Annotated in this window: 41 protein-coding genes (1 of these 41 running past the window's edge); 20 read left to right on the top strand and 21 right to left on the bottom strand. The window is 59.0% G+C overall.

Translation table 11 applies throughout. From position 1 onward, the window contains the following. From BHC62_RS08125 to acnA, 9 genes are all read right to left on the bottom strand, one after another. Positions 1-792 carry the 5' portion of a glycosyltransferase family 4 protein gene (locus BHC62_RS08125; protein WP_083335423.1) on the bottom strand. The gene continues 516 nt to the left of window position 1, outside the view, so only the first 792 of its 1308 coding nucleotides appear in the window; the start codon lies at positions 790-792; the stop codon falls past the left edge of the window. After that, complete coding sequence (locus BHC62_RS08120) at positions 789-2033, bottom strand: glycosyltransferase family 4 protein (protein ID WP_070994705.1); 1245 nt, start codon at positions 2031-2033, stop codon at positions 789-791. The genes BHC62_RS08125 and BHC62_RS08120 overlap by 4 nt, the downstream gene beginning before the upstream one ends. Next, complete coding sequence (locus BHC62_RS28055; protein WP_143007511.1) at positions 2030-3781, bottom strand: hypothetical protein; 1752 nt, start codon at positions 3779-3781, stop codon at positions 2030-2032. The genes BHC62_RS08120 and BHC62_RS28055 overlap by 4 nt, the downstream gene beginning before the upstream one ends. Positions 3782-3854: 73 nt before the next feature. Continuing rightward, a complete protein-coding gene (locus tag BHC62_RS28050) occupies positions 3855-4274 on the bottom strand; it encodes a hypothetical protein (protein WP_143007510.1) in 420 nt (139 codons plus the stop codon). A gap of 50 nt (positions 4275-4324) precedes the next feature. Then, complete coding sequence (locus BHC62_RS08115; RefSeq protein WP_070994704.1) at positions 4325-9814, bottom strand: methyltransferase domain-containing protein; 5490 nt, start codon at positions 9812-9814, stop codon at positions 4325-4327. Between the two features lie 14 nt (positions 9815-9828). Next, entirely contained in the window at positions 9829-11091 is a 1263-nt protein-coding gene (wecC, locus tag BHC62_RS08110; RefSeq protein ID WP_070994703.1) for a UDP-N-acetyl-D-mannosamine dehydrogenase, read from the bottom strand. Next, positions 11088-12242 (bottom strand): non-hydrolyzing UDP-N-acetylglucosamine 2-epimerase, encoded by a 1155-nt coding sequence (gene wecB / locus BHC62_RS08105; protein ID WP_070994702.1) that lies wholly within the window; start codon positions 12240-12242, stop codon positions 11088-11090. Before wecB ends, wecC begins: the two co-directional genes overlap by 4 nt. Before the next feature lie 723 nt (positions 12243-12965). Then, positions 12966-13757 carry a CPBP family intramembrane glutamic endopeptidase gene (locus BHC62_RS08100; protein ID WP_070994701.1) on the bottom strand — a complete coding sequence of 264 codons (792 nt, stop codon included), beginning with the start codon at positions 13755-13757 and terminating at the stop codon, positions 12966-12968. Between the two features lie 153 nt (positions 13758-13910). Further along, on the bottom strand, positions 13911-16652 hold the full coding sequence (acnA, locus tag BHC62_RS08095; RefSeq protein ID WP_070994700.1) for an aconitate hydratase AcnA: 2742 nt from the start codon (positions 16650-16652) through the stop codon (positions 13911-13913). Between the two features lie 190 nt (positions 16653-16842). Here acnA and rlmM point away from each other — a divergent pair, with 190 nt between their 5' ends. After that, on the top strand, positions 16843-17916 hold the full coding sequence (gene rlmM / locus BHC62_RS08090; protein ID WP_070994699.1) for a 23S rRNA (cytidine(2498)-2'-O)-methyltransferase RlmM: 1074 nt from the start codon (positions 16843-16845) through the stop codon (positions 17914-17916). Between the two features lie 39 nt (positions 17917-17955). After that, positions 17956-18207, top strand: coding sequence for a sulfurtransferase TusA (tusA, locus tag BHC62_RS08085; RefSeq protein ID WP_070994698.1), 252 nt, complete (start codon positions 17956-17958; stop codon positions 18205-18207). Between the two features lie 28 nt (positions 18208-18235). On the opposite strand, the gene BHC62_RS08080 is transcribed toward tusA, so the two are convergent. Beyond that, positions 18236-19618, bottom strand: coding sequence for an MATE family efflux transporter (locus BHC62_RS08080; RefSeq protein ID WP_070994697.1), 1383 nt, complete (start codon positions 19616-19618; stop codon positions 18236-18238). Between the two features lie 142 nt (positions 19619-19760). On the opposite strand from BHC62_RS08080, the gene pdxB reads away from it, so the two are divergent. Next, positions 19761-20894 carry a 4-phosphoerythronate dehydrogenase PdxB gene (gene pdxB / locus BHC62_RS08075; protein ID WP_070994696.1) on the top strand — a complete coding sequence of 378 codons (1134 nt, stop codon included), beginning with the start codon at positions 19761-19763 and terminating at the stop codon, positions 20892-20894. A 55-nt stretch (positions 20895-20949) separates the two neighbouring features. Here the strand turns inward: pdxB and BHC62_RS28555 are convergent, their stop codons facing one another. Further along, positions 20950-21123, bottom strand: coding sequence for a PA1571 family protein (locus tag BHC62_RS28555; protein ID WP_029300072.1), 174 nt, complete (start codon positions 21121-21123; stop codon positions 20950-20952). Positions 21124-21368: 245 nt separating this feature from the next. On the opposite strand from BHC62_RS28555, the gene BHC62_RS08070 reads away from it, so the two are divergent. Beyond that, entirely contained in the window at positions 21369-23144 is a 1776-nt protein-coding gene (locus BHC62_RS08070; protein ID WP_169851664.1) for an ABC transporter transmembrane domain-containing protein, read from the top strand. 64 nt (positions 23145-23208) lie between these two features. Here BHC62_RS08070 and BHC62_RS08065 read toward each other — a convergent pair whose 3' ends face one another. Then, complete coding sequence (locus tag BHC62_RS08065; RefSeq protein WP_029300076.1) at positions 23209-25137, bottom strand: transglycosylase SLT domain-containing protein; 1929 nt, start codon at positions 25135-25137, stop codon at positions 23209-23211. 212 nt (positions 25138-25349) lie between these two features. Here BHC62_RS08065 and BHC62_RS08060 point away from each other — a divergent pair, with 212 nt between their 5' ends. Continuing rightward, a complete protein-coding gene (locus BHC62_RS08060; RefSeq protein WP_029300078.1) occupies positions 25350-27266 on the top strand; it encodes an ATP-binding cassette domain-containing protein in 1917 nt (638 codons plus the stop codon). 115 nt (positions 27267-27381) lie between these two features. Here the strand turns inward: BHC62_RS08060 and BHC62_RS08055 are convergent, their stop codons facing one another. After that, on the bottom strand, positions 27382-27819 hold the full coding sequence (locus tag BHC62_RS08055) for a universal stress protein (RefSeq protein ID WP_029300080.1): 438 nt from the start codon (positions 27817-27819) through the stop codon (positions 27382-27384). A 95-nt stretch (positions 27820-27914) separates the two neighbouring features. On the opposite strand from BHC62_RS08055, the gene BHC62_RS08050 reads away from it, so the two are divergent. From BHC62_RS08050 to BHC62_RS08020, 7 genes are all read left to right on the top strand, one after another. Beyond that, a complete protein-coding gene (locus BHC62_RS08050) occupies positions 27915-28352 on the top strand; it encodes a hypothetical protein (RefSeq protein ID WP_070994694.1) in 438 nt (145 codons plus the stop codon). A 569-nt stretch (positions 28353-28921) separates the two neighbouring features. Continuing rightward, positions 28922-31069, top strand: a complete 2148-nt coding sequence (gene fadB, locus BHC62_RS08045; RefSeq protein ID WP_029300084.1) for a fatty acid oxidation complex subunit alpha FadB — start codon at positions 28922-28924, stop codon at positions 31067-31069. A 29-nt stretch (positions 31070-31098) separates the two neighbouring features. Then, complete coding sequence (fadA, locus tag BHC62_RS08040) at positions 31099-32274, top strand: acetyl-CoA C-acyltransferase FadA (protein WP_070994693.1); 1176 nt, start codon at positions 31099-31101, stop codon at positions 32272-32274. A gap of 95 nt (positions 32275-32369) precedes the next feature. Continuing rightward, complete coding sequence (locus BHC62_RS08035; protein ID WP_029300088.1) at positions 32370-32606, top strand: DUF1653 domain-containing protein; 237 nt, start codon at positions 32370-32372, stop codon at positions 32604-32606. Between the two features lie 114 nt (positions 32607-32720). Continuing rightward, entirely contained in the window at positions 32721-35342 is a 2622-nt protein-coding gene (topA, locus tag BHC62_RS08030) for a type I DNA topoisomerase (RefSeq protein WP_029300089.1), read from the top strand. A gap of 140 nt (positions 35343-35482) precedes the next feature. Then, positions 35483-36004 (top strand): DUF6586 family protein, encoded by a 522-nt coding sequence (locus tag BHC62_RS08025; RefSeq protein ID WP_029300090.1) that lies wholly within the window; start codon positions 35483-35485, stop codon positions 36002-36004. A gap of 198 nt (positions 36005-36202) precedes the next feature. Beyond that, positions 36203-36436 carry a hypothetical protein gene (locus BHC62_RS08020; RefSeq protein ID WP_029300092.1) on the top strand — a complete coding sequence of 78 codons (234 nt, stop codon included), beginning with the start codon at positions 36203-36205 and terminating at the stop codon, positions 36434-36436. A 149-nt stretch (positions 36437-36585) separates the two neighbouring features. On the opposite strand, the gene sulA is transcribed toward BHC62_RS08020, so the two are convergent. Further along, a complete protein-coding gene (gene sulA, locus BHC62_RS08015) occupies positions 36586-37065 on the bottom strand; it encodes an SOS-induced cell division inhibitor SulA (RefSeq protein ID WP_070994692.1) in 480 nt (159 codons plus the stop codon). Positions 37066-37075: 10 nt separating this feature from the next. Then, positions 37076-37684, bottom strand: coding sequence for a transcriptional repressor LexA (gene lexA / locus BHC62_RS08010; protein ID WP_029300096.1), 609 nt, complete (start codon positions 37682-37684; stop codon positions 37076-37078). A 263-nt stretch (positions 37685-37947) separates the two neighbouring features. Here lexA and BHC62_RS08005 point away from each other — a divergent pair, with 263 nt between their 5' ends. Continuing rightward, positions 37948-38655, top strand: a complete 708-nt coding sequence (locus BHC62_RS08005) for a TetR/AcrR family transcriptional regulator (protein ID WP_029300097.1) — start codon at positions 37948-37950, stop codon at positions 38653-38655. 152 nt (positions 38656-38807) lie between these two features. Continuing rightward, a complete protein-coding gene (nagZ, locus tag BHC62_RS08000; RefSeq protein ID WP_169851773.1) occupies positions 38808-39806 on the top strand; it encodes a beta-N-acetylhexosaminidase in 999 nt (332 codons plus the stop codon). 95 nt (positions 39807-39901) lie between these two features. On the opposite strand, the gene BHC62_RS07995 is transcribed toward nagZ, so the two are convergent. From BHC62_RS07995 to mfd, 3 genes are read right to left on the bottom strand one after another with little or no spacing between them, the layout of a single operon-like run. Next, positions 39902-42595, bottom strand: a complete 2694-nt coding sequence (locus tag BHC62_RS07995) for a DEAD/DEAH box helicase (protein ID WP_070994691.1) — start codon at positions 42593-42595, stop codon at positions 39902-39904. 9 nt (positions 42596-42604) lie between these two features. Then, positions 42605-43174, bottom strand: coding sequence for a CsiV family protein (locus BHC62_RS07990; protein ID WP_029300100.1), 570 nt, complete (start codon positions 43172-43174; stop codon positions 42605-42607). A 10-nt stretch (positions 43175-43184) separates the two neighbouring features. Beyond that, positions 43185-46634, bottom strand: a complete 3450-nt coding sequence (gene mfd, locus BHC62_RS07985; protein WP_029300101.1) for a transcription-repair coupling factor — start codon at positions 46632-46634, stop codon at positions 43185-43187. 338 nt (positions 46635-46972) lie between these two features. Here mfd and BHC62_RS07980 point away from each other — a divergent pair, with 338 nt between their 5' ends. Beyond that, positions 46973-48436: a glyceraldehyde-3-phosphate dehydrogenase gene (locus BHC62_RS07980; protein ID WP_029300102.1), complete on the top strand. Its 1464-nt coding sequence runs from the start codon at positions 46973-46975 to the stop codon at positions 48434-48436. Between the two features lie 156 nt (positions 48437-48592). On the opposite strand, the gene BHC62_RS07975 is transcribed toward BHC62_RS07980, so the two are convergent. Continuing rightward, entirely contained in the window at positions 48593-49891 is a 1299-nt protein-coding gene (locus BHC62_RS07975; protein WP_029300103.1) for an MFS transporter, read from the bottom strand. Positions 49892-50153: 262 nt separating this feature from the next. Between BHC62_RS07975 and BHC62_RS07970 the strand changes: the two genes are divergently transcribed. Continuing rightward, entirely contained in the window at positions 50154-51167 is a 1014-nt protein-coding gene (locus tag BHC62_RS07970) for an FAD:protein FMN transferase (protein ID WP_176770973.1), read from the top strand. Between the two features lie 190 nt (positions 51168-51357). Further along, the gene (gene sthA, locus BHC62_RS07965) at positions 51358-52752 is read left to right on the top strand and encodes a Si-specific NAD(P)(+) transhydrogenase (protein WP_029300105.1); all 1395 of its coding nucleotides are present in this window, start codon (positions 51358-51360) and stop codon (positions 52750-52752) included. Between the two features lie 42 nt (positions 52753-52794). On the opposite strand, the gene BHC62_RS07960 is transcribed toward sthA, so the two are convergent. Together BHC62_RS07960 and BHC62_RS07955 are read right to left on the bottom strand one after the other, a co-directional pair. Next, the gene (locus BHC62_RS07960; RefSeq protein ID WP_070994690.1) at positions 52795-53517 is read right to left on the bottom strand and encodes a glycerophosphodiester phosphodiesterase; all 723 of its coding nucleotides are present in this window, start codon (positions 53515-53517) and stop codon (positions 52795-52797) included. Between the two features lie 42 nt (positions 53518-53559). Beyond that, positions 53560-54144: a PilZ domain-containing protein gene (locus BHC62_RS07955; RefSeq protein WP_070994689.1), complete on the bottom strand. Its 585-nt coding sequence runs from the start codon at positions 54142-54144 to the stop codon at positions 53560-53562. Between the two features lie 94 nt (positions 54145-54238). Here BHC62_RS07955 and BHC62_RS07950 point away from each other — a divergent pair, with 94 nt between their 5' ends. From BHC62_RS07950 to BHC62_RS07940, 3 genes are read left to right on the top strand one after another with little or no spacing between them, the layout of a single operon-like run. Further along, positions 54239-55489: a lipoprotein-releasing ABC transporter permease subunit gene (locus BHC62_RS07950; RefSeq protein WP_029300109.1), complete on the top strand. Its 1251-nt coding sequence runs from the start codon at positions 54239-54241 to the stop codon at positions 55487-55489. A gap of 7 nt (positions 55490-55496) precedes the next feature. Continuing rightward, the gene (lolD, locus tag BHC62_RS07945; protein WP_166647875.1) at positions 55497-56180 is read left to right on the top strand and encodes a lipoprotein-releasing ABC transporter ATP-binding protein LolD; all 684 of its coding nucleotides are present in this window, start codon (positions 55497-55499) and stop codon (positions 56178-56180) included. 59 nt (positions 56181-56239) lie between these two features. Beyond that, positions 56240-57484, top strand: coding sequence for a lipoprotein-releasing ABC transporter permease subunit (locus tag BHC62_RS07940; RefSeq protein ID WP_070994688.1), 1245 nt, complete (start codon positions 56240-56242; stop codon positions 57482-57484). Positions 57485-57671 lie beyond the last annotated feature (187 nt).

Below are 57671 nucleotides of genomic sequence, written 5' to 3'. Positions count from 1 at the left end.
CCGAAGCTTATCGGCAGCACCGCCGTCACCAATGATGTAGAAATGCGCGATACCTTTAAGCTGCTCAGCCATTGCCGGAATAATTCTATCCAGCCCCTGGCCAGCACCAATATTGCCCGCATACACGATTTTCAGCTCGGTCGAAGGCGTGCGCAGTTTTTCCAGATTGGCCAACGGTTGCAGGAAAAGGTCATCCACACCATTGGTATGGGTGGAAAAAAACCTGTGGGGATAGCGTTCGTTGAAGTACCCCAGGAAACCCGGCGAAATCAGGTTGACCTGAGTCGCCTGGCGAATAGTCAGGCGCTCCACCCACGAAAAAAAATAGGTCATGGCCCGGCCAACCATGCCGGGATATAGCTCTGGCAGGGTTTCGACGAAGATGTCGCGTATATCAAGGTATAGCGGCGTTTTGTTCTGGAACGAAATCGATGCGCCCAAGGCCGCGGTCATCAATCTTGAGGAGGAGGCCACGACCAAATCGTAGTCTTTACCACGAGCGACTTTACGGGCCCCCAAGGCATAGGCGAGGAATGCCTTGGCCTGGTCCACTACGCCATTTTTATGCGGCGGTAGGTCAATGCGCGTGATCGACAGTCGCGAGAAGCCTTGAGTGCTTTCAGCCGGCGCTTTGTATGAGTGATAGCGGTTCGGTTGCGTGGTGATCAGGTCAATGTGCAACTTGCAGCTATTTTGCTCAAGCAACGCCTTTACCAAGGCTTCGACCCTGAACGAGCCCGCCGCCAGGTCAGGCGGGTAATAGAAGCTCAAGAGAAGTATACGAACGGTCATCGGCGAGCGTCAGCGCAAGAAGTCCGGCCCTTGAGAACGCGGCCATACAGGTTGACCAACAGTTTTTCCTGCTGCTCCCAGTTCAAGCGCGTCGCGGCAATCGCCGCGTTGCCAGCAAAGGTGCGACGCAATTGCGGATCGCTTACCAGGCGATTGAGTGCATCGATCAACTGCTGATCGTCGCTTTCGCGCACCAGCAAGCCGATGTCGAACGCCCTGACGATACGGCGAATCTCCGGCAGGTCGGTCGCGACCACAGGCAGGCCGGCAATCAGGTACTCGAACAGTTTGTTGGAGTCAGTAGTGAAGTGGTTCAAGCAGGTGTTTTCAATCGGCTGCACGCCGATGTCGGCGGAGGCGGTGTAGCTGGGCAGGTCGGCTAACGATACGGTTGGAATGAAGTGCACACGTTCCGTCAGTCCAAGCTCTTGGCTCAGCGCAGTCAGTGGCGCCGTCAGTCTGCCGCCACCAATGAACACAAAATAGGCGTCGTTGACCGAAGCCGCGATCCGCACCAGACGCTCCAGGCCGCGGCCCTGTTGCAGCCCCCCCTGATAAATCACAATCGGCCAAGGTTGCTGCAATTGCAGTTCCTGACGAATCCGCTGACTGGCAGGGCTGACCGTCAAGCGCGGCCGGTTCTGCAACACCACCGGACGCGGGACGCCATAGGCGCGGGCAAAAAACTTGGCCCGGGCATCCGTGGTGGTGATACTGCCCTGTACCCGTGGCATCAACACGCCTTCGACCCGCGCGACCAACCCGCGAAAACTGTTGTAGCCTTCGCGACTGGTGCTGATTTCATGGGCGTCATACACCACGCGAGCGCCGCTGAGTTTTGCCGCCAGCCACGCCGTTGGTAGTGTGTTGACATCATGGGCGTGCACTACTGCGGCCCGATGCCAAGCGATCCGCGCCAACAATCCAGCATGGGTCCACAACCGCGCGATAATCCGCAGCGCTTGTCTGGCCGGGGTCAAGCGACCGATAGGGCCGCTGGCTGAGGACGGTGCAGAAGCTGCGCCGCCAGTTTTGGTTTTGCGCAGCTTCCACAATGGACTGCGTGCAACACGCACCACGTTGATACCGCCCGGCAGTGTCTCTTTCTCTTGGGTGACGCCCGGTGTGTGCAGGGCGAACACGGTTACGGCGTAGCCGGCAGCTTGAAGCGTCTGCGCCTCTTTTAATACACGGGCGTCGTTGCGGAATTCATTCCAGACGATCATTGCTATGCGGGTCACGGCGTATTATCTCTGTTCGACGACATAAGTTGGGCTGATTCAAGTTTTTTAAGCATGTCTGGCATTAAGGCGACAGCTTCAACATATCTGGCTCGTTGACACAAGTTTTCGAACGCATACGCAAGAGCGCAAAGTAACACCGCTGATACAGGAACATCGGCAAGACTTTGTCGTTTTAGTTTTGCTTGTTCGAACGCCTGCTCTAATTTAGGTTGCTCACCAATTGGCCAGCTTGCGCCTAGTGGCTCCATCTTCCAACTCGCCCAATGACTGACACAGGTTGGGTCAGTATCAGATATAAGTAAGGTGTCTGGGGTCGTATCGAGCGAAATGATTTGGCGCGGAAGGGTGGATAATATGTTTTTTATAACATGAAAGTTTTTCGAAAATAGTTCAAATGAAGCTCTATGCTCTTGTGTAGTTACGATGTCGAGGCTGCTCAATAGCTCACTCGAAAGACGTTGCTCAAGAAACAGATGCGAACGGCTGAAACGTTTGGTTAGCGTTTCTGATGGCTCAACTGCGAGCAGGGCGCGATTGATAGAGATGGCTCCAGGCCCAACTTCTCTAGGAGTTGCTTTTCTAGAGTCGCCAATTTCGAAAATATGACATGCTAGATTTTCTACTTTTGTTTTTCCTCGAAAAACTGGTGCAGGGATGCCAGGTGTACTAGTTAATAGCGTAAATTCTTGGTCAGCCAGTGAAAAGCTGTTGTTATCAAAAACCTTGATCAAGTAGGCTCTGTCAAATTGCTCGCTGTCTGATCTGGCTGTTGCTTCGAAAGAGTAGATATTACTGCGTCCTAGTTGATGCCAGGTTGCGCTACATAACTTGAAGTTTGAAGTGCTAACGGCATTTATTGCATCTTGGATCCACGTGGATCTTTGCTTTTCATCCAAGAGGTTTTTGATCTTGATTGTATGTGATGTAGAGTTGGATGTTAACGGTTGGCTGTGAAAAAACAATGCATTTATTTGTCGGTGTTGTGCTCTTAGAGAAATAACCTCTTGGAGTAGTACTGCGACGCGAGACATGCCTTGTCGGATAACAAGTAGGGAAATTAATGCAGCAAGTATTTTAGGGGGGTGCATGTAGAGGAAGTCTGCAATCATGCAGAAAAAGGTCATCAAGAAACCGACAGAAGACATTGCGTTAAGTACGACTTTGTAGTGGGCGTGTAGCGCTGTGCGTATTTTGATGGATCTGTTGTGCAGGAATATAAGTAATATTGAAGTAATGAAAATGTAGCTAATGGAAACTATAAAAAGAAAGGGGTAGATATATGCGAGTATCAAAAATGCGATGATCGCAAAAGTGCCCGCTGATAATCCGCGGGTGAACCTCTCGTAAGCCTGAACTGCTAATTGGTATTGCTTCTCAAATAGAGTTAATTTTGCACTCTGTGTTAAAAGCTTCTGGGCTCCCTTTCTTGAAAAGAAAGAAACAGTCAGTTCTGATATTAAATATAGAACATAACATATGAGTGCTAATGCACTAAGCCCCATTATAAGATGTGCTTTTTTTAAGCTTTTCAAATATAGAGGGTAGTAGTGTGGGATCGTATCGGATCCTAACAATATAAGTATTTTGATTGGTAGGAAAAAAGTAAAAACCAATAAAATTTGCGCAGAAAGGCTTGCCACTTGTACGATTAAAGTTGAGGTTGGAGTCACGCCCATGAATTTTCTGCCCAGCGAGAAGCACCAGCCAGCTGTTGATTTTATAGCGCTCTGAAGACTAGTCATCATTAAGCTTTCGTGTGCTTCGGAATGGGCAATGCTCTAACCTCAGGTGCGGAGATGTTAAAAAATAAGTGGCGAATTATATTACTTTCCAGTAGATAGCAAGCACGGACGACAGACCGGCTTCAGTGGTTTTTTCCTTGTAGACGCTGCCGATTGTTGGGTGACCTTTTTTATAGTAGTGGATCTTGAATTTTTCACCGGTGTTTTCGACTACTTCACGTGTGTATCCTTGCTTTGATAGCATTCCGTATATTGAGTTTTCCGCAATTTTTGATCCGGTATCAAATTTTACTGTGTGTGTAACAACCTCAACTTTTCCATCTTTTTTAGTTGATGTTTTAACTATCGAGCCGTTTAGATTTATTGTGGTTCCATCTTGGAGAGTAAGGCTGTTCATCTCATTAGAGGCGTTGAGTACTTGAGAGTCGGCTTTGTTGGAGTCTTCGCATGCAGCTAAAGTGAATAAAATGCTAATTATGGCTAGTGTTTTTTTCATTTGTAAAATCTCTACTCGGCAAGGCTTTTTGGCTGTGTGTTTTGAATCGGCTATTTCGCGTCAATAGTTTTGTTAAAAATCATTAGCTCAAGGCTGGAAATATGAATTTTGTCACTTTGGGATACGACTCTTTTTCTCGCTTTTTGGGATTTTTCAGTAAAAAGCTGTGTGTTGAAAAACAAGGCTTCAATTCCACTGCTTAATCCATCAAATGTTTCCGGGTTGGATAAAAATCCACAGTCCTGATCGACAAATTCTGGGATGGCGGCGATGCTGTTAGTCAGTGGGACCAAGCCTGATGCCATTGCTTCATCGCGCGACACACCCTGTGTGTCCATCCGACTTGGGCAAAGGAAAACGCCGTATTCTTTATGAAGCTCTGCTATTTCAGCCTGCTTCAAATAACCTCTTTGTATCTGAACATTCGAATACTGCCGTAACGGCGCCAGCGTCTCTTCAAATAATGGGCCATCGCCAATCATCCGGAACTCCAGCTCATTGAACCAAGGCTTCTGTGCCAGCAACTGAATGGCCTTGACGCTCAAGTCATTGGCGTAGGTGCGTGACGCATACGGCCGAATCGACAAGATCTTCTTACGCTGTTCAACCGGCTTTTCCACATAAGAAAAAAGCTCGGTATTGATCGGGTTATGAATGATCTCGTATTGGCTTTCCGGCAGGCGGAACCCAAGGTCTTCCATTACTTCTTCGGCGAAGTAACGGGATACAAACACCAGTTTCAGGTTGGCCGGCATGGGTTGCAGCAGGTTGCGCCAGAAGCTCATGCGCTTGTCGCTGTCGAGTTTGCCCAGGGCCAGTTGTTCGTCGGTGGTGAAGTTGTATTCGCGGCGCCACCACGGTTGGATCTCGGCGCCGTGGACCCACACAATGACTTTGGTGGTGTTCAGGTGCCGGCGCAGGACTTCCCACATGTCGGGGTCGAGGAAGTGCACGAGGATGGTTTTGTAGGCCCCCGATTCCAGCATTTTTGCCAGGGTTGCCTGGGAGCCGGTCATGACGTCGACGTTTTCAAACTCGTGATAGCTGACCGCTTCGTTCTTGCGCAGGCGGAATACGTCCACGTTGACGCCGCGTTCCTGATAGGCGGTGACGCGGGTGTGAACGAAACCGTTGCGGTACAGGTCGTCATAGGCCGGGTAATGGTTGGTCAACAGCAGGTGTTCGGATTTGGCGAGCATTTCCGATGGCTGCAGATCGCGGTGCCCCAGGACCAGTGCCTTGATACCGGCGCTGCCATTGGCATAGGCACGGATCCCCAGGCGAATGAAGGCGGCCTCTGGCGGGATATCGCTGGCCTGGTTGCGATTGGCGTGTTGCATGACGTGACTGATGCGTTGTTTCTGGGCATCGAGGAACAGCACGACCAACTGGATGTTCAGGCCAGGGGTGGCGTCAAGGAACAGTTTGAGTTGTTCACCTGTCGTCAATTCGGCGACAGGCAAATCCTTCTTGGCGTACTGGTACTCGTGCTTGCCGTCGGCGAGCGAAGAGCTGATCTGCCAGGTGTCTACGTCAATGTGTGCTTCCAGATGCTTGCTGCGAATCGGTCCGAACATCGTGGCCAGGTCACGCCCGCAGATCTCTGCGCTGGTGTGGCTGACCTTAAGCGGTTCGACAGCTTCGGCACGGCGTTGCAGCTCGTCAATGCTGATGCCGGTGTACAGATTGAGGTCGTCTACTGCCTGCGTCACGTCTTGCTGGCGGGCACCCGCGGCGTTTCTGCAGTAGTTAAACGCATCGATCGCCAGTGATTGCTCGAACGTGTAGTTCAACTTCGGCAGGGTTTTGAGCCATTCGCTGGCTTGTTGCTCGCCAATCAGTGCGGTTTTGATCAGGGCGGCGCGTGCAGCAATGCTGGCCGGGCGACGATAAGCCTGACCTGGGTTCTGTAAATGGATGCCGTCATCCTTGCGCACATAGTGGGCAACTTTACCGATGACTTCAGCCTGGTTGTAGCGCGTTGCCAGGACCATATCGAGCAGGTAGTTCGGGCCGTAGTAGTCCTCGCTGACCATGGCCGCGAACCACGGTGCATCACCTGCCAGTTCACCAAGGCTGGTTTTTTTCAGCTGTTTGCGCGAGATCAGTTTTACCCGTGGGTCTTTGACTGCAGTTTTGCCGACGGTGTCGTTGACGACTACATGCATGCTCACGTTGGTGTAGCGCTGACGAAGCAGGTGCTGGGTCAGAGCTTCGACTTCGGCGCTGTTGGCGGCATCGGCGATAATGCAAATGCGCGGCTGGCTTTCTTCCTGGGCCTTGCCGGTCACTTTGCTCATCACATAGTTGAGGCGGTGCCCATAGGTGTGCTCTTGCATCACTTTACGCAGGGCGGCCAGGCGCAGCTTGTCACTGTCGCGTTCGTTGCCTGCCAGTGTGTTCAGGCGGCGCAGCATTTCCGGACCGCTGTCGGTGGTGATCACCAGATCGCCAAACAGCAGGCGCACACCGCGGGAGAAGTTACTGACCGTCACGGTGTTGGAGCCAAGCAACTCAAACACCCGGCGGGCGAACATCGATTGCGATTGTTTGATCGAGTTGAGGTTGATCGCGTAGCGGTAGCCTTTATAGGCACGGTCGATTTGTTCGAAGCTCAACGTGCCGACAATGTACGGTTGGTATTCTTCGGGGAACTGGTAGTTGGCGTCGTTCTTGCCAAAGTTGCGATCGAAAATTTCCAGCGGGCGGAAGCTCGGCAGTTCGCTGACAAAATTACCCAAGTCGCGGGTACGCTCGGGGTACCGGGTGTAGTAGGCGCCAGCGAAGCAAAACGCATCTTTACGCTCGTACAGCTCAACCGGGTTGTGCACCGCCGGTTGGCAGGCGAACGGCAGCAGATACACCCGATCATGTCCGAGCGCACCCTTGTAGCGATGAATACAGTCAATGTCGGTAGTGAACACGAAGTCGAACTGTTTGGCGGTAGACAGGAAGGTCTCGAAGTGGACCGGGTCTTCTTTGTTCCAGAAAACCGAGGGGACCTTATGGTCTTTGCACCATTTAAGGATGCTTTGCAGTTCGTGGCTGTTATGGCCGACTTTACTGCCCCACAAGTCATCTTTGCCGCGCCAGGCGGATTCGATAAACACCAGTTCGGGCTGGAATTGCTGCAGTTGTTCCTGCCAGTCCGCAGGGGTCAGTTGCAGCAGGTTGCATTCATGGCGGTATGAGCCGTAGGTGAATTCGTCCATCACACAGGCGACTTTCAGGGATGCGGCATTGCCCTGCTCGTGGTTGAGCAAGCAGTTGCGTACATACTCGGTGTCTGCGAGTGCTGCGGGCAAGGCGACGTCTGTTTTGGCGATGTGTTGTGGCGCAGGCAGCAACGCTGCCGGGCCGTCAAAACCAATGGCTTTCTGGGACGTGTCTTTGCGGGTTTTGCTGGCCTGGCGGTATAGGTTGAACAAGGTGCCTGGCAAGCGAATGATGCCGCCCAGCGAGCTGCCGCTGGTCTTCAGTTGATAACCCAGCTGGTAGGTAAGGCTTGAACGGGTTTTGATCAGGCGCTGCTCTGCCAGATGACGCTTGGCATTGGCGCGATGCAGGTTGTCGTTGAGCTCTTCGATCTTTTGCTGCTGGGCCGCGGTTTGTCCAAGCAGTTTTTCAAGGTTGGTTTTCAGATGAGGAATCTGCGTACCCGTGGCTTCGCGATATTTTTGATTGGCGGCCTCAAGCCAACCTTTTGAAGACTTCAGCTCGCTTTCCATTCGCAGACGAGCGTCATCCCATTGCTCCTGCGTGGTGGCAAGCAATTGCTCGGCAGCCTCACGGCTGGACAACTCCAGTTGCACCTGTTCTTGCAGGTCGGCATTTTGCTGGCGCAGCTCCTCCAGGACGGAGGTCTGTTGCTGCAGGGCCGTAGTGAGCCTGTCTCGTTGCAGCAGAGCCTCTTGGGATTGATGCTCAAGTTGGTTGAGGCTCAACTCCAGGTTCTGTCGGGTTGCACGTTCGGTTTCAAGCTGGTTGGTGATAACTAGATGCTGGTCGGTCTTGATCTGCAGCTCTCTGTCCAACTGCGCCACATGGGCTTCACAGGTGGCCAGTTCGTTCTCCAGCAATGGGCGGATGGCGCGCTCTTGTTCAAGGTGGCCGGACAGCTCGGTAATGCGGGCGCGGCAATCCTTGAGCTGGCTGTTCAGCTCCTGCATTTCTTGATCGTGGAGATTTGTCAGGTCATCGACTTGCAGTAGCAGCGTGTCGATATCCTCTTCCAGCCGTGCCTGGATGGCTTCGTGGGCGTGCAGCTGTTGTTCGGCATCATGGTTGATGCTGATTCGTGCGGTCTCTGCCTGATGGCGTTTCGATTGTTCTTCGGTCACCAACTCTTGCAACCGAGCATTCTGGGATGCAAGGGTCTGCAATTGCTGGGTGAGCGCATGCAGCTCTATCAGTTGCTGGTCTTTTTGTTCGACCTCTGACTGGTTTTCTGTTTGCAAGGCTTCTATTTGTGCCCCGAGCAACTCGTGCTGGGTTTGGGTGTGCTGCAATTGTTCCTGGGTATTTTCAAGTCGGGCGCGCAGTTCTGTGAGCTCTTTATCATTCTGCTCAAGACGGGCCTTTTTGGTGTTTTCCAGTTCAGTTAGTTGTGATTTGAGCTGTTGCACCTGCTCGGTGGCTACGCGGTATTTTTTGTTCGCCTCGTCCAGGCGCAGCTTGATATCAGCCTGCTCGGCAAGCATGGCCTCTTGTGCGAGGGTTTTTTTCGTGAGTTCTTCTGCCTTTTGCGCCTGTGGCTTGAGCTGGGCAATCTGCTCTGTGGCCGCGCGGTATTTCTTGTTGGCTTCGGTCAGGTTCTTGCTGGTGTTGGACAGGCTGTTTTGCAGGTTGCGTTCGATCGCTTCGAAGGCTTTTTCCAGGTTTTGTACCTGGGCCATATCCAACTGCACGGGGGAAGGAGCGGTTGCGTCGGTTTTTTTGACGGCCACCATGCCCAGCCACTTGCCCAGTACTTTGATCTGGGTGATGTGCAGGTATTCATTCAGCAGGCGGAAGGGCTCAAGCAGGTAGAACGTGTGCTTGTGGTCGATGAAATCATTTACCCCGAATGGCACGGTGATGATCAGTCGCCCGTCGGGCTTGAGCAGCGACGCAGCTTTCTCGACAAACATTTCCGGACGCACGAGGTGTTCGAGCACTTCGCTGATGACGATGGTGTCGGGTTCAGCATCCTCGACGTTCAGGGACAGGAAATCCGCGTTCACGTAGGAGACTTTCGCCTGTACATGGGACGGCTCGGTCGCCATGTACGATTTGGCTTCTTCAATAGCCTGGGGGCTGGTGTCGACACCGATCACGTCGCAGCCCTCGCGGGCCAGCAATAGCGGCACGATGCCCTGTGAGCAACCTACATCGAGTACCTTCTTGCCCGAAACCTGTGCACAGATCCAATGGATGCGTGCCTGGGTTTCGCGCATGAAATGCTCGCCCAACTTCCCGTAGTAGGCCTCCATTACACGGTCGTGAATGTCTGCCAGCGCCGTAGGGGCTTCCGGCTGCGTAGGGGGTTGGGCGCTATTCATCTTTAATTCTCTTCTCAGGCCGCAAACACGCCGGCAGCATCGATCACAACCGCGTCATCGCGCATTTTTGCCATCTCTTTGAATTCACGGTGTTTGACCAACAACACATGAATGTGCGCGCTGTCCAGGGCATAGTCAGTGTCTACCAACTGATGCGCGGCCAACTCTGCAGGCAGCTCCTGGATATTGGGTTCGATGAGCTGTAGCGTCACGCCCAGTTCATCGCTCAACTGTCGGGCGATGTTGAGGGATGGGCTTTCACGCAAGTCATCGATGTCTGGCTTGAAAGCCAGGCCGTAGCACGCGATCCGCACGGTGCTGGCGGACTGTTCCGGATGGCTCAGTAAATAGTCGGCCACTGCCAGTTTCACCTGTTCAATGACCCACTGTGGCTTCTGGTCGTTGACTTCGCGGGCACTCCGGATCAAACGGGCTAGCTCCGGGGTTTTGCTGACGATGAACCAAGGGTCTACGGCGATACAGTGACCACCGACGCCAGGGCCGGGCTGCAGGATATTGACCCGAGGGTGGTGATTGGCCAGGCGGATCAACTCCCACGGGTTGATTTTCAGTTCGGCGCAAATCATCGACAGTTCGTTGGCGAACGCGATGTTGACGTCACGAAAGCTGTTCTCGGTGAGCTTGCACATCTCGGCCGTGCGGGTGTCGGTGATAATGCACTCGCCTTCGACAAATGCGCGGTAAAGACGCACGGCGGCGTTGGAGCACTTGGGAGTCATACCGCCAATGATGCGATCGTTTGCAACCAGTTCCCGCAAGACATGGCCTGGCAACACGCGCTCAGGACAGTGGGCGATGCGGATGTCGGAGTCTTCGCCATGGGTGGCTGGGAAGGTCAGGTCCGGGCGAGCTTGGGCAAGCCACTCGGCCATGCGCTCCGTTGCTCCGACTGGGGAGGTCGACTCCAGGATAACCAAGTCATTCTTTTTCAAGACGCTGGCAATCGACTTGCTTGCCGCCTCGATGTAGCCCAGGTCTGGCTCGTGGTTTTCCTTGAAGGGCGTCGGAACCGCAATCAGGAAGGCATCGGCGGGCTCAGGTACCGTCGTTGCTCGCAGGTAACCTTCGGTGACGGCGGCATGAACCAACATATCAAGATCGGGCTCGACGATATGAATCTCGCCACGATTGATGATGTCTACAGCGTTCTGATTGACATCAACGCCAATGACTTGCTTTTTGCGTGAGGCGAAAATAGCTGCTGTTGGCAGGCCGATGTAGCCAAGACCAATAACCGAAATACGGGGGAAACTCATGCTGCTGCCTCGTTTCGTTGAGCGACCAAAACCATCAGCGCCTCACGGATGTGTGCACAAGCCTTACCGTCGCCGTAAGGGTTATGGGCAAAACTCATTTTTTGATAAGCCACTTCGTCGCTCAGCAATTCGCTGAGGTGGTGGGTGATGGAGTCCACTTCTGTGCCAACCAGCTTCACTGTGCCGGCTTCGACGGCTTCGGGGCGTTCAGTCGTGTCACGCATTACCAGGACAGGTTTGCCCAAGGCAGGTGCTTCTTCCTGAATACCGCCGGAGTCGGTAAGGATCACGTAAGAGCGTGTCATCAGGTAAACGAACGGCAGATAATCCAGGGGTTCGATCAGGTGCACGTTGTTGATACCTGCCAGCAGGCGTTTTACGGGCTCACGAACGTTCGGGTTCAGGTGCACTGGGTATACGAATTCAACATCGGGGAATTGCTGGGCAGTGTTGACCAGCGCCTGGCAAATACGCTCGAAACCGCCACCGAAGTTTTCGCGTCGATGGCCGGTGATCAACACCATGCGCTTGTCACGAGGCAGGAATGCAAACTGCTCTTCGAATTGCGCCTGGAGTGGCGAGGCTGGACTACTTAAACGATCGACCACACTGAGTAGGGCATCAATCACGGTGTTGCCGGTAACGTGAATGGCCGAGGAGGCGATTCCTTCGTTCAGCAGGTTCTGCCGCGATGTTTCAGTGGGTGCAAAATGGAGGGCAGCAAGAGTACCTGTTAACCGCCGATTGCCCTCTTCGGGCCATGGTGAATAAAGGTCGTTGGTACGCAGGCCTGCCTCGACATGGGCAATCGGGACCTGTTGGTAATAGGCGGCCAGGCTAGCGGCGAAGGTGGTGGCGGTATCGCCATGAACAAGGATCACATCGGGCTTGAAGTCTTCAAGGATGGGTTTGAGCCCTTGAATAATCGCCGTCGTCACGTCTGTCAGTGTTTGCCCGGCTTTCATGATGTTCAAGTCGAAGTCGGGCGTCAGCTCGAAAAGTTCAAGCACTTGGTCGAGCATTTCACGGTGCTGCGCGGTGACGCACACCCTCGACTCAAAACGATGGTCGTTTGCCAGTTCCAGCACCAAAGGGGCCATTTTTATGGCTTCGGGCCGGGTCCCGAAAATGGACAGCGTCTTGAGGGGCATATATGAACACTTCTTCCCAAATATAGCGGTGAGCCAATGTCAGGATGCGACGCGCTTGCAGGCACGCCCTAGAATCCATTCCAATGGTAAAAAAAAGTCTGCAGCAGACCGCAGATGCGGTATTGCGCAACTGAAAATGCATAGGGGGGAGGGCAAGAGGCGTAGCTTTTGGGCACTCCGTGCTCGTGACAACTCCATAACTGGCGCATGAAGATTTTTTTATATTTTTTCACTGGCAATTTTTCTGAAACCGCCTACGCGTGAAGAAAGATATCATTTTGGGTTTGTTGTGCCACTAGCAAATTCACGAAATTTTCACTTTACAATCAGCGTTTGAGCGGTTAGGTGGCGGGGTTTTTCTCTGGTGTTTCGAACGTGCGAGATCACGTATCTTAGTGGGTGTATATACGATTTTCTTACTTTATTGCGGATTTTAAGCGACGGGAACTTGCAGTTTTTTTTGTAAAAAATTGAAAAGAAAGGTTACAAGAAAAATTGAATTATTTGGTGAGGAGGGGAGGGATACAGAGGCAGCAGGAGAGTGTGGCGTTTTAATGCTGAAAGGCTATGGTGATGACGGAGGACGTTTTTCCAGATATTCGGCTTAGCATTTTCCTTGTATTTAGGTGGCAGTACGATTTTGGCGCGGCCTATCCTTGTGCGCAAACAACTGCTCACACATCAACACCGTGGATGCTGCTTTGTTGTGTGAGCAGAGGCGGCTCAGCCCGCCAGCATTGGGTAGGTAAACAACCCGAAATGCAGCAGATTCAAACCAAAGTGCGTAGCAATCGCCGCGCCCAGGCCGCCGAAGCGGTAGGCCAGGCCATAACCCGCGCCGGCAATACTGGCCAGCAGCACCCATTGCCAACCTGCGCCCACATGCACCAGGCCAAACAGCAGCGAAGCCAATAGCAAGGCGAGGTTTTCGCCGTAGGGCATTTGCTTGAAGCGCCGGCTCAGGCCGCCCTGGATATAGCCGCGAAACAACGCTTCCTCAACCAGGGTCACCAGCAACAGGTTATTCAACACCCAGAGCCAGGCCTGGTCTGGCCATTTGGGGGCCCAACTGATGATGCCCAGCAGTACCGCGCCACCCAGGGCGGCGATGGTGGTCAGGGTCAAGGCCAGCGCGGTGGCGTAGATCGACAGGCGCAACGGGCGGCGGGCGACGATCCACGGGCAGGCGAGTAGCAGCCAGAAGCCAATCAGTGGTTTGTCCTGGTTCAGGTACAACGAAAAGGGCACGGCGTCGGTGGTGAAACGCTGGGGGTCGATGGCGCGACCGTTTTGGAAGCCGGGTAGCCAGTGCATCGCCAGGCCCAGGGCCATAACGATGAACAGGCCATGGCCAAGGTAGCGCGCCCATGGGACGTGCTGTTGGCGTACGGCGTAACCTGCGACCAGCAGTAGCCCGATGGAGGCCCCTGCCAGCAAACCCAGTTGCCCGTAGGTCAGGGCCAATCCATAGCCAATGGAAAGAAGGGCCAGGTACAGCCAGGGCAAAGCGGGCATAAAAAATCCTTGTGACGGTCAACGTGACGCAATTGCTTGATGTAGCAGCCGGTAAGCCGGCGCCTACAAATGAGGGCGCGGATTATAGCGACAGTTGCAGGCGGTAAAAATGAAAACACCGCCCGAAGGCGGTGTTGGGTCTGGCTTGCTGCGTTATGAAGCAATCAACTGGCGCAGTACGTAATGCAGAATCCCCCCCGCCTTGAAGTATTCAACTTCATTGAGGGTATCGATCCGGCACAGGACCTCGACTTTTTCGCTGCGGCCGTCTTCGCGGGTAATCACCAGCGTCAGGTTCATGCGTGGTTCGATATCGGCATCAGTCAGGCCGAGAATATCGATCTTCTCCTTGCCGGTCAGTTGCAGCGCCTTGCGGTTCTGGTCCAGTTTGAACTGCAATGGCAGCACGCCCATGCCCACCAGGTTGGAACGGTGGATACGCTCGAAGCTCTCGGCAATCACCGCCTTGACGCCCAGCAGGTTGGTGCCCTTGGCGGCCCAGTCGCGGCTGGAACCGGTGCCGTACTCCTGGCCGGCGATCACCACCAGCGGCGTGCCGGACGCCTGGTATTTCATGGCAGCGTCGTAGATCGGCATCTTCTCGCCGGTGGGGATATAGAGGGTGTTGCCGCCTTCTTCGCCGCCGAGCATTTCGTTGCGGATCCGGATGTTGGCGAAGGTGCCGCGCATCATCACTTCATGGTTGCCGCGGCGCGAGCCATAGGAGTTGAAGTCCCGTGGTTCCACGCCCTGTTCGCGCAGGTAGCGGCCGGCCGGGCTGTCAGCCTTGATGTTGCCGGCCGGGGAGATGTGGTCGGTGGTCACCGAATCACCAAGTAGGGCCAGGATGTTGGCGCCTTGCACATCCTTGATCACCGGCAAGGGGCCGGCGATGTCTTCGAAGAAGGGCGGATGCTGGATATAGGTGGAGTCTTTTTGCCACACATAAGTCGCCGCCTGCGGCACTTCAATGGCTTGCCACTGTTCGTCACCGGCAAACACCTCGGCGTATTCCTTATGGAACATGCTGGTGCTGACCTGGGCCACCGCGTCGGCGATCTCCTGGCTGCTGGGCCAGATATCGCGCAGGTATACCGGCGCACCATCCTTGCCGGTGCCCAAGGGCTCGCTGCTGATATCAATTCGCACGGTCCCGGCGAGGGCGTAGGCCACCACCAGGGGCGGCGAGGCCAGCCAGTTGGTTTTCACCAGGGGGTGCACGCGGCCTTCGAAGTTACGGTTGCCGGACAGCACCGACGCCACGGTCAGGTCGGCTTTCTGGATGGCTTTCTCGATGGGCTCCGGCAATGGCCCGGAGTTGCCGATACAGGTGGTGCAGCCATAACCCACCAGGTCGAAGCCCAGTTGGTCGAGGTACGGCGTCAGGCCGGCGGCGTTGTAGTAGTCGGTAACCACCTTGGAGCCAGGCGCCAGGGAGCTTTTTACCCACGGCTTGCGGGTCAGGCCCTTTTCCACGGCTTTTTTCGCGACCAGGCCGGCGGCCATCATCACGCTGGGGTTGGAGGTGTTGGTGCAGGAGGTAATCGCGGCGATCACCACCGCGCCGTTTTTCAGGCGATAGGTCTGGCCTTCGAAGTCGTAGTCGGCTTCGCCCACCAGGTCGGCATTGCCCACGGCGACACCGCCGCCGCCTTCGCTTTCCAGGCGGCCTTCTTCCTTGCTTGCGGGTTTGAACTGCAAGTCCAGGAAGTCACTGAACGCTTGACCCACATCTGGCAGCGAGACTCGGTCCTGCGGGCGTTTTGGCCCGGCCAGGCTGGCTTCGACGCTGGCCATGTCCAGCGCCAGGCTGTCAGTGAATACCGGTTCTTCACCGGCATTGCGCCACAGGCCCTGGGCCTTGGTATAGGCCTCCACCAGCTTGACCGTGGCGTCAGGCCGGCCGGAGAGGCGCAAGTAGTCCAGGGTCACTTCGTCCACGGGGAAAAAGCCGCAGGTTGCGCCGTACTCCGGTGCCATGTTGGCAATGGTGGCGCGGTCGGCCAGGGGCAGGTCAGCCAGGCCGTCGCCATAGAACTCGACGAATTTGCCCACCACGCCTTTTTTACGCAGCATTTGCGTGACTGTCAGCACCAGGTCGGTGGCGGTAATGCCTTCTTTGAGTTTGCCGGTGAGCTTGAAGCCGATCACTTCGGGGATCAGCATCGAGACCGGCTGGCCAAGCATCGCCGCTTCCGCCTCGATACCGCCCACGCCCCAGCCCAAAACGCCGAGGCCGTTGATCATGGTGGTGTGGGAGTCGGTGCCCACCAGGGTATCGGGGAAGGCATAGGTACGGCCGTCTTCGTCCTTGGTCCACACCGTGCGACCCAGGTATTCCAGGTTGACCTGGTGGCAGATGCCGGTACCTGGTGGTACCACGCTGAAATTATCAAAGGCGCTCTGGCCCCAGCGCAGGAACGCATAACGTTCGCCGTTGCGCTGCATTTCGATATCGACGTTTTGCTCGAAGGCGTCGGCGTTGCCGAACTTGTCGACCATCACCGAGTGGTCAATTACCAGATCCACCGGCGACAGCGGGTTGATGCGCTGCGGATCGCCACCGGCCTTGGCCACGGCGGCGCGCATGGCGGCCAGGTCGACCACGGCGGGCACGCCGGTAAAGTCCTGCATCAGCACCCGGGCCGGGCGGTACTGGATCTCGCGGTCGGAGCGCCGCTCCTTGAGCCAGGCGGCAAGCGCCTTGAGGTCGGCGCCGGTCACGGTTTTTTCGTCCTCCCAGCGCAGCAGGTTTTCCAGCAGCACCTTGAGGGACATCGGCAACTTGTCCAGGTCACCCAGGCTCTTGGCGGCTTCGGGCAAGCTGAAGTAGTGGTAAGTCTTGCTGTCGACTTGCAGGGTCTTAAGGGTTCTCAGGCTATCAACGGATGACATTACATGACTCCTTATGGTCCGCACGGCTACGGACCTGACGGGACGAACAGAGCTTACAAGCTAGCCCTGTTTTCAGTAGCAGGCTAATAACTGGACTCTATGGACAAGTCCAAGGTTCCGAACTCAGCTATCATGCGCGCGTTTTCATGACAGGCCTTGCGCTACAGCAAGCGTGTTACCAGGAGAGTTGATGAACACCCTTTTTATGCATTGCCGCCCGGGTTTTGAAGGCGAAGTCTGTTCCGAGATCGCGGAACACGCCGCGCGCCTGAACGTTTCCGGCTATGCCAAGGCCAAGACCGGCAGCGCCTGCGCCGAATTTGTCTGCACTGAAGAAGACGGCGCCCAGCGCCTGATGCGCGGCCAACGCTTTGCCGAACTGATCTTCCCGAGGCAGTGGGCGCGTGGGGTTTTCATCGATCTGCCGGAAACCGACCGCATCAGCGTGATCCTCGCGCACCTGCGGGATTTCCCGGTATGCGGCAGCCTGTGGCTGGAAATGGTCGATACCAACGATGGCAAGGAGCTGTCGAACTTCTGCAAGAAATTCGAAGTGCACCTGCGCAAGGCCCTGCTGGCCGCCGGCAAGCTGGTCGAAGACCCGAGCAAGCCGCGCCTGCTGCTGACCTTCAAGAGCGGGCGCGAAGTGTTTATGGGCCTGGCCGAGTCAAATAACTCGGCCATGTGGCCGATGGGGATCCCGCGCCTGAAATTCCCCCGCGACGCGCCAAGCCGCTCGACCTTGAAGCTGGAAGAGGCCTGGCACCACTTTATCCCCGGGGACCAGTGGGACGAGCGCCTGCACGGCGACATGACCGGCGTCGACCTCGGCGCAGCGCCGGGCGGCTGGACCTGGCAACTGGTCAACCGGGGCATGCTGGTGACGGCGATTGATAACGGGCCGATGGCCGAAAGCCTGATGGACACCGGCCTGGTGCAACACTTGATGGCGGATGGTTTTACCTTCACCCCCAAGCAGCCGGTGGACTGGATGGTCTGCGATATCGTCGAGAAACCGGCGCGCAACGCGGCCCTGCTGGAAACCTGGATCGGCGAAGGGCATTGCCGCGAAGCGGTGGTCAACCTCAAGTTGCCGATGAAACAGCGCTACGCCGAGGTGAAGCGCCTGCTGGAACGCATCGAAGAAGGCTTCAAGGCGCGGGGCATTCGCGTGGAAATCGGCTGCAAGCAGCTGTACCACGACCGCGAGGAAGTCACCTGCCACCTGCGCCGCCTGGACGTAAAGAAACCCAAGGCCCGGTAAATGCAAGCCCCGTAGGAACCGGCCTTTCAGGAGTGAGTTATGAGTGACATTTTTGACCCTGCCGTTGACGGCACCCTCGACGCCACCGGCCTCAACTGCCCGGAACCGGTGATGATGCTGCACCAGCACATCCGCGACCTGGCGCCGGGTGGCCTGCTCAAGGTCATCGCGACCGATCCCTCGACCCGCCGCGACATCCCCAAGTTCTGCGTGTTCCTGGACCATGAACTGGTGGAGCAGCGCGAAGAGGCCGGTACTTACCTGTACTGGATCCGCAAGAAGGCCACCTGAGACTGATACCTACAGTGGGCAGTCGCGCTTAAACCTGGCGAATGCGCTTGCGCGCACTGCGTGCCAGGCGCACCACCAGCATTGCCGCTGCGCAACTGAGGCCGACGATCAGCCCCTGCCACAAGCCGCTCGGGCCGTTGGCCTGGCCCAGCCAGTCGGTCAGCCCCAGCAAGTAACCTACCGGCAAGCCCACGCCCCAGTAGGCGAACAGGGTCAGGATCATGGTCACCCGGGTGTCCTGATAACCGCGCAGGGCGCCAGCCGCCGTGACCTGGATCGCATCGGAAAACTGGAACAGCGCCGCGAACACAATCAGCATCGCCGCCACTTGGACCACCAGCGGGTCGGCGGTGTAGATCGTGGCGATCTGCTCGCGGAACAACAGCATCAGGCTGCATGACAGGCAGGCATAGGCCAGGGCAGTGCCCATCCCCACGCCTGCGGCGAAGCGTGCTTCACGGGGTTCGCCACGGCCCAGGGCCTGGCCCACCCGCACGGTCACGGCCATGCTCAGGGAGTAGGGGATCATGAACACCAGGGAGCTGAAGTTCAGGGCGATCTGGTGCCCGGCCACCACGGTTGCGCCCAGGCTGCCGATCAGCAGGGCGATCACTGCAAAGATGCTCGACTCGGCAAACACCGCGATGCCAATCGGCAGGCCGATGCCCAGGATGCGCTTGATCACCGACCATTTTGGCCAGTCGAAGCGCTTGAACAACTCGCTGGCCTGATAGGCCGGTGCCCAGCGGGTCCAGGCGGCGAAGCCCAGCATCATCGCCCACATCACAATCCCGGTGGCCCAGCCGCAGCCTACGCCGCCCATGGCCGGAACGCCGAAATGGCCGTAGATGAACACGTAGTTCAGCGGGATGTTCAATGCCAGCCCGCCCAGCCCGAGGATCATGCTCGGGCGCGTGCGGCCCAGCCCGTCACTGAAACAGCGCAGCACGTAATACAGCGCCACCGCCGGCATGCCCGCAGCGATGCCGTGCAGGTAGCCCATGCAGGGGGCGATCAGCTCGGGGTCGACGTTCATTGCATGCAAGATCGGCTCGGCACTGATCAACAGCAATGAGGCGGTGCACCCCACCACCAACGCCAGCCACAACGCCTGGCGTACCAGCGGGCCGATTTCGGTGTGGCTGCCGGCGCCGAAGCGCTGGGCGACTTTGGGGGTGGTGGCCAGCAAGGTTCCGGTCATCAATAGATACACCGGGATCCAGATGGAGTTGCCCAGGGCCACCGCCGCCAGGTCCCGCGAACTGACACGCCCGGCCATCACCGCATCGACAAAGCCCATGGCGGTGGTTGCCAGTTGCCCGATCATGATCGGCAAGGCCAGCGCCAGCAGGCTATAGACTTCCCGGCGAACGCGGGCAGGGCGGGAGAGGGGCAAAGTGGCAGTGTTCACGTGCAGATGTCCGATAAGGGGGAGCGCAGGACGGCGCATTCTACGCCTTGACGGGTAGGTCAGGAAATTACCTGTGTAGCGGATTTGTAAACGTTCCAGGGGCCGGTGCCTGTACACTGCTGGTCCGCCAAAGGAGCCTGCCATGCTGATTGTTGCCGACGAAAATATCCCGCTGCTCGATGCGTTCTTTGAAGGTTTCGGCGAGATCCGCCGGGTGCCGGGCCGCGCCATCGACCGCGCCGCCATTGAACAGGCCGATGTGCTGCTGGTGCGTTCGGTGACCAACGTCAACCGTGCGTTGCTGGAAGGCACGGCGGTACGGTTTGTCGGCACCTGCACCATCGGCACCGATCACCTGGACCTCGATTACTTTCAAAGGGCCGGGATCCAATGGTCCAGCGCGCCGGGCTGCAACGCTCGTGGTGTGGTGGACTATGTGCTGGGCAGCCTGCTGACCCTGGCTGAAATCGAAGGTGCTGACCTGACCCAGCGTACCTATGGCATCGTTGGTGCCGGTGAGGTAGGCGGGCGCCTGGTCAAGGTGCTCAAGGGCCTGGGCTGGAAAGTGCTGGTCTGCGATCCGCCCCGCCAGGTCGCCGAAGAGGGCGATTACGTGAGCCTGGAACAGATCATCGAGCAGTGCGATGTGATCAGCCTGCACACCCCGCTGAAAAAGTCCGGCAATGGCTCGACCTGGCACCTGCTGGATCGCCAGCGTCTGGAGCAGCTCAAGCCGGGCACCTGGCTGATCAACGCCAGCCGTGGCCCGGTGGTGGATAACACGGCGCTGCGCGAGGTGTTGCTGGAGCGCGAGGATTTGCAGGCAGTGCTGGATGTGTGGGAAGGCGAGCCCGAAGTGGATGTGGAGCTGGCCGAGTTGTGCGTGCTGGCGACTCCGCACATCGCCGGCTACAGCCTCGACGGCAAGCAGCGCGGCACGGCGCAGATCTACCAGGCGTTGTGCGCGCACCTTGGGCAACCGGCGAGCATTCAGTTGAGTGACCTGCTGCCCGAGCCATGGCTGGCCGAGGTCACTCTCAATGCCAACACCGACCCGGCCTGGGCCCTGGCGACGTTGTGCCGCAGCGTCTACGACCCGCGCCGTGATGATGCGGACTTTCGCCGTAGCCTGGTAGGAACAGTCGAAGAACAGCGCAAGGCATTCGACCTGCTGCGCAAGCACTACCCGGATCGCCGCGAGATTGACGGCTTGAAGGTGCGGATCAATGGTGAGTCGCCAGCTTTGTCGAGCATCGTCGCCGCACTGGGAGCATAAAAAAACGCATAAAAAAACCGGCCACTGGGGCCGGTTCTGAAAGAGCTGGGGCGTATCAGCCTTGCTGGGCAGGCTTGACCAGTTTCTGCTCCAGTTCGGCGCAGGCGCCCTGGATCATCTCTTCGGTAATCTGCACTTCGCGGCCCTGGGCATCGATGTACGAGCAAGGCAACTGCTGTGGCTGGCGGATTACTTCAACTTTGTCAGTGCTGCTGTTTTGCAAGGACATGGCCTGTCTCCTCATCAGGTTGTGTACCTACTCTAATTCCCCCGCGTGACCGAGCTGTTACAACTCCTTAGCCCGTCGGCGGATCGAATGCCCAGTCCAGCAGAAATCGCGCCGGATTTCCAGCCGGACTTTAGACCGATAGCCTCTAGGGCCTAGTCTTGCCGGGCATAATTAACCTGACTCATTGTGATTTACCCAAGTTCAATCCGATTGCGGTGTAGGCTTGGCATTGTCTTCCTCAGGTGATGCTCTCCATGCTTTCAGCCCGTCAACGCCGCGCCATCCGCCTGGCCCTGCGCTTTATCGCTCCGTATCGCTGGCAGGCCGTCGGTGCGTTGCTCGCACTGATCGTCACGGCAGGCATCACCTTGTCCATGGGCCAGGGCATCCGCCTGTTGGTGGACCAGGGCTTCATGACCCAATCGCCACACTTGCTCAACCAGTCCATCGGCCTGTTCATGATCCTCGTGCTGGGCCTGGCGGTGGGCACGTTTGCGCGGTTTTATTTGGTGTCGTGGATCGGTGAGCGGGTGGTCGCGGACATTCGCCGGCTGGTGTTCAACCATCTGATCTACCTGCATCCGGGTTTTTATGAAAACAATCGCAGCTCGGAAATCCAGTCACGCTTGACCGCCGATACCACTTTGCTGCAATCGGTGATCGGTTCATCCCTGTCGCTGTTCCTGCGCAACGCTTTGATGGTGATCGGCGGGATTGTGTTGCTGTTTATCACCAACCCAAAACTCACCAGCATCGTGGTGGTGGCATTGCCGTTGGTGTTGGCCCCGATCCTGATCTTCGGCCGGCGCGTGCGCAGCCTCTCGCGCCAGAGCCAGGACCGGATTGCCGACGTCGGCAGCTACGTCTCCGAGACCCTGGGCCAGATCAAGACCGTGCAGGCCTATAACCATCAGGTGCAGGATGAGCAGCGCTTCGCCGTGACGGTCGAGGACGCATTCACCACGGCGCGCAAGCGTATCGTGCAGCGCGCCTGGCTGATCACTTTGGTGATTGTGCTGGTGCTGGGCGCCGTGGGCGTGATGCTGTGGGTGGGCGGCATGGATGTGATCGCCGGGCGCATCTCCGGTGGCGAACTGGCGGCCTTTGTGTTCTACAGCCTGATCGTGGGCAGCGCCTTTGGCACTTTGAGCGAAGTGATTGGCGAGTTGCAGCGCGCTGCCGGGGCGGCGGAGCGAATTGCCGAGTTGTTGCAGTCGCCTAATGAAATCCAAGCCCCGTCCTGTGGTGTGGTCAAACTGCCAGAACGGGTCAGTGGTCGCCTGGAGCTACAAGACTTGCATTTTTCCTACCCATCGCGTCCCGATCGCTACGCCATCGATGGGCTGAGCCTGAGCATCAATGCCGGTGAAACCCTGGCCTTGGTGGGGCCGTCCGGTGCGGGTAAATCAACGATTTTTGATCTGTTGCTGCGCTTCTACGACCCGCAACAGGGGCAAGTGCTGCTGGAAGGCCAGCCTCTGAGCGCATTGGACCCGTTGGACCTGCGCCGCTGTTTTGCCCTGGTATCCCAGAACCCGGCGCTGTTTTTTGGCAGCGTTGAAGAAAACATCCGCTACGGCAACCCCAAGGCCACACTAGCCCAGGTCGAAGAAGCGGCGCGCATTGCCCATGCCCATGATTTCATCCTGCAAATGCCCGACGGCTACCAGACCCACCTGGGGGATGGCGGCATGGGCCTTTCTGGTGGGCAGCGCCAGCGCCTGGCTATCGCCCGGGCCTTGTTGGTGGATGCACCGATCCTGCTGCTGGACGAAGCCACCAGCGCCCTCGACGCCCAGAGCGAGCATCTGATCCAACAGGCATTGCCGCAACTGATGCAGGGGCGTACCACTCTGGTGATCGCCCACCGCCTTGCCACGGTGAAAAACGCCGATCGGATTGCGGTGATGGATCAAGGCAAATTGGTCGCGGTGGGCACCCATCAGCAACTGATCGCCACCAACCCGCTGTATGCGCGGCTGGCGGCCCTGCAATTTAGCGATGGTCACGACGAACCCTAAAAAAAATGCCCGCGTCTCACAACGCGGGCACTTGCAGCTTCAAACGGGCAGCTTTTACCTGCTTTTACTGGTCATCAAAATAACGCTCATGCCAATCCACCAACGGCTGTGGAGAGTTGAGCTTCTGCCCGTAGATCACCGAATAAGACAGCACGTTCTGCACATACTGACGGGTTTCGTCGAATGGAATGCTTTCCACCCATACATCGAAACTCAGGTGATCGGCGCCGCGCAGCCATTGGCGTACGCGCCCTGGGCCGGCGTTGTAGGCGGCGGAGGCGAGTACGCGATTGCCGTTGAACTGGCTGTGCACCTGGCTCAGGTAAGCGGCGCCGAGCTGGATGTTCTTGTCCGGGTCCAGCACCTGCTGCGGTGACGCCAGTGGGATGCTGAATTTGCGGGCGGTTTCCTTGGCGGTGGCGGGCATCAGTTGCATCAGGCCGCTGGCGCCGACGCCGGAACGGGCGTCATCCATAAAGGCGCTCTCCTGGCGGGTGATAGCAAACACCCAGCTCGAATGCAGGCCACGGACCTTGGCTTCACGCACCAGGGTGTCGCGGTGGGCCATCGGGAAGCGGATATCCAGGTCGTCCCAGTACTTGGCCTGGCTGATGGTGCGGATCGCCGGGAAGTACCATTTCATGTCGTAGGCGAGCTTGGCCTGGGCGACCATTTCGTCACGGTTGAAGTGGCGGCTGACGTGATACCACTCGCGGCGACCGTCGACGATCTGGCCACGGGCATAAAATTCCAGGGCGCGGCGCACACCCGGGGTGTTGCGCACCTTGTTGATCAGCGCCTGGCTCATGACCAGCGGCTGGTTGTTCAGTTGATACGGGGCCTGGGAGCGATCTGCGGCAAGGAAGCCATAAAAATCCCGCTCCTTGGCCAAGCCTTTGTACAGCACCAGCGCTTGCGGGTTCTTCGGCTCGGCCAGTTCCAGTGCGCGGGCCTGCCAGTAGCGCCAGCGGTTGGTGGTGGCCAGGTCCTGGGGCAGTTTGCGGGTCAACTGGTAGGCATCTTCCCAACGGGCCAGGCGTAGCAGCAGGCGCAGGCGCCATTCGGAGACAGTGTTGTCACGCAGCTCCGGGTCGTATTTGGTCATCACGTCCAGGGCGCGCGGGTCGTAGCGTCGCGCCAGGGTCAGGCCGATTTCCCGGGCGATGGACACTTTTTCATCGCGGGAGAAGTGCATGCTGCTGGCATATCCATCCAACAGGGCCATGGCTTGTTCCGGGTCCTGGCGCGCCAGGCGGCGCAGGCCCAGGCCGACGGCGTCGGACATGGCTTCAGTGGCAGGCAGGAAGCGCGAGGGGTCACTGAGCATGGCGGGCTTTTGCGCCACGTCCACCATCAGGCGGCCCTGGGCACCCAGGGTGGGCAGGGTTTTCACCAGGCTGTTGGCCAGCGGGTAGTTGCGGGCTTCGGCGGCGAGCTTGGTGCGGTCCCAGATCTTCTGCTCGGTCAATTGCCCGGCGGCAGCCCACTGGCCAAAGGTCGCGTCACAGGCGGCCGGTTGGGATTTGCCGGTCATCCACAGGGCTTCGGCGGTCTTGTAGCCTTCGGCCTTGAGGTTGTTGCTCAACTGGTATTGGCCGTGCAGGCAGTCCAGTTCGGTGAAGTTGAGCTTGGCGTCGTAGTACTTTTCAAAGGTCTTCCAGTCGCCACGCTCGGCGAGCCAGCGCAACCAGCGCAGCTTCATCCAGTTGGCCTGGGGCAGGTCGCCATGCTTGGCCAGGAACTGTTCGATTTCCTGGTTGCTGGCGGACTTGAGGCGTGCGGTCAGTTCGTCGTAGGCCAGGTACGGCGTGAGCGGGTAATCGGCCAGGGCCTGGCTGTATTGCATGTAGGGGCCGGTATCGCCTTTGGCCAGGGCACGCTTGGCTTGGTCGTAATATTGGCGTTGGGTGGTCAGGTCCACTGCCTGGGCGGTTTGGACGGCTGTGGAGGAAAGAAGCAGGCAAGATAAAAAGCTGAAAAGGCGACTGCGCATGAGACGTCCGTGCAAAGAAATCAGGACTAGTGCCGACGCTGTCGACACTGATTGCCCCTAGCTTAGCCTTTTGCCCGCAGCCGGTGAAAGCTTTGCAGGCCGCTTCGCTGAAGTTCTCAAGAAATGTCCTACAGAACGTGTCGGGCATGAAAATGCCGGCCGCTTCACCCCCCAACTCAGGTAGAATGCGCGCCCAGTTTTTGGAGAAGCGTATGACCCTGCTCAAATTCAGCGATGTGTCCCTTGCTTTCGGCGCTATGCCGTTGTTGGACAAGGTGTCCTGGCAGATCGCCCGTGGTGAGCGGGTGTGCATCATCGGCCGCAACGGCACCGGCAAGTCCAGCATGATGAAGTTGGTCAAGGGCGACCAGAAGCCCGATGACGGCTCCGTATGGCGCGCGCCGGGCCTGAAGATTGGCGAATTGCCGCAAGAATTGCCGGTGGCCGACGAACGGACCGTGTTCGACGTGGTTGCCGAAGGCCTCGATGGCGTAGGCGAATTGCTTGCCCAGTACCATCACCTGGCGCAGAACTGCGTCACCGACGCTGACCTGGACAAGCTGATGCACGTCCAGCAAGACCTCGAAGCCCGTGATGGCTGGCGCTTGCAGCAACTGGTCGACAGCACCTTGAGCCGCCTGCAATTGCCGGCCGACAAGACCCTTGCCGAACTGTCCGGCGGCTGGCGTCGCCGCGTGCTGCTGGCCCAGGCCCTGGTTTCCGAGCCGGACCTGCTGCTGCTCGACGAACCGACCAACCACCTGGATATCGGCGCGATTGCCTGGCTGGAAGAAGCCCTCAAGGACTTCCAGGGCGCCGTGCTGTTTATCACGCACGACCGTTCTTTCCTGCAGAACCTCGCCACGCGCATCCTCGAACTGGATCGCGGCGGCCTGATCGACTGGAACGGCGACTACGCCAGCTTCCTGGTGCACAAGGAAGCCACCCTGGCCGCTGAAGAGACCGCCAACGCGCTGTTCGACAAAAAGCTGGCCCAGGAAGAAGTCTGGATCCGCCAGGGCATCAAGGCACGCCGCACCCGTAACGAAGGTCGTGTACGCGCCCTGAAAGCCTTGCGTGTCGAGCGTAGCGAACGTCGCGAGCGCACCGGCAAGGCCAATATCCAGCTGGATACCGCCGACAAGTCGGGCAAGCAGGTCATGGTCCTGGAGAACGTCAGCTTCCATCACCCGGATGGCCCGTTCCTGATCAAGGACTTCTCCATGGTCCTGCAGCGCGGCGACCGTATCGGTCTGCTGGGCGCCAACGGTACCGGCAAGACCACTTTGCTCAAGCTGATGCTCAACGGCCTGCAACCGACCAGCGGCACCGTGGAAGAGGGCACGCGCATCGACGTGGCCTACTTCGACCAGTTGCGCCATCAGTTGGACCTGGAAAAGACCGTGATCGACAACGTCGCCGAAGGCCGCGATTTTATCGATATCGATGGTCAGAGCCGCCACGTCCTGAGCTACCTGGGCGACTTCCTGTTCAGCCCACAACGTGCCCGCACCCCGGTCAAGGCCTTGTCTGGCGGTGAGCGTGCGCGCCTGCTGCTGGCCAAGCTGTTCAGCAAACCGGCCAACCTGCTGGTGCTCGACGAACCGACCAACGACCTCGACGTGGAAACCCTCGAGCTGCTGGAAGAGGTCCTGCTGACCTTCAACGGCACTGTACTGATGGTCAGCCACGACCGGGCATTCCTCGACAACGTGGTCACCAGTACCCTGGTCTTCGAAGGTGAAGGCAAGGTGCGCGAATACGTCGGTGGTTACCAGGACTGGCTGCGCCAGGGCGGTTCGCCGCGCCTGCTGGGCGTGACCGAGAGCAAATCCGGCAAGGCCGACTTGAACTCTGCGGTGGTTGCACCTGCCGCTGCTGAACCTGTTCAGGACGCTGCGCCGGCGGCCAAGAAAAAGCTCAGCTACAAGCTGCAACGTGAGCTGGAAGCCTTGCCGGGTGATATCGACGCCAAGGAGCAGCAGATCGCAGCCGTGGAAGCCGAAATGGCTGACGCAGGCTTCTACCTGCGTCCTGCGGCGGAAACTGCCAAGGTCATCGAGTCCCTGGAGAAGCTGAACCAGGAGCTGGAAGTGCTGGTTGAGCGTTGGGCCGAGCTGGATGCCTGATTGATTCAGCGGCAATAAAAAACCGGCGCTCTTACGAGCACCGGTTTTTTTATATGAAATGCAATCCAAAGGTAGGCGCTGGCAAGCCAGCTCCTACATTTGATCTCTGGTGTTCTTACGAACTTTTTACCAGTTTTACCGCCAGTACGTCGCACGGCGCGCCGTGCAGGACGTCGTTGGCCGTGGAGCCCAGCAGCAACGCCAGGCCATGACGACCATGGCTGCCGACCACGATCAGGTCGCAGTTCTGCTCTTTGGCCAGGTGGTGGATTTCCTGGCGTGGCTGACCATAGGTCAGGTGGCTTTGGTCCTTTTTCAGCGCGGGATACTTGGCAATCAGGCGGTCCAGGCGCTCCTTGGCCTGGTCGAACTGCTGCTGTTGCAGTTGCGAAAGGTCCATCGGTACGTCGCCGCCAAAGGCCATGGCCATGGGTTCGACGATATGCACCAGGGACAGCTTCACGGTATCGCCGGCAATGGCCACGGCGCGCTTGATCACCGGATCGCACTCTTCGGTCAGGTCCACGGCGACCAGAATATGTTCGTAAGTCATGAGGCGTTCCTCCAGGGGACTGCAATAAGTTCAGTATGGCTGCTTTCAAGCGGATGGGGTTGGATCCGCTCATCTAGAAATTCGGGAGTACACATATGACGGTCTGGATAGTGGTGTCAATCCTTCTAGTGGTGTTGAGCCCCCTGGCATGGCTGCGACCTTCGCGCCACCAGAGCGGGCGCATGGCCCTGCGCATGGAGGCCCGCCGCATTGGCCTGGCGATGCAGTTGTCGCCCCAGGAGTGGCCGCACTGGCTCAAGCAAGAGCCGCCCAGCCCGTGTGCGCAGTACTGTCGGCCGCGGCGGGGCAGTAAGCCGGCCCTCTGGTGTTACTGGCAGTTGGAGCCGGGGGTATGGGTCAATCAATGGCGGGAAACCTGTGTCGACGAGAAGTTGTTGCCGCATTTTGCAACGCTGCCGGATAACGTCTACAAAATCGAAGCCGATGGGCAGATGATCGCTTTGTATTGGGGTGAGAAGGGCGAATTGAGCGTCTTGCAGAACATCAATGCCTTGCTCAAGGCCCTGGCCTGACACCGTCTGCGCCCGAAATCGTCAACGATAACGTGGCAACCTGGTTTAACGCGGCGCGCTCAGGTTTTTCGCGAGCAAGCTCGCTCCTACAGTGATGAAATCGCAGGCAATAAAAAGCCCGACATCATCATCGGGCTGGAGTTGGCCAGGCAGGCCGGTAATTCGTCGATTCAACACGCCGCGCATTCGCACAGGCGTTCACACCTGCGGCTAGCCTAGCCGGATATCCGTCGCTGTACAGGCCTTTGCTGGCCCTTTTGCATTATTGATCGGGTGAATGCCTGCGCATTGATTCGCCTTGGCGGTTCTGAAATGACTGAAAAGTCGCGTTTTAGCGGCCCTTTCGAGCGATTGACAATTGTCGGAAATTGGCTGAAGGTGGCGTACCCAAATCAAACGGGCGTATGAATTGAGCGTTTGTCTTTCAGACCGTTCGTACAGAATCCCGACTATCGCGTTGGCGGGTGTGCCTGGCAAATGGGCGTTAGCATCGACGGTAACGTTTGTGTTTACGCTTCGGCCAGCGTCCGACGTGTACTGTTCAGCTTCCATATCGTGGAGATCAGTTGATGATTTACGAAGGTAAAGCCATCACGGTTAAGGCTCTTGAAAGTGGCATCGTCGAATTGAAATTCGACCTCAAGGGTGAGTCCGTCAACAAGTTCAACCGTCTAACCCTGAACGAACTGCGTCAGGCCGTAGACACCATCAAGGCTGATGCATCGATCAAAGGTGTGATCGTCTCCAGCGGCAAGGACGTGTTCATCGTCGGCGCTGACATCACCGAATTCGTCGACAACTTCAAGCTGCCCGATGCCGAGCTTGTGGCTGGCAACCTCGAAGCCAACAAGATTTTCAGCGATTTCGAAGACCTCAACGTGCCGACCGTTGCCGCGATCAATGGCATCGCTCTGGGTGGCGGTCTGGAAATGTGCCTGGCCGCGGACTTCCGCGTCATGGCCTCCAGCGCGAAAATCGGCCTGCCGGAAGTCAAGCTGGGCATCTACCCAGGCTTCGGCGGTACCGTGCGCCTGCCGCGCATCATCGGTGCCGACAACGCCATCGAGTGGATTGCCGCCGGCAAGGAAAACCGTGCTGAAGACGCGCTGAAAGTGGGCGCAGTCGATGCCGTGGTTGCGCCGGACAAGCTCGCAGAAGCTGCCCTGAACCTGATCAAGGGCGCCATCAGCGGCGAATTTGACTACAAGGCCAAGCGTCAGCCGAAGCTGGAAAAACTCAAGCTCAACGCCATCGAACAAATGATGTCGTTCGAAACCGCCAAGGGTTTCGTCGCCGGTCAAGCGGGTCCTAACTACCCGGCTCCGGTCGAAGCGATCAAGACCATCCAGAAAGCCGCGAACTTCGGTCGCGACAAGGCCCTTGAAATCGAAGCCGCCGGCTTCGTCAAACTGGCCAAGACGTCTGCTGCCCAGAGCCTGATCGGCCTGTTCCTGAACGATCAGGAGCTGAAGAAAAAGGCCAAGGCCTACGACGAAATCGCCAAAGACGTGAAACAGGCTGCCGTCCTCGGCGCCGGTATCATGGGTGGCGGTATCGCTTATCAGTCGGCGTCCAAAGGCACGCCGATCCTGATGAAAGACATCAACGAGCACGGTATCGAGCAAGGCCTGGCAGAAGCCGCCAAGCTGCTGGTGGGCCGCGTTGATAAAGGTCGCATGACGGCTGCGAAGATGGCTGAAGTGCTCAACGGCATTCGTCCTACGCTGTCCTACGGCGATTTCGGCCACGTCGACCTGGTGGTCGAAGCGGTTGTCGAGAACCCGAAGGTCAAGCAAGCGGTACTGGCTGAAGTTGAAGCCCAGGTCAAAGAAGACACGATCCTGGCGTCCAACACCTCGACCATTTCCATCACCTTGCTGGCCAAGGCCCTCAAGCGTCCGGAAAACTTCGTCGGCATGCACTTCTTCAACCCGGTGCACATGATGCCGCTGGTGGAAGTGATCCGTGGCGAGAAGTCCAGCGAGCTGGCCGTTGCCACCACCGTTGCCTACGCCAAGAAAATGGGCAAGAACCCGATCGTGGTCAACGACTGCCCGGGCTTTTTGGTCAACCGCGTGCTGTTCCCGTACTTTGGCGGTTTCGCCAAGCTGGTCAGCGCTGGCGTGGACTTTGTGCGTATCGACAAGGTCATGGAAAAATTCGGCTGGCCAATGGGCCCGGCGTACCTGATGGACGTGGTCGGTATCGACACCGGCCACCACGGTCGCGACGTTATGGCTGAAGGCTTCCCGGACCGCATGAAAGACGACCGTCGCTCGGCTGTCGATGCGCTTTACGAGGCCAAGCGCCTTGGTCAGAAGAATGGCAAGGGCTTCTACGCTTACGAGACCGACAAGAAAGGCAAGCAGAAGAAAGTTGCCGATCCATCGGTTCACGAAGTGCTGGCGCCTATCGTCTACGAGCAGCGTGAAGTGTCCGACGAGGACATCATCAACTGGATGATGATCGCCCTGTGCCTGGAAACCGTGCGTTGCCTGGAAGACGGCATCGTTGAAACCGCCGCCGAAGCCGATATGGGCCTGGTGTACGGTATTGGTTTCCCTCCATTCCGTGGTGGTGCGCTGCGTTACATCGACTCGATCGGTGTAGCCGAATTCGTTGCCCTGGCTGATCAATACGCTGATCTGGGCCCGCTGTACCACCCGACTGCGAAGCTGCGCGAGATGGCCAAGAACGGCCAGAGCTTCTTCGGTTAAGTGCCCAGACGACTAGAGCGAGAATATTTATGAGCTTGAATCCAAGAGATGTCGTGATTGTCGACTTCGGTCGTACTCCGATGGGCCGCTCCAAGGGCGGCATGCACCGCAACACCCGTGCCGAAGACATGTCGGCGCACCTGATCAGCAAACTGCTGGAGCGCAACGTCAAGGTCGACCCGAACGAAGTCGAGGACGTGATCTGGGGCTGCGTCAACCAGACCCTGGAGCAGGGCTGGAACATCGCCCGCATGGCGTCCCTGATGACGCAGATCCCGCATACTGCTGCCGGCCAGACCGTCAGCCGCCTGTGTGGTTCTTCCATGAGCGCACTGCACACTGCCGCCCAGGCGATCATGACCGGCAACGGTGATGTGTTCGTGGTCGGCGGCGTGGAGCACATGGGCCACGTCAGCATGATGCACGGCGTCGATCCAAACCCGCATATGTCGCTGTACGCGGCAAAAGCCTCGGGCATGATGGGCCTGACCGCAGAAATGCTCGGCAAGATGCACGGCATCACCCGTGAGGCCCAGGACGCTTTTGGCCTGCGCTCGCACCAGCTCGCCCACAGGGCAACCCTGGAAGGCAAGTTCAAGGATGAAATCATCCCGATGAACGGCTACGACGAGAACGGTTTCCTGAAACTGTTCGACTACGACGAAACCATTCGTCCGGATACCACCCTGGAAAGCCTGGCGGCCTTGAAGCCGGCATTCAATCCCAAGGGCGGCACCGTGACTGCCGGTACTTCGTCGCAGATCACCGATGGTGCCTCGTGCATGATCGTGATGTCGGCCCAGCGCGCCCAGGACCTGGGGATCCAGCCTCTGGCAGTGATCCGTTCCATGGCCGTGGCGGGTGTGGACCCGGCGATCATGGGCTATGGTCCAGTACCGGCCACACAAAAAGCCTTGAAGCGCGCAGGTCTGAGCATCTCCGACATCGACTTCTTCGAGCTCAACGAAGCTTTCGCCGCACAGGCTCTGCCCGTGCTGAAAGATCTGAAAGTACTCGACAAGATGAACGAGAAGGTTAACCTGCACGGCGGTGCGATTGCCTTGGGCCACCCATTCGGTTGCTCCGGTGCACGTATTTCCGGCACTTTGCTTAACGTGATGAAGCAAAATGGCGGCAACCTTGGGGTTGCAACCATGTGCATTGGTCTCGGCCAAGGCATTTCTACCGTCTTCGAACGCGTCTAAGCGTTGAGTTGACGGAAGCCGGGGCCCAGTGCCCCGGTTTTTGTTTTTTGGAATTTTTAATTTTTTTTTAATAAATTTTGTAAGAGGGCCAGAGCATGAAAGTCGAACCAGGGCTCTACCAGCATTATAAAGGTCCCAAGTACCGCGTTTTTAATGTGGCGCGGCACTCCGAGACCGAAGAAGAAGTGGTGTTCTACCAAGCACTGTATGGCGATTACGGCTTTTGGGTGCGCCCCTTGAGCATGTTCCTGGAGACTGTCGAAGTTGACGGCAAGCAGGTCCCGCGCTTTGCTTTGGTGCAGGTCGAACCCAGTCTTTTTTCAGGGCAATAACGGCTGGTAGCGCACAATGCTGCGCTTGACCTCACTGTGTTGCCACTATATATAGCGTTGCCGCGTCAGGCGCCAACCGCCTTTCTCTTCTCGAATTCAGGAATTTTCCGATCCATGGGCAAATCGCTGGTCATTGTGGAATCCCCGGCTAAGGCCAAGACCATCAACAAGTACTTGGGTAACGAGTACGTGGTGAAGTCGAGTATCGGCCATATCCGAGACCTGCCCACCAGCGGTTCGGCTAGCGCCAGCAAGGAGCCTGCTGCCAAGCGCGGCAAGGCGGCTGCGGGCGAAGGTCCGGTGCTCTCGCCCAAAGAAAAAGCGCGCAAGCAGCTGGTTTCGCGCATGGGGGTGGACCCTGATCATGGCTGGAAGGCCAAGTACGAAATCCTTCCGGGCAAGGAAAAGGTGATCGAGGAGCTGCGCCGGCTCGCCAAGGATGCTGACACCATCTATCTCGCGACGGACTTGGACCGCGAAGGGGAAGCCATTGCCTGGCACCTGCGCGAAGCCATAGGTGGGGATGACAGCCGCTATAAACGCGTGGTGTTCAACGAAATTACCAAGAAGGCGATCCAGGAAGCCTTCTCCAAGCCGGGCGAGCTGGATATTGACCGCGTCAATGCCCAGCAGGCTCGACGCTTCCTTGACCGCGTCGTCGGCTACATGGTCTCGCCATTGCTGTGGGCCAAGATTGCCCGTGGCCTGTCCGCTGGCCGTGTGCAATCGGTTGCGGTGAAGCTGGTGGTGGAGCGTGAGCGCGAGATCCGCGCGTTCATCCCTGAAGAATACTGGGAAGTCCACGCCGACCTCGGCACCGCCAAGGGCGCGACCGTACGCTTTGACGTGGCCCGTGAGAAAGGCGAGGCTTTCAAGCCGCTCAACGAAGCGCAGGCCATGGCCGCGCTGGAGAAGCTCAAGGCTTCCAGCTACAGCATCGTCAAGCGCGAAGACAAGCCCACCAGCAGCAAGCCGTCGGCGCCGTTCATCACCTCCACCCTGCAACAGGCCGCGAGCAACCGCCTGGGCTTTGGGGTGAAGAAGACGATGATGATGGCCCAGCGTTTGTACGAAGCGGGCTACATCACGTATATGCGTACCGACTCCACCAACCTGTCGCAAGACGCGGTGGCGATGGCGCGCACTTATATTGAAAACGAATTCGGCAAGAAGTACCTGCCGGAGAACCCGAACGTCTACAGCAGCAAGGAAGGCGCACAAGAGGCTCACGAAGCGATTCGTCCGTCTGACGCCAATACCGAGCCAAGCAAGCTCACAGGCATGGAGCGCGACGCTGAGCGCCTCTACGAGCTGATCTGGCGCCAGTTCCTGGCCTGCCAGATGCTGCCGGCGCAATACTTGTCCACCACCGTCACCGTGGGGGCCGGGGACTTCGAGCTGCGTGCCAAGGGCCGTATCCTCAAGTTCGACGGTTACACCCGTGTGATGCCGCAAATCGCCAAGCCCGGCGATGACGACGTGCTGCCAGACATGGCCCAGGGCGATGTGATGAAGCTGGTCAAGCTTGATCCGTCCCAGCACTTCACCAAGCCGCCTGCGCGTTATTCGGAAGCGAGCCTGGTCAAAGAGATGGAAAAGCGTGGCATTGGTCGTCCTTCGACCTACGCGGCGATCATTTCCACCATCCAGGACCGCGGCTACGTGGCGCTGCATAACCGTCGTTTCTATTCGGAAAAGATGGGCGATATCGTCACCGAGCGTCTGTCCGAGAGTTTCTCCAACCTGATGGACTACGGCTTTACCGCCGGCATGGAAGAGAATCTCGATGACGTGGCCCAGGGCGAGCGGGACTGGAAAAACGTACTCGACGAGTTCTATGGCGACTTCAAGAAAAAACTCGAAGTAGCCGAAAGCCCGGAAAACGGTATGCGCGCCAACCAGCCGGTGATGACGGATATTCCGTGCACCACCTGCGGGCGGCCGATGCAGATCCGCACCGCGTCTACCGGTGTGTTCCTGGGTTGCTCGGGCTACAGCCTGCCGCCCAAAGAGCGCTGCAAGGCCACCGTCAACCTGGTACCGGGTGATGAAATTGCGGCCGACGACGAGGGTGAATCCGAGTCGCTGGTGCTGCGTGGCAAGCACCGTTGCCCGATCTGCAGCACGGCGATGGATGCCTATCTGCTCGACGAAAAGCACAAGCTGCACATCTGCGGTAACAACCCGGATTGCAACGGCTACGAAATCGAAGAAGGCACCTACCGCATCAAGGGCTATGAAGGCCCGAGCCTGGAGTGCGACAAGTGCGGCAGTGAGATGCAACTCAAGACCGGTCGCTTCGGCAAGTTCTTCGGTTGCACCAACCCGACCTGCAAGAACACCCGCAAACTGCTGAAAAGCGGTGACGCGGCGCCGCCGAAGATGGACCCGGTGAAGATGCCTGAGCTCAAGTGCGAGAAGGTCAACGACACCTACATCCTGCGTGACGGCGCTTCGGGCCTGTTCCTGGCCGCCAGCCAGTTCCCGAAAAACCGCGAGACCCGTGCGCCACTGGTGATGGAGATCGTGCCGCACAAGGATGAGATCGATCCGAAGTACCACTTCCTGTGTGAAGCGCCGAAGAAGGATCCCGACGGTCGTCCGGCCGTGATTCGCTACAGCCGCAAGACCAAGGAGCAGTACGTGCAGACCGAAGTGGACGGCAAGCCTACGGGCTGGAAGGCGTTCTACGACGGCGGCAAGTGGAAGGTCGAGGACAAGCGCCAGGGCGCTTGATCTGTAGGAGCGAGCTTGCTCGCGAAGGTCGTTAACGATAACGCGATAAACCTGGTGCACTGCGGTGCTCTCGGGTTTTTCGCGAGCAAGCTCGCTCCTACAGGCCGTATCATACTTATGTCGTTGTGGAGACTGCCGTCATGGCTAACGAACTCTATACCCGTACCAACCAGAAAATTTACTTCGCGGGTTTGTCCCTTGAAGCCCTTGGCCGTGCCGAGGAAGGGAAGGAGATGAACGCTATCGCGCTGGTGCAGGCGGGGCGGGAGTCGGCGTTGTTTCATCTGTACGGCGCCTTGCTGGGGCTGTGTCATGAAATTGCCGGCTTCTATCGCTTGCCCCAGGCGCATGCGCCACGGGCCGAGGATATCCTGACCCGCGAGGTGCTGGAGTCCTTGGCCATCCCTGAGTTGGCCGAGTTGGTGGAAATGGCCCGCAGCCCTGACAGCTGGCTGGCACGTTTGCTGGCTGCGCATTCGGCGATGTTCCAGCCGCCGCGTGTGCCGCACAAGCCCAAGGGCGATGTGACCCAGCCGTTGATTGTTGCGGTCAGTCTGGAAGACGAAGGTCCCGAGCCGCTGAGCCGGGCCGAGTTGGAGAGCTGGCGTCAGGAGCTGAAGAAGCTGGCTATCCGCTTTCGGGATGGCTTGAACGAGTGCTGAGTGGCAGGGCAATGTAGGAGCCGGCTTGCCGGCGATAACAATTGATCAAGCAATGCAAAGTTGGCCGGCAGACCGCTATCGCTGGCAAGCCAGCTCCTACAGACCATTCATCAAGCCGCAAAGAAAGCTGTTCAGATCCTGAGCGAGGCCGCGTTGATGACTGATATAATGCCGGCCTTTCGTGGAGAACAGATTTTTATGCCAACGTCCTTTCTGGAAATTGTTGAATTGCCCGACGGCAGAATTGAGCTGCGTAGGGCCGAGGACGAGGGTTCTCTGGTGACTTTGGACTTTTCCGAGGACGCCAAGGCATTCCTGCAAGGCCAGCACGTGGAAGTGGCAAAAGCCATGTTGAGCGTGGGCGTGCAGATGGCGGGGCGCTTGGCTGAAGGCGAACCAGAGAAAGACGACGGTCCGCGAATTCTTCACTGAGTCCGTTTGTCGATTTCAAGATTCAAACTAACAATCGGCTTCTCAGTTCTGTAGAAGCCTTGCGTCCATCGCAGGCACTGACTTGACGTCAGGCTGCAATCGGACGACCTGTAGCATTCCCGATAACGCGTTGCGCGTCAGGCTCGGGCTTATCCCAAACGAATATTCAAGCTTTGTGCATCGCCTGTGCGCGCCGCGCTGATCAACTGCTGCTTGGCCGAAGCGCCCAGCGGATTCAGCCAACTGACGACCGTATGGCTACGCCCCAGGCGCAACGCTTCGCAGGTCAGTTGCTGGGCACTCTGGGTGCCGCGTGGTTGCAGCAGCAGGATACGCTCGCGGTTCAGGCCGGCATCCCGCAGCCAGGCCTGGGTCAGGCTGGAGGGCGGGGCGATCAGGGTCAGCCAGCGGGCGTTCTGTTCCTCGCTCAGTTCACGCAGAATCGGAGCCAGCAAGCTCAGGCAATTCCCGGCAGCGCCGCGCAACGACAATTCACTGAATACCTCTGGTTCGGCGGGGGCGGTCCATGGGGACTCCACCACCTCGTTGAGGATCGGTGCAAGTGGCTGGGCCAAGAAGGCCTCAAACAGCGGCAGTTGTGTATGTTGTTGCGCGTGTGGGAACTGCATGATGCCTCCGTTAGCGGCGAATAACGCCGACACTCAAGCCTTCGATCACCAGGTCCTGATCCTTCAGGTTGACTTCAATCGGTGAAAACTCAGGGTTTTCCGCCAGCAGCCAGACTTTGCTGCCCTCGCGTTTGAAGCGCTTGACCGTCACTTCGTCGCCAATACGCGCCACGACGATCTGACCGTTGCGTGCTTCACGGGTGGTATGGACGGCCAGCAGGTCGCCGTCGAAGATGCCCACGTCCTTCATGCTCATGCCATGGACCCGCAGCAGGTAGTCGGCGCGAGGATGGAAGAAAGTCGGGTTGATATTGCAGGACTCTTCGACGTGCTGCTGTGCAAGAATCGGCGCACCGGCAGCGACCCGGCCGATGATCGGCAGCGTCGATTCGTCAGCCTTGGCTTCGAAGCCAGGGATACGAATGCCACGGGATGCACCTGGAGTCATTTCGATCGCACCCTTGCGGGCAAGGGCCTTCAGGTGTTCTTCAGCAGCGTTGGGGGATTTGAACCCCAGCTCCAGGGCGATTTCCGCCCGGGTCGGCGGATAGCCGTTGTCGTCGAGGCAGCGCTTGATAAAAGCGAGAATCTCAGCTTGGCGTGGCGTCAGTTTTAGCATGTTGATCGCTCTGTCTTTTTATACAGTGACTGGGATTATATACAGTGAACTGCGCTTGGCAATCATCGTTTTTGCCGACTCCGCCGGACGGTCATCCGTCGGTCCTTGCCAAGCCTGGAGATAGCGCTGCCTACAGGCTGTTGAAGATGTGATTAAATAGGTGCGAATCGGGTGACTGCCCGGCCGGAAAACGGACCTGCAGGCTTGACATTGCACAAGGTGAAACGTATGTTTCAAACAAGTGTTTGTCAGGCGGAGTAGCCATGGCCCAGTCGGAAACCGTTGAACGCATTCTCGATGCTGCCGAGCAGTTGTTCGCGGAAAAAGGATTTGCTGAAACTTCATTGCGGCTGATCACCAGCAAGGCTGGGGTCAACCTGGCGGCAGTGAACTATCATTTCGGCTCGAAGAAAGCCCTGATCCAGGCAGTATTCTCACGTTTCCTGGGACCGTTCTGCGTCAGTCTCGACCGTGAGCTGGAGCGGCGCCAGACCAAGCCCGACAACAAGCCGAGCCTGGAAGAGCTGCTGGAAATCCTCGTCGAGCAGGCGCTGGTGGTACAGCCACGCAGTGGCAACGACCTGTCGATCTTCATGCGTCTGCTGGGCCTGGCTTTCAGTCAGAGCCAAGGCCACTTGCGGCGTTATCTCGAAGACATGTATGGCAAGGTATTCCGTCGCTACATGTTGTTGGTGAATGAGGCGGCGCCGCGCATTCCTCCTATCGAATTGTTCTGGCGCGTGCACTTCATGCTCGGCGCCGCGGCGTTCAGCATGTCCGGGATCAAGGCCTTGCGCGCCATCGCCGAGACGGATTTCGGGGTCAACACCTCCATCGAACAGGTCATGCGCTTGATGGTGCCATTCCTGGCCGCCGGCATGCGCGCCGAAAGCGGTGTCACCGACCCGGCCATGGCGGCCGCCCAGTTGCGCCCGCGCAGCAAGTCCGCCCCGGTGGCTGCCAAGGTTTAACCACTGGCGTCTGGGCGCCACCGCTTGCATCCGCTAAGCTAGCCGCCCATGCCGATTTCAAATATTTACCCGCACTCCACCGCCTTGCCAGGCTTGACCTGGCGACGCGGTGGAGTGCGCGCGTCATTCAAGGAAAATTTATGACTGCTGCCCTGCAAGGCTCATTGATGGTGGACGTCGCCGGCACTTGGCTGACGGCTGAGGATCGCCACTTGTTGCGCCAGCCTGAAGTGGGCGGCCTGATCATTTTTGCGCGCAACATCGAACATCCGCGCCAGGTGCGGGAATTGAGCGCTGCCATTCGCGCGGTGCGCCCGGACCTGTTGCTGGCTGTCGACCAGGAAGGCGGCCGTGTCCAGCGCCTGCGCCAGGGGTTTGTCCGCCTGCCGGCCATGCGTGCCCTGGCAGATAATCCCAATGCCGAATACCTGGCCGAGCAGTGTGGCTGGGTCATGGCCACGGAAGTGTTGGCCGTTGGCCTGGACCTGAGCTTCGCCCCGGTGCTGGACCTCGATTACCAGCGCAGCGCCGTCGTAGGTACACGTGCGTTCGAAGGTGATCCCGAGCGTGCCGCGTTGTTGGCCGGGGCCTTTATCCGAGGCATGAACAGCGCCGGTATGGCCGCCACCGGCAAGCACTTTCCGGGTCATGGTTGGGCCGAGGCTGATTCCCACGTCGCCATTCCCGTGGATGAACGCAGCCTGGAGCAGCTTCGCAGCCATGACCTGGTGCCGTTCGCGCGCTTGAGCAAGCAATTGGCCGCCGTCATGCCGGCCCATGTCATTTACCCCCAGGTGGATAACCAGCCGGCCGGCTTTTCGCGCCGTTGGTTGCAAGACATCCTGCGCGGTGAGTTGCAGTTCGATGGGGTGATTTTCAGTGATGACCTGTCCATGGCCGGTGCCCATGTGGTGGGGGATGCGGCGAGCCGTATCGAGGCGGCCTTGAGCGCGGGTTGCGATATGGGGCTGGTGTGCAATGACCGTGCGGCCGCCGAGTTGGCCCTGAGTGCCGCCCAGCGCATGAAGGTCACGCCGTCGGCGCGGATTGCCCGGATGCGTGGGCAGGCGATTGCCTCGACTGACTATAAGCAAGACCCGCGTTGGTTGGCGGCGCTCGGTGCGCTTCGGGATGCTCAGTTGATCGAATGAGATTGAGGTGCGCCTATCGCAGGCAAGCCAGCTCTCACACTTGAATGTATTCACAGATCAAAATGTGTGGCTTGCCTGCGATAGCGACCTGGCAGTCAACGCTTCTCTTGCTTATTGGGCAACGGCGCAAACAGCGCCTCGATATCTTCGTTGCCCAACTTCCAGTCGCCAGTGGTGCGACCATCCAGCACGCCCGCCGCCAGGTCTGACTTCTCTTGCTGCAACGCCTGGATCTTCTCTTCCACAGTGCCGCGGGCAATCATCTTGTACACAAACACCGGCTTCTCCTGGCCGATGCGATACGCACGGTCGGTGGCCTGGTTTTCCGTGGCTGGGTTCCACCACGGGTCGTAGTGGATCACGGTGTCGGCTTCGGTCAGGTTAAGCCCGACGCCACCGGCCTTGAGGCTGATGAGGAAGATCTGCAACTTGCCGCTCTGGAAATCCTTCACCGGCGTGCGCCGATCGCGGGTCTGGCCGGTCAGCAAGGCATAGGCGACACCGCGTTTTTTCAGCTCGATCTCAATCAGGCTGAGCATTGAGGTGAACTGGGAAAACAGCAGGATCCTGCGCCCTTCGGCAAATAGCTCGTCGAGCATCTCCATCAGGCTGTCGAGCTTGCCGGAGCTGCTGCCGCGCGCTGGCAGGGTTGCATCGTTGACCAGGCGCAGGTCGCAACAGACCTGGCGCAGCTTGAGCAGCGCTTCAAGGATGATGATCTGGCTGCGGGCCACGCCCTTGCGGGTGATTTCGTCGCGCACCTTCTTGTCCATGGCCAGGCGCATGGTTTCGTACACGTCGCGCTGCGCTTCATTGAGATCGACCCAATGGATGATCTCGGTCTTGGGCGGCAACTCAGTGGCCACCTGTTCCTTGGTGCGGCGCAGCAAGAACGGTTTGATCCGACCGTTGAGGTGCTGCAATCGCACGTCGCTGCCGCGTTTTTCGATGGGCACGCGGTAATCACGGTTGAAGCTCTTAACATCCCCCAGCCAACCCGGCAGCAGGAAGTGGAACAGCGACCACAGCTCGCCCAGGTGATTTTCCAGCGGTGTGCCGCTCAGGCACAGGCGCTGCCGGGCATTCAGCTCGCGGGCGGCCTGGGCGGCCTTGCTGGTGGGGTTCTTGATGTATTGGGCTTCATCGAGGATCAGCACATGCAGCGGCTGCGCGGCCAGTTGCTCAATGTCCTTGGGCAGCAGGGCATAGGTGGTCAGCAGCAGGTCATAATCCTGCAGTTGTGCGAAGTGCTTCTTGCGTGCGGCTCCATACAGCGCCAGCACCTTGAGTTGCGGGGTGAAGTGCGCCGCTTCGTCGAGCCAGTTGGGGATCAGGCTGGTGGGCATCACGACCATGCACGGCCGGTCCAGGCGCCCGGCGATTTTTTCGCTGAGAATATGCGCCAGAGTCTGCAGGGTTTTGCCCAGGCCCATGTCGTCCGCAAGAATCCCGCCCACTTCCAGTTGGCGCAGGGACTGCATCCAGCTCAGGCCTTCGAGCTGGTAGGGGCGCAAGGTCGCATTCAGGCCCTCGGGTGCTGTGCAGGTGAAGTCCTTGATATCGCGCAGGCGCTGGGCAAAGTTGCGGATCTGTTCGCCGCCTTCCCATTGCAGGGGCAGGTCTTCCAGCGGGTTGAGGCGAATGGCGTCGGCCTTGGCCAGGCGCAAGGCGGTGCTGCCGGGCTCTTGCAGGTAGAACTCGCCGAGGGTGGCCAGCACCGGTTTGAGCCGGCCATAGGGCAGCGCCACTTGCAGCGGGCCGTGGCCGCCATTGGGCAGGCCGGGGATGTTCACCAGGATCAGTTCGTCGTCGCGGCGGCGCGCGAGTTTTTCCGGGTTGAGGATTTCGGTGTGGGAGCGCATCAGGTTCAACAGGATCGGCAGCAGGCTCAACCGCTCACCATTGACGATAATTCCCAGCTCCAGGTCGAACCAGTCGCGCTCCGGTACTTCATCGACGCTGGCGTACCAGTCGTCGACGGGGCTCAGGTCGAAGCCGAAATCTTCATCGATCTGCAGCTCCCAGCCCTCCGCACGCAGGCTCGGCGAGGCGTTGAGGGTGAAGTTCAGCCAGGCACTGTCGTTGACCATCTCAAACAGCTCGCCGGCGCTTTCCGGCAAGGCCTTGCTCTGGCGCGTGGCGATCTTGAAACCCAGCAAGCGCAGGTGTTCGCGAAAACCTTGCTCGACCTCGGGGTGGCGCTTGATCCGCAGGCTCTGGGTTTCCTGGCGCACAATGATATCGGCGTTTTTCTGGCCGCTGACGTAGTTGCCCTGGTAATTGAACGATAGCGCCGCCCGGTGCTGGATATAGCGCTGCATCTTGCCGTTGCGCGGCTCAAAGGCGCTGAACTCGATGCTGGCCAGCCACAGCCGGGGAATCGGCTGCACATCCTCGAGCACCACTTGAGGCAGCACCACGCGGTTGTCGAGCACGGCCTGGAGCTTTTCCAGCAGCTCGGCATCTTTGGCTGCTGCCGGATAGGCCAGGGTTTCCTGGACCTGCAGCAGCACTGCGGCAATGTGTTTGCAGTTGGTATGCACGGGGCAGGTGCAGCGGCTGTCCACCAGGATCAAGGTGCCCTTGGCCGACTCGCGCAGGGCGATGGTCTGGCGGTAGACATTACCGCCTGAGCCTTCGCAACTGGCGATGATGGTGCTGTCGCCCGACTCGACGATGCGCACGCGGTTTTCCAGGGCGTAGCGCCGGCCGCGCTCCAGGCTTTGCTCCTTGAAGCGGTTAGCCCAGGAAGGCGCCAGGGGTTTGGTCAGCGACGACGGCAGGGGCATGGTGCTGGATCAGTCCGCCAGGCCGGGCGGTGGTGCGCTCGGTGGCTTGGCCGTGAGGGAGGTGATCTTGATCAGCAGGGCCAGGTGGCCGCCGTCCAGGTAGTTGAGCTGGTTGTTCTTGGTGCGCACGTCCGGCTGGCTCAGGTGCTCACTGGCAATCACGCTGCCGTGGTTGTCGAACTGGTTGAGCCAGAAGCTCGCATCAATCCGGGTAAAGCGCCCCAACTGCAGGTCCAGGGTGCCCTGGATGGGGAACTGGCCGAACTGTTCCTGGCCGTCGGTGATTTTCACCTTCACGGGCTGTTCGCCCAGGTTCTGCTCCCAGGCCTTGTGCAGCAGCACGGTGTAATCGCCATTGGCCTGGAGTTTTTCGACGATGTTGGTCAGGCGCGGCGGGCTGATTTTCTCGATCCCCTGGCGTGGAGCGCCGGCATCCCAGTTTTCTGGGGCCGGCCGGCTGTTGATGACCGGTTCCGCATTCTGGCGGATCAGGATCATTTCCACCTGGTAGAGGCTGTCGGCAAACGCCGAAGGTGCGACTACCACCAACAACAGGCTCAGGATACGAAGCAGGCGCATGGGGCGTCCTTCAAGCAGATTTGGGGATGAGGCGCTCAAACAGCGCCTCCAATGTATTAAAGCGCTCTTCCGCACGTTCCATCGGTACCATGAACTTGAATAACGTGGCGCCTTCGAATTTGTAGCGGTTGGGCTGGCCCTGGATCAACTTGATCAACACCAACGGGTCCACCGGCGTCTGCGCTTCGAATTCGATACGCCCACCCTGAGGACCCGCATCGACCTTCTTGATCCCCAGTTGCTCGGCCTGCAATTTGAGCAGGGTCAGGCGCACCAGGTTCTTGGTCGGTTCCGGCAGCAGGCCGAAGCGGTCGATCATCTCCACTTGCAGGTCCTTGAGGCCCTCTTCGTCGGTGGCCGAGGCGATGCGCTTGTACAGGATCAGCCGCGCATGCACATCCGGCAGGTAGTCCTCGGGAATCAACGCCGGCAGGCGCAGGTTGATTTCCGGGCCGCCGCCCAGTGGCTGGTCGAGGTTCGGTTGTTCGCCTTTGCGGATGGCCTTCACCGCGCGCTCGAGCATCTCCATATAGAGGGTGAAGCCCACCGCCTGGATCTGCCCGCTCTGGCCGTCGCCCAGCAGTTCGCCGGCACCACGGATTTCCAGGTCGTTGGTGGCCAGCACAAAGCCCGCGCCCAGGTCCTGGGTGTTGGCGATGGCCTCCAGGCGTTTTTCGGCGTCGCCAGTGATTTGCTGGCGCGGTGGCGTCAGCAGGTAGGCATAGGCCTGGTGGTGACTGCGGCCGACCCGACCACGCAACTGGTGCAGTTGTGCCAGGCCGAACTTGTCCGCACGCTCGATAATGATGGTGTTGGCGCTTGGCACGTCGATACCGGTCTCGATAATGGTCGAGGCGATCAGCACGTTGAAGCGCTTGTGGTAGAAGTCGCTCATCACCTGTTCGAGTTCGCGTTCGCGCATCTGCCCGTGGCCGATGCCGATCCGCGCTTCCGGCACCAGTTCGGCGAGGTCGGCGGCGCATTTCTCGATGGTTTTTACGTCGTTGTGCAGGTAGTAGACCTGGCCGCCGCGCAGCAATTCGCGCAGCAGGGCTTCCTTGATCGTGCTGTTGTTCTGCTCCATGACGAACGTGCGCACCGACAAGCGCCGCGCTGGCGGCGTGGCGATGATCGACAGGTCGCGCATGCCCGACACCGCCATGTTCAGCGTGCGCGGGATCGGTGTAGCAGTCAGGGTGAGGATATCGACCTCGCTGCGCAGGGCCTTGAGCTGCTCCTTCTGGCGCACGCCAAAGCGGTGCTCCTCGTCGATGATCACCAGGCCCAGGTTCTTGATCTTCACGTCGTCCGACAGCAGTTTGTGGGTGCCGATGACGATATCGATCTTGCCTTCGGCCAGATCGGCGACAGCGGCATTCACTTCCTTGGCCGACTTGAAGCGGCTCATTACTTCCACAGTCACCGGCCAATCGGCAAAGCGGTCGCGGAAGCTGTTGTAGTGCTGCTGGGCGAGCAGGGTGGTGGGCACCAGGATCGCCACCTGGCGGCCACCATGCACTGCGATAAACGCGGCACGCATCGCCACTTCAGTCTTGCCGAAGCCCACATCGCCGCAGACCAGGCGGTCCATGGGCTTGGGCGCGAGCATGTCGGCGCGCACGGCGTCGATGGTGGTTTGCTGGTCTGGGGTTTCTTCGAAGGCGAAGCCGGCGCTGAAGGTAGCGTAGTCGGCCTTCGGGTCGGCGAACGCATAACCTTCGCGGGCCGCGCGGCGGGCATAGATGTCCAGCAGTTCGGCGGCCACGTCGCGCACCTGTTCGGCGGCCTTGCGCTTGGCTTTCTGCCAGGTCTCGGAGCCCAGGCGGTGCAATGGCGCGAGGGCGTCGTCGCTGCCGGTGTAGCGCGCGATCAGGTGCAGGTTGGCCACCGGGACGTAGAGCTTGGCGCCCTCGGCGTATTCCATGGTGAGGAATTCGGCGGCCTGGTTGTCGATCTCCAGGGTCTGCAGGCCCAGGTAGCGCCCCACACCGTGGTCGATATGCACCACCGGTGCGCCTTCGCGCAGCTCGGTGAGGTTCTTGATGACCGCATCGTTATTGGCGTCGGCGCGTTTTTCCCGGCGTCGGCGCTGCATCACGCGTTGGCCGAACAGCGGGCTCTCGGCAATCAGCGCCAGGGCCGGATCATCCAGTTGCAAGCCTTCGTTGAGCGGGGCAATGGTGATCGCCAGGCGGTCCTTGCCGGCCACAAAGTCCGGCCAGCTGTCGACGGTTTTTGGCCGCAGCTTCAGGCGTTCCAGCAACTCCAGCAGCACTTCGCGGCGCCCGGCGGATTCGGCGGTAAACAGCACGCGGCCCGGGAAATCGCCAAGGAAGTCGGACAATGCTTGCAGCGGCTGGGTGGCCTTGGCTTCGATGGCCAGGTTCGGCAGGGTTTGGGCCGGGAAGCGTTCGCGACCGACACCGGCTTCTACATCCTGCTGGCTGGCGACCACGCGCGGCCAGTTCTTCAGGCGGGCAAAGCAGTCTTCCACCGGCAGGAACAGCTCGGCAGGCGGCAATAAAGGCCGGGAGGGATCGACGCGGCGCTCTTCGTAACGGTTGCGTACGTCGTTCCAGAAATTTTCCGCCGCCTGTTCGATGCCGGGCAGCGAGAACACCTGGGTGTCCTGGGGCAGGTAATCGAACAGGGTCGAGGTTTCATCGAAGAACAGCGGCAGGTAGTACTCGATACCGGCGGGGGTAATCCCGCTGCTCAGGTCCTGGAAGATCGGGCAGCGGCGGAAGTCCACGTCGAAGCGTTCGCGAAAGCGCGCCTTGAAGCGTGTGACCGCGTCTTTTTGCAGGGGGAATTCCCGGGCCGGCAGCAGCTTGATCGATTGCACCTTGTCGATGGACCGCTGGTTTTCCGGGTCGAAGGTGCGCAGGGTCTCGATTTCGTCGTCGAACAGGTCGATGCGGTAGGGCAGTTTGCTGCCCATCGGGAACAGGTCGATCAGCGCGCCGCGCACGGCGAACTCACCATGCTCGTACACCGTATCGACGCAGCGATAGCCGCTGGCTTCAAGACGGGTGCGCATCTGCTCTACATCGAGCTTCTGGCCGATATCCAACACCAGGCTGCTGCCCAGCAGAAACTTGGTCGGCGCCAGGCGGTGCAGGGCCGTGGTGATCGGCACCACCAGCACACCGTGGGCCAGTTCCGGCAAGCGGTACAGGCTGGCGATGCGTTGGGAAATGATGTCCTGGTGCGGGGAGAACAAGTCGTAGGGCAGGGTCTCCCAGTCCGGGAAATGCAGCACCGGCAAATCGGGGGCGAAGAAGCTCAGCTCCTGCTCCAGCCGTTCGGCACTTTGGCTGTCGGCGGTCAGCAGCAGGGTAAAGCGTTTGGCTGCACTGGCAGCCTCGGCAATGGCCAGGCTCAGGGCGGCACCGGGCAAATTGCCCCAATGCTGTTTACCTGCCTCGGCAGGGAGTAGCGGTAGACGCAGGACGGGCACGGAAGGTTGAGCTCCAGCGTTGCGACAAAGTCGGTAATTGTAACGGCCTGGAGTGCCGCCTGTCAGTTGCTGACTGTGCCTATTACGGTTTGTAGGAAATGTAGTGGCTAAGACAAACAATGTGCCGTTTTGACTCAATATGTAGTGCCAAAATGCACGTATGTTTCGGAGGGTTACGGACAAGACGCCCAGGTCTTTCTCCGAGGGGTGCGCTGGAAGCCGCGTATTTACTGGCTTGTAGCGCGGTGAAAATTATTTGCAAGGGCTTTTGTTGCGTGGCGCGCATTGCTCCAGGGGCGGTCGGGCGGCATAATGTAGCCCCTTTTTTCAGCCCCTACATGTGGAAGGTTCCCGTGACTCAGAAGCCCGACCAGTGTCTTGGTGAATGGATCGACCGTGAAGCACTCGCAGAAGCGATGATCCCGCTTATCGGTCAGCTGTACCGCAATAACAATGTGGTGAGCTCGATCTATGGCCGCAGCCTGATCAACCAATCAGTCATCGCGATTCTCAAGGCTCATCGCTTTGCTCGCCATCGTTCTGCCGACGATAGCGAACTCTCCGTCCACGAAACATTCCCTCTGCTTAAAGCCATGAGCGAGCTCAAGCTCGGCGCGGCCTCCGTAGACCTGGGCAAGTTGGCGTTCAAATTCCGCGCCCAAGGCAATGGCCGCAGCGCCGAGCAGTTCGTGCGTGAAGAGCTGGCCGAAGTCGTTGGCCAGCAGAACGCCGCCGCCCGTAAAGGCACTGACGTTGTGCTCTACGGCTTCGGTCGTATCGGCCGCCTGCTGGCACGCATCCTCATCGAAAAAACCGGCGGTGGCGACGGCCTGCGCCTGCGGGCCATTGTCGTGCGCAAAGGCGCCGAGAATGACCTGACCAAGCGCGCCAGCCTCTTGCGCCGCGACTCGGTACACGGTTCGTTCAATGGCACCATCACCATCGACGAAGAAAACAACACCATCACCGCCAACGGTAACCTGATCCAGGTGATCTACGCGAAGAACCCGACCGAGGTGGATTACACCCAGTACGGCATCCAGAACGCATTGCTGGTGGACAACACCGGTGTATGGCGTGATGCCGACGGCCTGGGCCAGCACCTGGCGTGCCCGGGTGTCGATCGCGTTGTGTTGACCGCGCCTGGCAAGGGCAAGCTGAAGAACATCGTTCACGGTATCAACCACAACGAAATCACCGCTGACGACAAGATCGTGTCCGCCGCTTCCTGCACCACCAACGCCATCGTGCCGGTGCTCAAGGCAGTGAATGACAAGTTCGGCATCATCAACGGTCACGTCGAAACCGTTCACTCGTACACCAACGACCAGAACCTGATCGACAACTTCCACAAGGGCGATCGCCGTGGCCGTAGCGCCGCGCTGAACATGGTCATCACCGAGACCGGTGCTGCCACCGCTGCTGCCAAGGCCCTGCCTGAGCTGGCCGGCAAGCTGACCGGTAACGCGATCCGCGTACCCACGCCGAACGTGTCGATGGCCATTCTCAACCTCAACCTTGAGAAAGCCGCCACCCGTGAAGAGATGAACGAGTACCTGCGCTACATGGCGCTGCACTCCGATCTGCATAAGCAAATCGACTTCGTCAATTCCCAGGAAGTGGTGTCCACCGACTTCGTTGGCTCGCGCCACGCCGGTGTGGTGGATGCTGAAGCGACCATCACCCAGGATAACCGCGTTGTACTGTACGTTTGGTACGACAACGAGTTCGGTTACAGCTGCCAGGTGGTTCGTGTGATGGAAGACATGGCCGGGGTCAACCCGCCTGCGTTCCCACGCTAAGCATCAGCGCTAAATGAAAAAGCCCCGACTGGTTCGGGGCTTTTTTATGCCTGGGGGTTTTGTGTTGGGGTTTAAGGCCTCATCGCGGGCAAGCCCGCTCCCACAGTTTGATTTGCGAATACATTCAAATGCGGGCTTGCCCGCGATAGCGATCTATCAGGCCCCACCGACCACCGAAGCCTGCGCCGTACGCAGTTCATGCCGGTTACCCTTGAACAGCACCAAGGTCGCAATCAACCCCAGCACCGCTGCCCCGCTGAGCCAGATCCCCGGCGCGGCCTTGTTATCCAGCACATGGATCAGGTAGGTACAGGCCGCTGGAGTAAAGCCGCCAAAGGTCGCGGTCGCCAGGCTGTAGGCCAGGGAGAAACCGGTGGTGCGGACCTGCACCGGCATGATCTCGGTCAGCGCCACCACCATGGCGCCGTTGTATGAGCCATACAGGAACGACAGCCACAACAGCACGATCAGCAGGTGACTGAAACTCGGGTTGACCACCAGCCACGACAGCGCCGGGTAGGCCGTAAGAATCGCCAGGATCGTCGCACCGAGCAGCAACGGCTTGCGGCCGATCTTGTCGGACACCGCGCCCATGACCGGCAGCCAGATAAAGTTGGAAATACCCACGCACACGGTGACCAGCAACGCATCCAGGTCTGAGAGGTGCAACTCGGCCTTGCCGAAGGTCGGTGTATAGGCGGTGATCAGGTAGAACGACACGGTGGTCATCACCACCAGCGCCATGCCTGCCACAACGATGCCGAAGTTCTGGCCAATCGAGCGGATGATTTCCTGCAGGGTAGGGCGGTGTTTACGTGCCTGGAATTCCGGGGTTTCTTCCAGGGAGCGGCGAATCACGAAGATCACCGGCACGATCAGGCAGCCGATCAGGAACGGTACGCGCCAGCCCCATTCCCCCATTTCCTCTGGGCTCAGCCAGTGATTCAGGCCCACGCCCAACAGGCCGGCGAATACCACCGCAGCTTGTTGGCTGGCGGACTGCCAGCTGACGAAGAAGCCCTTGCGCCCCGGCGTGGCGATTTCCGCCAGGTACACCGAGACCCCGCCCAGTTCTACGCCGGCGGAGAAGCCCTGCAGCAACCGGCCAAACAGCACGATCAGCGGGGCAGCCACCCCGAGGGTGGCGTAGCCGGGCACGCAGGCGATCAGCACGGTACCGGCGGCCATCATGGCCAGGGTGATCACCAGGCCTTTTTTACGGCCGTGGCGGTCGATGTAGGCGCCAAGGAAGATCGCCCCCAGCGGGCGCATCAAGAACCCGGCACCGAAGGTCGCCAGGGATAACATCAGGGACGCAAAGGCGCTGTCGGCAGGGAAGAAGGTTTTGGCGATGGCCGTGGCGTAGAAGCCGTAGACCATGAAATCGAACATTTCAAGGAAGTTACCGCTGACAACGCGAAAGATCGCCTTGCCTTTGCCCGTGGTGCTGGACATGTCATTTACTCAACTGGCTATCTTGTTGGAAATCCCTGGTCGTTGTTCGTCCGTGCTGCTGAATCCGGGCGCGCGGTGGCGCCAAAGAGTTTTGTAACCATATGTGTATCCGTGTTGGCGAGCAACAAAAACCGTTAGCAAGCTGGCTATTTGCCTCGGGCCAGGCCTCATCAGGCGACCACATGCCGCATAATGGCCCGCCCCGGAAATATGCTTGAGTGCGGCTTCATTCAGTTTCAATAGCGATAAGGGTGTGTGGCCTATGGGCGGTTTGCGATACGCGGTGGTGGGGGCTTTGCTGGCGATCTTGGCGGGCTGTGGCAACGGTGAGGTGCTGGAGGCGTTTGGCGGCCCGACCATGGGCAGCACGTATTCGATCAAATACGTGCGCACCTCTGGGACGCCGGCGGCCGGGGTGGTCCAGCCGCAGGTCGAGAGCATCCTTGCCGAGGTCGATCGGCAGATGTCGACCTATCGCAGCGACTCCGACATCGAGCGCTTCAATGACCTGCCGGCCAACACGTGCCAACCGATGCCCGAGCCGATCCTGCACTTGGTGCGCACTGGCGAGCAGTTGTCCCAGGCCAGTGGCGGGGCGTTTGACCTGACGGTCGAGCCACTGCTGAACCTGTGGGGCTTCGGTCCCCAGGCGCGGCAAGTCAAGATCCCGGACCCCATGGCATTGGACCAGGCACGCCAGCATGTCGGCCATCAGCACCTGCGTGTCGACGCTGGCCAGTTGTGCAAGGACGCGGCAGTGCAGGTGGACTTCAACAGCATCGCCGCCGGCTACACGGTGGACCGGATTGCCGAGCGGCTGGGGCAGTTGGGTATTGAGCGCTACCTGGTTGAAGTGACCGGCGAGCTCAAGGCTGCCGGGCGCAAACCCGACGGTACGCCCTGGCGCGTGGCCCTGGAGGAGCCCCGTGATGACCAGCAGGTCGCGCAGCGGATTATCGCGGTGGACGGTTTCGGCGTGTCTACTTCAGGTGACTATCGTAATTATTTCCAGCAGGATGGTCGCCGCTATTCCCACACCCTCGATGCCCGGACCGGCGCACCTATCACCCACCACCTGGCGTCGGTCACGGTACTGGAGCCTTCGGCGCTGATGGCCGATGGTTTGTCGACCTTGCTGTTGGTGCTGGGGCCGGAAGAGGGTTGGGACTATGCAGAAAAACAGCAAATCGCGGCATTTTTTGTGATGCGTGAGGGGGATGCTTTCGTCACACGCAGCAACAAAGCGTTCGAACAACTGACGGCGGTCAAGCCGTAATCAATACTGTGTAGTAAAGGCAAAACTGGCCTACGACGCGACCAAGGGTTAATGTGCGCGGCGTTGAGCCTTATATAGACTGTGCCCCGGCTCACACACCTGAGCCTATTTGATCCTTCATGACCGCTGGCCGCGGCATGATTTAGCCAGGCGCCCAACCGTGCGCCCTGGCCTGTTCTGAGGAGTACGCATGGCTGTCTACAACTACGACGTGGTGGTACTGGGTTCCGGCCCAGCTGGAGAAGGTGCGGCGATGAATGCCGCCAAAGCAGGACGCAAGGTGGCGATGGTCGATAGCCGTCGTCAGGTCGGCGGTAACTGCACCCACCTGGGCACCATCCCGTCCAAGGCCTTGCGTCACTCGGTGCGCCAGATCATGCAGTTCAACACCAACCCGATGTTCCGGGCCATTGGTGAGCCGCGCTGGTTCTCGTTCCCGGACGTACTGAAAAGCGCCGAGAAAGTCATTTCCAAGCAAGTCGCCTCGCGCACCGGCTACTACGCCCGTAACCGCGTCGACCTGTTCTTCGGCACCGGTAGCTTCGCCGACGAGCAAACCGTCGAAGTGGTCTGCGCCAACGGCGTGGTCGAGAAGCTGGTGGCCAAGCACATCATCATCGCCACCGGTTCGCGCCCGTATCGCCCGGCGGATATCGATTTCCACCACCCGCGTATCTACGATAGCGACACCATCCTCAGCCTGGGCCACACCCCGCGCAAACTGATCATCTATGGCGCCGGCGTGATTGGCTGTGAATACGCCTCGATCTTCAGCGGCCTGGGTGTACTGGTGGAGCTGGTGGATAACCGTGACCAGTTGCTGAGCTTCCTCGACTCGGAAATTTCCCAGGCGTTGAGCTACCACTTCAGCAACAACAACATCACCGTGCGCCACAACGAGGAATACGACCGTGTTGAAGGCCTGGACAACGGGGTGATCCTGCACCTCAAGTCCGGCAAGAAGATCAAGGCCGACGCCTTGCTCTGGTGCAACGGCCGTACCGGCAACACCGACAAGCTGGGCATGGAAAACATCGGGGTCAAGGTCAACAGCCGTGGCCAGATCGAGGTGGATGAGAACTATCGCACCTGCGTCACCAACATCTACGGTGCGGGTGACGTGATCGGCTGGCCGAGCCTGGCCAGTGCTGCCCACGACCAGGGCCGTTCGGCCGCTGGCAGCATTGTCGACAATGGCAGCTGGCGCTACGTGAATGATGTGCCGACCGGGATCTACACGATTCCCGAGATCAGCTCCATCGGCAAGAATGAACACGAACTGACCAAGGCCAAGGTGCCTTACGAAGTGGGCAAGGCGTTCTTCAAGAGCATGGCGCGTGCGCAGATCGCCGGCGAGCCGCAAGGCATGCTGAAGATCCTGTTCCACCGCGAGACCCTGGAAGTGCTCGGCGTGCATTGCTTCGGCTACCAGGCCTCGGAGATCGTGCACATCGGCCAGGCCATCATGAGCCAGCCGGGTGAGCAAAATACCTTGAAGTATTTTGTGAACACCACGTTCAACTACCCGACCATGGCCGAAGCCTATCGGGTCGCCGCGTACGACGGCCTCAACCGGCTTTTTTGAGCGGCTCCGGCCGGTGGCCTGAGCCGGCCGGGGAGACCGATTTCAGTAATTCCCGAGAGTGGCAGTGGCCAAACCGGGAAAGTCTGTAATCAGGCTATCTACGCCGAAGTCGGCGAGCCTGCGCATCAGCGCGGGTTCGTTGACTGTCCACACGGACACGTGCAAGCCCTGGCGCTGGGCTTTTTCCAGTCGCTCGGGGGTGCACAGCGTCCAGTTCAACGCCAGAATCTCACAGCCATAGTTCTGCGCGACCTTCAGCGGGTCGAGCCAGGCATATTCGGCCACCAGTCCACGGGACAGGTCCGGCGTCAGGTCCAATGCGGCCTTCAACACTTCCCGCGAGCTTGAGGTCACAGTGACCTTATCCAGCAGGCCAAACTGCTGGGCCATTTCCCGAATCGCCAGCACGGTGGTCGCGGCGCGGGTGCGTGAGGCGCTTTTGACTTCCAGTTGCCAGTGGTCGAAATCGCACTTTTCGAACAGCTCTTCCAGGCGCGGGATCGGGCAGGGAGTGACCCAGCCCGGGCCGCCTTTGCGCGCGTCCATCTTCACCAGGTCGGCGGCGGAGTATTCCACCACCTTGCCGCGGCGGTCGGCAGTGCGCTTGAGGGTCGGGTCGTGGATCACCATCAACTCGCCGTCCATGGACAGGTGCAAGTCCAGTTCGCAACGGCGCACGCCGTGCTTGAGGCATTGCTGGAAGCTGGTCAGGGTGTTTTCCGGTGCTTCGCCTTTGGCGCCGCGATGGCCATAAATCAGGGTCACAGTTGCTCCTTTTCGCCAGGTGCTGGCTGGATAGATACGAGATCAGGTGTCTTGGCCGTCGCTTTGTTCCCGGGCCAGGCGCCGTTCCTGGGCCTGCTTTTGCAGTATGTAGCGGGCCAGCAACTGACGCTGGGCGTCGGTCATGGATTCGAACTCGGTGCCCACATCGAAGCCGCTGCCTTTTGGGTCGCAATGGGTGACTTTGGCTCTTAGCAGCAGGCCAAGGGCCTGGGGCATCAGCACCAGCTTGACCGCCAGGTGGCTGCCCGGCGCGAGCACCGTGGGGTGCTGGAAGTCGATGCCGCCTTCGGAGATGATCACCGGCTGCGGTGCGCCGATCTCGCCCAGCAGGCTCTGCGCCATGACCTGGCTGAGCAAATCCATGCGTTTGTTCTGCACCTTGAGGAAGGCGGCGAGTGTGCGGTCGCGCTCGCCGAGTTGGCGCAGCAGGTGCTGGGCCTCGAATTCGCTCAGGTGCAGCTCACTGAGCAGGTTGAACAGTGGGGAATCATCCAGCAACACTTCCTTGCTCGCCGCTTGGGGGGCAGACAGGCTTTTGATTTGGAGTGCGATCATGTCGTCGATACGGTAGTATTCGCGGCGATCTTCTTCATCTAATGTCGTCATGGCGAACCCCAGGTAACGGTAATGGTCTGAGTGTAAAGCTGCTTACCAGACCCCGCCACCGGGACGTCTTCTTTTCCTCCGAACAAGCCCCGACATGTTCAGACCTCTCTTCGTATTTATCGGCACGCGTTATACCCGTGCAAAGCGTCGCAATCATTTTGTGTCGTTCATTTCTCTTACTTCCATGATCGGACTCGCCTTGGGCGTGGTCGTGATGATCGTGGTGCTATCGGTGATGAATGGCTTCGATCATGAGATGCGCACCCGCGTGCTGGGCATGGTGCCCCACGCGACCATCGAGTCCGGTGAGCCCCTGGGCGACTGGCAAAGCCTGGCCGACAAGGTCAAGCAGAACCCCAAGGTGCTGGCCGTCGCGCCATTTACCCAGATGCAGGGGCTGCTGACCAACGATGGCAAGGTGCAGAAAGTCCTGCTCAATGCCATCGACCCGGCGCAGGAGCGCAAGGTCTCGATCATTGATCAGTTCATGCAGCAGGGCAAACTTGACGATCTGGCGCCTGGCAGCTTCGGCATCGTCATTGGCGACCGCGCAGCAGCCAAGCTGGGCGTAGCCATCGGCGACAAGCTGACCTTCGTCGCCCCGGAAGTCACGGTGACTCCGGCGGGTATGTTCCCGCGCATGAAGCGCTTTACCGTGGTCGGCATCTTTCATGTGGGTGCCGGCGAGATCGACGGCTTCCTCGGCTTGACCAATCTCACTGACCTGGCCCGCCTGCATCGCTGGAAGCCGGACCAGGTGCAGGGCCTGCGCCTGAAATTCAACGACTTGTTCGAGGCCCCGCGCGGTGCGTGGGAAATCGCCCAGCACCTGGGTGAAAGCCAGTACTACGCCCGCGACTGGACCCGTACCCACGGCAACCTGTACCAGGCGATCCGCATGGAAAAGGCCATGATCGGCCTGCTGCTGCTGCTGATTGTCGCCGTGGCCGCCTTCAACATCATCTCCACTCTGGTGATGGTGGTGAACGACAAGAAGGGCGATATCGCCATCCTGCGTACCCTCGGCGCCACGCCGGGGCAGATCATGGCGATCTTCATGGTCCAGGGCACGGTGATTGGCGTGGTCGGCACCTTGATCGGCACGGTGGTGGGCATTTTCGCCGCGCTGAACGTCAGCGCCGCCATCGCCGGTGTCGAAACCCTGATCGGCCACAAGTTTCTCAACGCCGACGTCTATTTCATCGACTACTTGCCATCCCAGGTGCAGAGCCAGGATGTGTTGATGGTGGGCGGCGCCGCGTTGGTCCTGAGTTTCCTTGCCACCCTGTATCCAGCCTGGCGCGCGGCACGTACCCAGCCGGCGCAGGCTTTACGTTATGAGTGAATCGGGCATGAGTGAAAAAGCAATCCTGAGCTGCCGCGACCTGGGCAAATCCTACGAGGAAGGCCCGGAATCGGTGGTGGTCTTGTCCAACCTGCAACTGGAACTGCATCCCGGCGAGCGCGTGGCGATCGTCGGCAGTTCCGGCTCCGGCAAAAGTACTTTGCTCAACCTGTTGGGCGGCCTTGATACGCCGTCCCAAGGCAGTGTGTGGCTGGCCGGTGAAGAGCTCTCGGCGCTGAACGAGAAGGCCCGTGGCCAGTTGCGCAATCGCTCCCTGGGCTTTGTGTACCAGTTCCACCACTTGCTGCCAGAGTTCACCGCCCTGGAAAACGTGTGCATGCCGCTCTTGATCGGCAAGACCGCGATCCCGGAGGCTCGCCAGCGTGCCACGGCGTTGCTCGAGCGCGTCGGCCTCGGCCATCGCCTGGAGCACAAGCCGGCAGAGTTGTCCGGTGGCGAGCGCCAGCGTGTGGCGATTGCCCGTGCCCTGGTGAACAACCCGGGCCTGGTGATGCTCGACGAGCCGACCGGCAACCTCGACTCCCACACCGCCCAGGGCATCAAGGACTTGATGCTGGAGCTGAGCACCCAGATGCGCACCGCGTTCCTGGTGGTGACCCATGACATGAGCATGGCCCGGCAGATGGACCGTGTGCTGCACCTGCAGGAAGGTCATCTGGTCGCCATCTGACCTGTTTCAAGCCCGGTGCCTGACGCCGGGTTTTCTATTTTTCCAGGCGGTGCAAGCGAATGTTCAGACCGTTATCGATTTTCATCGGCACGCGCTATACCCGCGCCAAGCGCCGCAACCGTTTTGTTTCGTTTATCTCGATGACCTCGATGATCGGCCTCGCCCTGGGCGTGCTGGCGATGATCGTGGTGTTGTCGGTGATGAACGGGTTCCAGCGGGAAATGAGTTCACGCATTCTCGGCATGGTGCCGCACGCGACGATTGTTGGCGTCAACCCGATCAGCGACTGGCAACCGGTGGCTGCTGCGGCCCTGAAGAACCCGGAAGTCACAGCGGCCGTGCCGTTTACCGAGATGGAGGGCATGCTGTCGTACAAGGGCTCGATGCAGCCGATCCAGATCAGCGGGATCGACCCGGCCCAGGAAGGCAAGGTGTCCATCGTCACCCAGCATATCGTCCAGGGCAATCTGGAGAACCTGCAACCGGGTGAGTTCGGCGTGGTGATCGGGGAAATCACCGCGCGCCGTTTCCGCCTGAACGTGGGCGACAAGCTGACGCTGATCGTCCCGGAAATCAGCACTGCACCCGGCGGCATCACCCCGCGCATGCAGCGTTTGAACGTGGTGGGCGTGTTCAAGGTCGGTGCCGAGTTGGATGGTTCGATGGCCCTGATCCACGTCGCCGATGCCGCACAAATGCTGCGTTGGCAGCCCAGCCAGGTGCAAAGCGTGCGCCTGGCGGTCAAGGATTTGTATGCGGCGCCCAAGGTTTCGGCGGATATCGCCACTGGCCTCGGCGCAGCCTATAAGGCGGACGACTGGACCCATACCCAGGGCAGCCTGTTCAGCGCGATGAAGATGGAAAAGACCATGATCGGCCTGCTGTTGCTGATGATCGTCGCCGTCGCGGCCTTCAATATCATTGCCACGCTGATCATGGTGGTGAACGACAAAGGCGCGGACATCGCGATCCTGCGCACCATTGGCGCCACGCCGCGGCAGATCATGGCGATCTTCATGGTTCAGGGCACGGTAATCGGTATTGTCGGCACGTTGATCGGTGGTGTGCTGGGGGTGATTGCCGCGCTCAACGTCAGCGAACTGGTGGGCTGGATGGAGCGCGTGACCGGGCAGCATATCTTCAGTTCGGACGTATATTTTGTCAGCAACCTGCCTTCGGAACTGCAAGGCGGCGATGTGTTGTTGATTTGCAGCGCCGGGTTTGTATTGAGCTTTTTGGCGACGATCTACCCGGCGTATCGCGCGGCGAAGATTGAGCCGGCGCATGCCCTGAGATACTCGTAGGTCTTGAGATCGCTATCGCAGGCAAGCCAGCTCCCACATTTGACTGTATTCACAAATCAAAATGTGTGGGCGGGCTTGCCCGCGATGAGCATGAGTATCTACACAACTCTCTGATACTTCTGGGCTCTGGGTTTTGGGCTGATGTAGGGGGCATATCCATTGCTGCGGTAACGGCGGCCATGGGTTC

The organism is Pseudomonas sp. 06C 126 (assembly GCF_001855215.1).
In the GTDB taxonomy this organism is placed as follows: domain Bacteria; phylum Pseudomonadota; class Gammaproteobacteria; order Pseudomonadales; family Pseudomonadaceae; genus Aquipseudomonas; species Aquipseudomonas proteolytica.
Note: the sequence above shows the minus strand (reverse complement) of the source record. Positions and strands in the feature narration are given on the sequence as shown.

Bases quoted from the DNA above. Each gene is read 5' to 3' on its own strand.
- BHC62_RS28055 (WP_143007511.1), bottom strand. From the start codon at position 3,781: ATGATGACTAGTCTTCAGAGCGCTATAAAATCAACAGCTGGCTGGTGC.
- BHC62_RS28050 (WP_143007510.1), bottom strand. From the start codon at position 4,274: ATGAAAAAAACACTAGCCATAATTAGCATTTTATTCACTTTAGCTGCA.
- BHC62_RS08115 (WP_070994704.1), bottom strand. From the start codon at position 9,814: ATGAATAGCGCCCAACCCCCTACGCAGCCGGAAGCCCCTACGGCGCTG.
- wecC (WP_070994703.1), bottom strand. From the start codon at position 11,091: ATGAGTTTCCCCCGTATTTCGGTTATTGGTCTTGGCTACATCGGCCTG.
- wecB (WP_070994702.1), bottom strand. From the start codon at position 12,242: ATGCCCCTCAAGACGCTGTCCATTTTCGGGACCCGGCCCGAAGCCATA.
- BHC62_RS08100 (WP_070994701.1), bottom strand. From the start codon at position 13,757: ATGCCCGCTTTGCCCTGGCTGTACCTGGCCCTTCTTTCCATTGGCTAT.
- acnA (WP_070994700.1), bottom strand. From the start codon at position 16,652: ATGTCATCCGTTGATAGCCTGAGAACCCTTAAGACCCTGCAAGTCGAC.
- rlmM (WP_070994699.1), top strand. From the start codon at position 16,843: ATGAACACCCTTTTTATGCATTGCCGCCCGGGTTTTGAAGGCGAAGTC.
- tusA (WP_070994698.1), top strand. From the start codon at position 17,956: ATGAGTGACATTTTTGACCCTGCCGTTGACGGCACCCTCGACGCCACC.
- pdxB (WP_070994696.1), top strand. From the start codon at position 19,761: ATGCTGATTGTTGCCGACGAAAATATCCCGCTGCTCGATGCGTTCTTT.
- BHC62_RS28555 (WP_029300072.1), bottom strand. From the start codon at position 21,123: ATGTCCTTGCAAAACAGCAGCACTGACAAAGTTGAAGTAATCCGCCAG.
- BHC62_RS08070 (WP_169851664.1), top strand. From the start codon at position 21,369: ATGCTCTCCATGCTTTCAGCCCGTCAACGCCGCGCCATCCGCCTGGCC.
- BHC62_RS08065 (WP_029300076.1), bottom strand. From the start codon at position 25,137: ATGCGCAGTCGCCTTTTCAGCTTTTTATCTTGCCTGCTTCTTTCCTCC.
- BHC62_RS08060 (WP_029300078.1), top strand. From the start codon at position 25,350: ATGACCCTGCTCAAATTCAGCGATGTGTCCCTTGCTTTCGGCGCTATG.
- BHC62_RS08055 (WP_029300080.1), bottom strand. From the start codon at position 27,819: ATGACTTACGAACATATTCTGGTCGCCGTGGACCTGACCGAAGAGTGC.
- BHC62_RS08050 (WP_070994694.1), top strand. From the start codon at position 27,915: ATGACGGTCTGGATAGTGGTGTCAATCCTTCTAGTGGTGTTGAGCCCC.
- fadB (WP_029300084.1), top strand. From the start codon at position 28,922: ATGATTTACGAAGGTAAAGCCATCACGGTTAAGGCTCTTGAAAGTGGC.
- fadA (WP_070994693.1), top strand. From the start codon at position 31,099: ATGAGCTTGAATCCAAGAGATGTCGTGATTGTCGACTTCGGTCGTACT.
- BHC62_RS08035 (WP_029300088.1), top strand. From the start codon at position 32,370: ATGAAAGTCGAACCAGGGCTCTACCAGCATTATAAAGGTCCCAAGTAC.
- topA (WP_029300089.1), top strand. From the start codon at position 32,721: ATGGGCAAATCGCTGGTCATTGTGGAATCCCCGGCTAAGGCCAAGACC.
- BHC62_RS08025 (WP_029300090.1), top strand. From the start codon at position 35,483: ATGGCTAACGAACTCTATACCCGTACCAACCAGAAAATTTACTTCGCG.
- BHC62_RS08020 (WP_029300092.1), top strand. From the start codon at position 36,203: ATGCCAACGTCCTTTCTGGAAATTGTTGAATTGCCCGACGGCAGAATT.
- sulA (WP_070994692.1), bottom strand. From the start codon at position 37,065: ATGCAGTTCCCACACGCGCAACAACATACACAACTGCCGCTGTTTGAG.
- lexA (WP_029300096.1), bottom strand. From the start codon at position 37,684: ATGCTAAAACTGACGCCACGCCAAGCTGAGATTCTCGCTTTTATCAAG.
- BHC62_RS08005 (WP_029300097.1), top strand. From the start codon at position 37,948: ATGGCCCAGTCGGAAACCGTTGAACGCATTCTCGATGCTGCCGAGCAG.
- BHC62_RS07995 (WP_070994691.1), bottom strand. From the start codon at position 42,595: ATGCCCCTGCCGTCGTCGCTGACCAAACCCCTGGCGCCTTCCTGGGCT.
- BHC62_RS07990 (WP_029300100.1), bottom strand. From the start codon at position 43,174: ATGCGCCTGCTTCGTATCCTGAGCCTGTTGTTGGTGGTAGTCGCACCT.
- BHC62_RS07980 (WP_029300102.1), top strand. From the start codon at position 46,973: ATGTGGAAGGTTCCCGTGACTCAGAAGCCCGACCAGTGTCTTGGTGAA.
- BHC62_RS07975 (WP_029300103.1), bottom strand. From the start codon at position 49,891: ATGTCCAGCACCACGGGCAAAGGCAAGGCGATCTTTCGCGTTGTCAGC.
- BHC62_RS07970 (WP_176770973.1), top strand. From the start codon at position 50,154: ATGGGCGGTTTGCGATACGCGGTGGTGGGGGCTTTGCTGGCGATCTTG.
- sthA (WP_029300105.1), top strand. From the start codon at position 51,358: ATGGCTGTCTACAACTACGACGTGGTGGTACTGGGTTCCGGCCCAGCT.
- BHC62_RS07955 (WP_070994689.1), bottom strand. From the start codon at position 54,144: ATGACGACATTAGATGAAGAAGATCGCCGCGAATACTACCGTATCGAC.
- BHC62_RS07950 (WP_029300109.1), top strand. From the start codon at position 54,239: ATGTTCAGACCTCTCTTCGTATTTATCGGCACGCGTTATACCCGTGCA.
- lolD (WP_166647875.1), top strand. From the start codon at position 55,497: ATGAGTGAAAAAGCAATCCTGAGCTGCCGCGACCTGGGCAAATCCTAC.
- BHC62_RS07940 (WP_070994688.1), top strand. From the start codon at position 56,240: ATGTTCAGACCGTTATCGATTTTCATCGGCACGCGCTATACCCGCGCC.